The 41,661-nt window shown below is 62.2% G+C and carries 38 protein-coding genes and 1 pseudogene (1 of these 39 cut by a window edge); 18 read left to right on the forward strand and 21 right to left on the reverse strand.

Annotation, left to right across the window (positions count from 1 at the left end; genetic code table 11):
• On the reverse strand, positions 1-685 hold the 5' portion of the coding sequence (locus tag VSX56_RS14890) for a bifunctional rhamnulose-1-phosphate aldolase/short-chain dehydrogenase (protein WP_350938260.1). 1,424 nt of this gene lie to the left of the window's left edge; 685 of the gene's 2,109 nt are visible here — the first part of the coding sequence; it begins with the start codon at positions 683-685; the stop codon falls past the left edge of the window.
• A gap of 183 nt (positions 686-868) precedes the next feature.
• Here VSX56_RS14890 and VSX56_RS14895 point away from each other — a divergent pair, with 183 nt between their 5' ends.
• The 8 genes from VSX56_RS14895 (at position 869) to VSX56_RS14930 (ending at position 9,184) form a co-directional block, all read left to right on the forward strand.
• Complete coding sequence (locus tag VSX56_RS14895) at positions 869-1,672, forward strand: DeoR/GlpR family DNA-binding transcription regulator (protein WP_350938262.1); 804 nt, start codon at positions 869-871, stop codon at positions 1,670-1,672.
• 51 nt (positions 1,673-1,723) lie between these two features.
• Positions 1,724-2,713, forward strand: a complete 990-nt coding sequence (gene rhaS / locus VSX56_RS14900; protein ID WP_350938264.1) for a rhamnose ABC transporter substrate-binding protein — start codon at positions 1,724-1,726, stop codon at positions 2,711-2,713.
• 62 nt (positions 2,714-2,775) lie between these two features.
• Positions 2,776-4,320 (forward strand): sugar ABC transporter ATP-binding protein, encoded by a 1,545-nt coding sequence (locus VSX56_RS14905; protein WP_350938266.1) that lies wholly within the window; start codon positions 2,776-2,778, stop codon positions 4,318-4,320.
• Positions 4,317-5,294, forward strand: a complete 978-nt coding sequence (locus tag VSX56_RS14910) for an ABC transporter permease (RefSeq protein WP_350938268.1) — start codon at positions 4,317-4,319, stop codon at positions 5,292-5,294. The genes VSX56_RS14905 and VSX56_RS14910 overlap by 4 nt, the downstream gene beginning before the upstream one ends.
• The gene (locus VSX56_RS14915; protein WP_350938270.1) at positions 5,291-6,331 is read left to right on the forward strand and encodes an ABC transporter permease; all 1,041 of its coding nucleotides are present in this window, start codon (positions 5,291-5,293) and stop codon (positions 6,329-6,331) included. Before VSX56_RS14910 ends, VSX56_RS14915 begins: the two co-directional genes overlap by 4 nt.
• Positions 6,332-6,333: 2 nt before the next feature.
• Complete coding sequence (rhaM, locus tag VSX56_RS14920; protein WP_350938272.1) at positions 6,334-6,648, forward strand: L-rhamnose mutarotase; 315 nt, start codon at positions 6,334-6,336, stop codon at positions 6,646-6,648.
• On the forward strand, positions 6,645-8,036 hold the full coding sequence (locus VSX56_RS14925) for an FGGY-family carbohydrate kinase (RefSeq protein ID WP_350938274.1): 1,392 nt from the start codon (positions 6,645-6,647) through the stop codon (positions 8,034-8,036). The genes rhaM and VSX56_RS14925 overlap by 4 nt, the downstream gene beginning before the upstream one ends.
• Positions 8,027-9,184: an alpha-hydroxy acid oxidase gene (locus VSX56_RS14930; RefSeq protein WP_350938277.1), complete on the forward strand. Its 1,158-nt coding sequence runs from the start codon at positions 8,027-8,029 to the stop codon at positions 9,182-9,184. Before VSX56_RS14925 ends, VSX56_RS14930 begins: the two co-directional genes overlap by 10 nt.
• A gap of 180 nt (positions 9,185-9,364) precedes the next feature.
• On the opposite strand, the gene VSX56_RS14935 is transcribed toward VSX56_RS14930, so the two are convergent.
• Positions 9,365-10,624: an ABC transporter substrate-binding protein gene (locus tag VSX56_RS14935; protein ID WP_350938279.1), complete on the reverse strand. Its 1,260-nt coding sequence runs from the start codon at positions 10,622-10,624 to the stop codon at positions 9,365-9,367.
• Between the two features lie 169 nt (positions 10,625-10,793).
• Here VSX56_RS14935 and VSX56_RS14940 point away from each other — a divergent pair, with 169 nt between their 5' ends.
• From VSX56_RS14940 to VSX56_RS14965, 6 genes are all read left to right on the forward strand, one after another.
• A complete protein-coding gene (locus VSX56_RS14940; RefSeq protein WP_350938281.1) occupies positions 10,794-13,379 on the forward strand; it encodes a hypothetical protein in 2,586 nt (861 codons plus the stop codon).
• Positions 13,380-14,459 (forward strand): beta-galactosidase BglB, encoded by a 1,080-nt coding sequence (gene bglB, locus VSX56_RS14945; RefSeq protein WP_350938283.1) that lies wholly within the window; start codon positions 13,380-13,382, stop codon positions 14,457-14,459.
• 43 nt (positions 14,460-14,502) lie between these two features.
• Positions 14,503-15,591 carry an ABC transporter ATP-binding protein gene (locus VSX56_RS14950; RefSeq protein ID WP_350938285.1) on the forward strand — a complete coding sequence of 363 codons (1,089 nt, stop codon included), beginning with the start codon at positions 14,503-14,505 and terminating at the stop codon, positions 15,589-15,591.
• Between the two features lie 95 nt (positions 15,592-15,686).
• A complete protein-coding gene (locus tag VSX56_RS14955) occupies positions 15,687-16,631 on the forward strand; it encodes a carbohydrate ABC transporter permease (protein ID WP_350938287.1) in 945 nt (314 codons plus the stop codon).
• Between the two features lies 1 nt (position 16,632).
• Positions 16,633-17,673 (forward strand): carbohydrate ABC transporter permease, encoded by a 1,041-nt coding sequence (locus VSX56_RS14960; protein ID WP_350938289.1) that lies wholly within the window; start codon positions 16,633-16,635, stop codon positions 17,671-17,673.
• Positions 17,674-18,711 (forward strand): LacI family DNA-binding transcriptional regulator, encoded by a 1,038-nt coding sequence (locus tag VSX56_RS14965; protein WP_350938291.1) that lies wholly within the window; start codon positions 17,674-17,676, stop codon positions 18,709-18,711.
• Here the strand turns inward: VSX56_RS14965 and kduD are convergent.
• Genes kduD through bglB (VSX56_RS14995) form a run of 6 tightly spaced genes read right to left on the reverse strand, consistent with a single transcriptional unit; the run spans position 18,708 to position 24,226 of the window.
• Entirely contained in the window at positions 18,708-19,451 is a 744-nt protein-coding gene (gene kduD / locus VSX56_RS14970) for a 2-dehydro-3-deoxy-D-gluconate 5-dehydrogenase KduD (protein ID WP_434096042.1), read from the reverse strand. The two genes, VSX56_RS14965 and kduD, sit on opposite strands and share 4 nt — an antisense overlap.
• Positions 19,451-20,275: a 5-dehydro-4-deoxy-D-glucuronate isomerase gene (kduI, locus tag VSX56_RS14975; RefSeq protein ID WP_350938293.1), complete on the reverse strand. Its 825-nt coding sequence runs from the start codon at positions 20,273-20,275 to the stop codon at positions 19,451-19,453. The genes kduD and kduI overlap by 1 nt, the downstream gene beginning before the upstream one ends.
• Positions 20,276-20,308: 33 nt before the next feature.
• Positions 20,309-21,610: a TRAP transporter large permease gene (locus VSX56_RS14980; RefSeq protein WP_349294717.1), complete on the reverse strand. Its 1,302-nt coding sequence runs from the start codon at positions 21,608-21,610 to the stop codon at positions 20,309-20,311.
• 1 nt (position 21,611) lies between these two features.
• Positions 21,612-22,139 (reverse strand): TRAP transporter small permease, encoded by a 528-nt coding sequence (locus VSX56_RS14985; RefSeq protein ID WP_350938296.1) that lies wholly within the window; start codon positions 22,137-22,139, stop codon positions 21,612-21,614.
• Positions 22,140-22,141: 2 nt separating this feature from the next.
• A complete protein-coding gene (locus tag VSX56_RS14990; RefSeq protein WP_350938298.1) occupies positions 22,142-23,113 on the reverse strand; it encodes a TRAP transporter substrate-binding protein in 972 nt (323 codons plus the stop codon).
• Positions 23,114-23,140: 27 nt separating this feature from the next.
• Positions 23,141-24,226, reverse strand: coding sequence for a beta-galactosidase BglB (gene bglB / locus VSX56_RS14995; protein WP_350938300.1), 1,086 nt, complete (start codon positions 24,224-24,226; stop codon positions 23,141-23,143).
• 251 nt (positions 24,227-24,477) lie between these two features.
• On the opposite strand from bglB (VSX56_RS14995), the gene VSX56_RS15000 reads away from it, so the two are divergent.
• Positions 24,478-25,266, forward strand: a complete 789-nt coding sequence (locus VSX56_RS15000; RefSeq protein ID WP_350938303.1) for an IclR family transcriptional regulator domain-containing protein — start codon at positions 24,478-24,480, stop codon at positions 25,264-25,266.
• Positions 25,267-25,326: 60 nt separating this feature from the next.
• Here VSX56_RS15000 and VSX56_RS15005 read toward each other — a convergent pair whose 3' ends face one another.
• The 11 genes from VSX56_RS15005 to VSX56_RS15055 all read right to left on the reverse strand — a co-directional run bounded on the left by VSX56_RS15005 (position 25,327) and on the right by VSX56_RS15055 (position 36,272).
• Positions 25,327-26,850 (reverse strand): aldehyde dehydrogenase (NADP(+)), encoded by a 1,524-nt coding sequence (locus tag VSX56_RS15005; protein ID WP_350938305.1) that lies wholly within the window; start codon positions 26,848-26,850, stop codon positions 25,327-25,329.
• 49 nt (positions 26,851-26,899) lie between these two features.
• Entirely contained in the window at positions 26,900-27,706 is an 807-nt protein-coding gene (locus VSX56_RS15010) for an NAD-dependent epimerase/dehydratase family protein (RefSeq protein WP_350938307.1), read from the reverse strand.
• 60 nt (positions 27,707-27,766) lie between these two features.
• Positions 27,767-29,047 carry a TRAP transporter large permease gene (locus tag VSX56_RS15015; RefSeq protein WP_350938309.1) on the reverse strand — a complete coding sequence of 427 codons (1,281 nt, stop codon included), beginning with the start codon at positions 29,045-29,047 and terminating at the stop codon, positions 27,767-27,769.
• Between the two features lie 3 nt (positions 29,048-29,050).
• On the reverse strand, positions 29,051-29,644 hold the full coding sequence (locus VSX56_RS15020) for a TRAP transporter small permease (protein ID WP_350938311.1): 594 nt from the start codon (positions 29,642-29,644) through the stop codon (positions 29,051-29,053).
• Positions 29,644-30,624 carry a TRAP transporter substrate-binding protein gene (locus VSX56_RS15025; protein WP_350938313.1) on the reverse strand — a complete coding sequence of 327 codons (981 nt, stop codon included), beginning with the start codon at positions 30,622-30,624 and terminating at the stop codon, positions 29,644-29,646. Before VSX56_RS15025 ends, VSX56_RS15020 begins: the two co-directional genes overlap by 1 nt.
• A gap of 154 nt (positions 30,625-30,778) precedes the next feature.
• Positions 30,779-31,642, reverse strand: a complete 864-nt coding sequence (locus VSX56_RS15030; RefSeq protein WP_350938315.1) for an amidohydrolase family protein — start codon at positions 31,640-31,642, stop codon at positions 30,779-30,781.
• A gap of 2 nt (positions 31,643-31,644) precedes the next feature.
• Complete coding sequence (locus tag VSX56_RS15035; protein WP_350938317.1) at positions 31,645-32,781, reverse strand: mandelate racemase/muconate lactonizing enzyme family protein; 1,137 nt, start codon at positions 32,779-32,781, stop codon at positions 31,645-31,647.
• Between the two features lie 94 nt (positions 32,782-32,875).
• A complete protein-coding gene (gene kdgD, locus VSX56_RS15040) occupies positions 32,876-33,796 on the reverse strand; it encodes a 5-dehydro-4-deoxyglucarate dehydratase (protein ID WP_350938320.1) in 921 nt (306 codons plus the stop codon).
• 111 nt (positions 33,797-33,907) lie between these two features.
• A complete protein-coding gene (locus VSX56_RS15045) occupies positions 33,908-34,645 on the reverse strand; it encodes a FadR/GntR family transcriptional regulator (protein WP_350938322.1) in 738 nt (245 codons plus the stop codon).
• Between the two features lie 126 nt (positions 34,646-34,771).
• Positions 34,772-36,073, reverse strand: coding sequence for a HipA domain-containing protein (locus VSX56_RS15050; RefSeq protein WP_350938324.1), 1,302 nt, complete (start codon positions 36,071-36,073; stop codon positions 34,772-34,774).
• The gene (locus tag VSX56_RS15055) at positions 36,060-36,272 is read right to left on the reverse strand and encodes a helix-turn-helix domain-containing protein (RefSeq protein WP_350938326.1); all 213 of its coding nucleotides are present in this window, start codon (positions 36,270-36,272) and stop codon (positions 36,060-36,062) included. Before VSX56_RS15055 ends, VSX56_RS15050 begins: the two co-directional genes overlap by 14 nt.
• 311 nt (positions 36,273-36,583) lie before the next feature.
• Between VSX56_RS15055 and repA the strand changes: the two genes are divergently transcribed.
• The 3 genes from repA to repC all read left to right on the forward strand — a co-directional run bounded on the left by repA (position 36,584) and on the right by repC (position 39,993).
• The gene (repA, locus tag VSX56_RS15060) at positions 36,584-37,777 is read left to right on the forward strand and encodes a plasmid partitioning protein RepA (RefSeq protein ID WP_350938328.1); all 1,194 of its coding nucleotides are present in this window, start codon (positions 36,584-36,586) and stop codon (positions 37,775-37,777) included.
• Positions 37,777-38,673, forward strand: a complete 897-nt coding sequence (repB, locus tag VSX56_RS15065) for a plasmid partitioning protein RepB (protein WP_350938330.1) — start codon at positions 37,777-37,779, stop codon at positions 38,671-38,673. The genes repA and repB overlap by 1 nt, the downstream gene beginning before the upstream one ends.
• Before the next feature lie 174 nt (positions 38,674-38,847).
• Positions 38,848-39,993, forward strand: coding sequence for a plasmid replication protein RepC (repC, locus tag VSX56_RS15070; RefSeq protein WP_350938333.1), 1,146 nt, complete (start codon positions 38,848-38,850; stop codon positions 39,991-39,993).
• Between the two features lie 352 nt (positions 39,994-40,345).
• On the opposite strand, the pseudogene VSX56_RS15075 reads toward repC, so the two are convergent.
• Positions 40,346-41,000, reverse strand: a pseudogene (locus VSX56_RS15075) (IS5 family transposase); the annotation flags it as partial.
• A 327-nt stretch (positions 41,001-41,327) separates the two neighbouring features.
• A partial coding sequence (locus VSX56_RS15080; RefSeq protein ID WP_350938335.1) for a transposase occupies positions 41,328-41,661 on the reverse strand: 334 nt, incomplete at its 5' end.

Here is a 41,661-nt window from a genome sequence, read left to right on the forward strand (position 1 = left end):
CCATCGCGCGGTTGATGATCTCGAGCGTCAGCTCGTAGCAGGCCTTTGCGTCATCATCCCATGTGAACAACCCGTGGCTCTCCAGCACGACACCCTTGGCCTCGGGGTTCTCGAGGCAGAATTTCTCGAGCCACAGACCCAGCTCATAGCCCGGCTTCTTCCACGGCAGCCAGCCGATCTCGTCGCCGAAAATCTCGGCGGTCAGCTCCTTGGAATTGACCGATGCGGCAATCGCAATGATCGCATCGGGATGCATGTGATCGACATGTTTCTTCGGCACATAGGCATGGAGGGGGGTATCGATCGAGGCCGCACGCGGATTGAGGTTGAAGGTGCAATGCGGCAGATAGCCCACCATTTCGTCCTCATGGGCCAGCCCGCGATATTTCCCCTTCAAAGAGCGAAGCTTGTCCATGTAGAGCGTGGCAAAGCCGTCCATCCTGATCGAGCCGACATCCCCACCGGACCCTTTGACCCACAGCACCTCCACTTCCTTCCCGCTCAGCGGATCGGGCTGCATCACCTTGGCCGAGGTATTGCCGCCGCCGTAATTGGTGATCCGCTTGTCCGAGCCGAGCAGGTTCGAACGGTAAAGTAGCTTTTCGGGCTCGCTCATCGTTGCGGCCATGGCATCATCCCAAAGTGATTGCAGCCGCGCATGCAGCCGTTGATCGACAGTTGTCATCGGTATTCTCCTCCCGAGGAACAGTGTAGACAGGGGTATGCCCTCAAATTGGGGGAAGCGCGGAGGCGTTGTCAATCACATTCGATCATATTTAGTCATTGCCGACAAAATAAGACAGTGTTTGATTGTTTTTGATTGACAGGCGCCATTAAAGATTCGTAGCAATGGTCAAGGAGGAGCAAGATGCACGAGAAAGAACGCCACCGGATCATTCTGTCTGCCGTACAGGATCGCCCCGTTCTGACGGTGGCCGAACTTTGTTCGCTGACAGGCGCTTCCGAGGCGACGATCCGTCGCGACATTGTCTCTCTCGATGAACACAAAAAGCTTCGCCGTGTGCGTGGCGGTGCCGAAGCGCTGCACCCCGGCCATTTCCGCGGGCTGGCGGGACGACCGTTCTCCGTCAATGAAACGATCATGATCGATCAAAAGCGGGCAATCGCGCGGGCCGCCGTCGAATTATGTAGCGAGGGAGAGTCGATCATCATCAATGGCGGGACGACCACATTCCAGATGGTGCATCCGCTGGCCTCGCGCCGCCTGCAGGTCTTTACCAACAGCTTTCCGATTGCCGAGCATCTTCTTCACAACTCGAAGAACACGGTGCTTCTGTCGGGGGGAGTGGTCTATCGCGAGCAGAATATCATTCTCTCGCCCTTCGATAATGACGTGACCCGCAATTTCTATGCGCGGCGGATGTTCATGGGGGCGCAGGGTGTGGGACCCTTGGGGCTGATGGAGGCCGATCCCCTGCTTATTCAAGCGGAGCAGAAACTCATTGGACAGGCCGAAGAGCTGGTGCTGATGGTGGATAGCTCGAAATTCGCGAGCCGGTCGTCTCTGGTGCTCTGCGCCCTCGACCGGATCGATGTTCTGATCACCGATGAGGGGATCAGCGACAAGGATGCGCAGATGCTCGACGCTGCGGATGTAAAGCTGATCGTGGCGCACCCGAACGCCTCGGTCACAACTTCCCCTAACCACTGAAGAGGAGCGGTGGCGAGGGGAGGCAGGTTTCGGGTTTTTTGGGAGGGAAACATGAAGCTGAGAACTTTTCTGACAACAGTGGCGCTTGCCTCGGGCCTTCTGGCCCAGCAGGCCGCCGCCGAGAACATGCGCATCGCCCTTGTGGTGAAGGCGCTCGGCATCGGCTTTTTCGAGGCCGCCGACAAGGGCGCCGAGGAAGCGGCCAAGGAACTGGGCGATGTGGATATCATCTATACCGGCCCTACCGATACTACGGCCGAGGGTCAGATCGAGGTGATCAACGCACTCATCGCGCAGCGCGTCGATGCCATCGCGATTTCGGCCAATGACACCGATGCGCTGGTCCCGACGCTCAAGAAAGCCATGCAGCGCGGGATCACGGTGGTGAGCTTTGACAGCGGGGTGGCACCGGATGGCCGCATGGCACATCTCAACCCCTCGTCCAACGAGCTGATCGGCAAGATGATCATCAAGCTTGCCGCCGACAACCTGCCCGAGGGCGGCAATGTCGCGGTGCTCTCGGCCACCTCGACCTCGACCAACCAGAACATCTGGATCGACGAGATGAAGAAGGATCTGCCGAATTATCCCAAGATCAATCTGGTCGGCACCGTCTATGGCGATGATCTGGCCGATAAGTCCTATCGCGAGGCACAAGGGCTGATGCAGTCGAACCCGGATCTTGATGCGATCATCGCGCCGACCTCGGTGGGGATCGTGGCCGCAGCACAGGCCGTCGTCGATGCGGGCAAGGTGGGCCAGGTCAATGTGACGGGCCTCGGCCTGCCTTCCGAGATGGCGGGGGCCATCGAGTCCGGCGCGTCCAAGAGCTTCGCGATCTGGAACCCGATCGATCTGGGCTATTCGGCGGTCATGATGGCCTATCACCTGAAGAAAGGCGACGCCGAGGCCGAGCCGGGCGCCGAGATCCCGATCGGGCGCATGGGGTCGGTGACGCTCGACGACACCAACTCCGCCGCCATGGCCGAGCCCTTTGTCTATGACAAATCGAATATCGACCAGTTCAAGTCGATCTTCTGATCCCCAGACGATGGCGGGGGGCCGCTGCTCCCCGCATTTTCCATCCGTTTAACGAGGCCCCCATGAGCAAGCAATTTGCGCGGGCTGGTGCCGCATGTCCGGTGCTGTCGCTCAACAAGATCACCAAGAGCTTTCCGGGCGTGAAGGCGCTCGATCAGGTCATACTCAATCTTCATGCAGGCGAGGTGACCGCGCTGATCGGCGAGAATGGCGCGGGAAAATCCACCGTTGTCAAGACCCTGACCGGCATCTACCAGCCCGATGGCGGGCAGATCCTTCTCGATGGTCAACCGGTTTCCTTCCCGACGGCACGGGCGGCCTCCGATGCGGGCGTGACCGCGATCCATCAGGAGACGGTGCTCTTCGAGGAACTGTCGGTGGCCGAGAATATCTTCATCGGCCATGCGCCGCGCACCCGCTTCGGGCTGATCGACCGCCGCGCGATGCGGGCACGGGCGGCCGAGATCCTCGTCTCCATCGGCGCCGAGATCGACCCGCAGGTAAAGCTGCGCGATCTCGGCATCGCCTCGCGCCATCTGGTGGCCATCGCCCGCGCGCTCTCTGTGGACGCCAAGGTCGTTATTATGGACGAGCCCACCGCCGCGCTCAGCCAGAAGGAGATCGAGGAGCTTTACGAGCTGGTCGAGCACCTGAAGGTGCAGGGCAAGGCCATCCTCTTCATCAGCCACAAGTTCGACGAAATCTTCCGCATCGCCGATCACTGGACGGTCTTCCGCGACGGGCAGTTCATCGGCGAGGGGCGGATGTCGGATATCACCGAAGCCCAGCTGGTGCAGCTGATGGTGGGTCGCTCCGTCGACCAGATCTATCCCAAGCGCCCTGCCCGCATCGGGCCGGAGCTGCTGAAAGTCGTGGGATATTCGCATCCGACCGAGTTCGAGGATATCAATTTCACGCTCAATCGCGGCGAGATCCTCGGCTTTTACGGGCTCGTGGGCGCGGGGCGTTCGGAATTCATGCAATCGCTCATCGGGCTGACCCGCCCTTCCAAGGGCGTGACGCGGATCGATGGCGATGTCCGCATCATCCGCTCGCCCGCCGCCGCCATCGAGGCCGGTATCGTCTATGTGCCCGAGGACCGCGGCAAACAGGGCGCGATCCTTGCCCTGCCGATCTTCCAGAATGTCACCCTGCCCTCGCTCAAGCGGCTCTCGTCGCGCGGCTTCACCCGTATGGCCGAGGAATTCGCCCTCGCGCGGCACTATACCCAGCGGCTCGATCTGCGCGCGGCCTCGCTCGACACCACGGTGGGCAGCCTCTCGGGTGGCAACCAGCAGAAGGTGGTCATCGCCAAATGGCTGGCCACCAAGCCCCGCGTCATCATCCTCGACGAGCCGACCAAGGGCATCGATATCGGCTCCAAGGCGGCGGTGCATGATTTCATGTCCGAACTCGCCGCCGAAGGGCTCTCGGTGATCATGGTCAGCTCCGAGCTACCGGAGGTTCTGGGAATGTCCGACCGCGTCATCGTCATGCGCGAGGGCCGGATCGCGGCCGAGCTGACAGGCGATGACCTGACCCCCGAAACCCTCGTGCGCCATGCCGCAGGCATCTCCGGCGCCCAGCCAAGAGGAGAAGCGGCATGAGCCTCCTGAAATCGCGCGAGGCGCTCCTGAGCGGCGCGATCCTCGTCCTGGTGGCACTGGTCGCGAGCCGTTTCCCCGAGTTTATCGCGCCCGGCAACCTGCTCAATCTCTGGACCGACACCTCGCCTCTGGTCATTCTGGCGCTGGGGCAGATGGTGGTAATCCTCACGCGCTGCATCGATCTTTCGGTCGCGGCCAATCTCGCGCTTACCGGTATGGTCTGCGCTATGCTCAACGTGGCCTACCCAGATCTGCCCATCGGGGTCATCGTACTCGTCGCGGTGGGTCTGGGTGCGGTGCTCGGCGCGATCAATGGGGTGCTCGTCTGGAAGCTCTCCATCCCGCCGATCGTGGTAACACTCGGGACGATGACCATTTTCCGTGGTATCATTTTCCTTCTGTCGGATGGCAAGTGGATCAATGCCTATCAGATGAGCGCCGCCTTCACCGGCCTGCCGCGCGCGCAGATCCTCGGCCTGCCTCTCTTGGGCTGGATCGGGATCGCCGTGGCGCTGGTGATGGGGCTCGTGATGACCCGCACCCCCCTCGGGCGCGCCTTCTTTGCCGTGGGCGGCAACCCGCATGCAGCCGTCTATACGGGGCTTAATGTCGGGCGCACGCAATTCACGGCTTTCGTCCTCTCGGGGGCGCTGGCGGGGCTTGCGGGCTATCTGTGGATCTCGCGCTATGCGGTCGCCTATGTCGATATCGCGGGCGGGTTCGAACTCGATGTGGTGGCGGCCTGCGTCATCGGCGGTATCTCGATCGCGGGCGGTGCGGGCACCGTGACCGGCGCGGTTCTGGGCGCGCTTTTCCTTGGCGTGATCAAGAACGCCCTGCCCGTCGCCTCGATCTCGCCCTTCTGGCAGCTTGCCATCTCGGGCGCGGCCATCCTGATCGCCGTGACCGTCAACTCGCGCTCTAGCCGAAGCAAGGGCCGGATCATCCTCAAATCGGCGGAGGCCGCGAAATGAGCATCATATCCAGCGATACCGACTATTCCCCCGCCACGGCGCCCGTGACAGGCCGCCAGATCCCCGACCGCCTGCACTCGCCCGCGCAGCGCTATCTCAAAAGCTGGGAGACGCTTCTGGCCGTGGTGGCGGTGGCGATCTTTATCCTCAACGCGCTCTCCTCGCCCTATTTCCTTGATGCGTGGAACCTCTCGGATGCCACCTTCAACTTCACCGAGAAGGCAATGATCGCCTTCCCGATGGCGCTGCTGATCATCGCGGGCGAGATCGATCTCTCGGTCGCCTCCATCGTCGCGCTAGCCTCGACGATGATGGGGGTGGTGATGCAAGCGGGGTTCGGCACGCCCGCGATCGTGGTGGCCGCGCTCCTCACCGGGCTTGTCTGCGGTATCCTCAATGGCGTGCTCGTCACGCGGCTCGGCCTGCCCTCCATCGTGGTGACGATCGGAACCATGAGCCTCTTCCGTGGCATCAGCTATATCGTGCTGGGCGATGGGGCGTTCCGTGGCTATCCGGCGGGGATCAGCTGGTTTGGTCAGGGCTATACCTTCTGGGTGATCTCAGTCGAATTGGTGATCTTCACCTTGCTGGCGGTGGCCTATGGCATCTTGTTGCACAAAACCAATTTTGGTCGCGCGGTCTATGCGGTGGGCAACAACGCCACTGCCGCGGTGTTCTCGGGCATCCGCGTCGAGCGGGTGAAGATGGTGCTCTTCGTGATGACGGGGCTGATGTCGGGGCTCGCCGCGCTGTGCCTGACCGGGCGGTTGGGCTCCACCCGCCCCTCGATCGGCACGGGGATGGAACTCGAGGTGGTGACTATGGTCGTGCTTGGCGGCGTCAATATCCTCGGCGGCTCGGGCACCATTATGGGCGTGGTGCTCGCGGCCATCGTGATGGGGCTCGTGACCTTCGGGCTGGGGCTTCTCAATGTACCCGGCATCGTGATGTCGATCGTGATCGGCGCGCTCCTGATCGGCGTCATTGCGCTACCGCGCCTGTGGAAGATCTGGTCGAACCGGATCCGGAGGGCCTGATCATGGAGAAATACGCGTTCCGGATGCAGCTCAATCCGGGCTGCTTCGAAGAATACCGCAAGCGCCATGACGAGATCTGGCCCGAACTGACCGCGCTTTTGCGCGAGGCAGGGGTCCGTGACTACTCGATCCATCTCGACCCCGAGACCAATGCGCTTTTTGGTGTGATGTGGCGCGAGAGCGCCAGAGCCATGGCCCCCCTGCCCGACCATCCGGTGATGAAACGCTGGTGGGCACATATGGCCGATATCATGCAGACCCATCCCGATAACCGCCCCGTGGAGACGCCGCTCGTCGCGGTGTTCCATATGCCATGACCCCGCGCCATATCGCTGTCATCGATGTCGGCAAGACCAATGCCAAACTCGCGCTGGTCGATGCACGGAGCCTGAGCGAGCTGGCCGTTGTCACCCGCCCCAATCATGTGATAGAGGGCCCGCCCTATCGCCATATCGATCTCGAGGGTCACTGGGCCTTTTTTCTTGCCGAACTGACACGCTTACAGTCGGAATACGGGATCGACGCGATCTCGGTCACGACCCATGGCGCAGCGGCCGTCCTTCTGGATGCGCAAGGCCAGCCCGCCTGCCCGATGCTCGATTACGAGGATCGCGGCCCCGAGGAACTGGCGGCGAATTATGAGGCGCTCCGCCCGCCTTTTGCCCGCACCGGTAGCCCGCGTCTGGGCGCGGGATTGAACCTGGGCGCTCAACTGCACTGGCTTCTGGCCCGTGATCCAGCGCTGGCGGGGCGCGTGGCCCATATCGTGACCTATCCGCAATATTGGGGGTTCCGGCTGACGGGCGAGATTGCTAGCGATGTGACCTCGCTTGGCTGCCATACCGATCTGTGGGAGCCGCAGAGGGGGCGGTTTTCGGATCTGCCGGACAGGCTCGGGATCGCCGACAAGATCGCCCCCCCGCGCCGGAGTGCCGAGGTACTGGGCCCGATCACGCCCAAGATCGCGGCCCTCACCGGTATGGCGGCAGACACACCTGTCCATTGCGGCATCCATGACAGCAACGCCTCTCTTTACCCGCATCTTCTGGCCAATGAGGCGCCGTTCTCGGTTGTCTCCACAGGGACATGGGTCGTGGCGATGGCAGTCGGCAGCCAAGCTGGTGACCTCGATCCGGACCGCGATCTTCTGGTCAATGTCGATGCGCTCGGCCGGCCCGTGCCCTCGGGGCGTTATATGGGCGGTCGCGCCTATGAGCTGATCTCGCAAGAGGGCGTCGCGCCACCCACGCCCGAAGACCGCGCGGGCGTTCTGGCGCGGGACGTGCGGCTGATGCCCTCGGTCAGCGCCGATAGCGGGCCGTTCAAAGGGCGTCACCATCACTGGACATCCACGCCCCGGACCCCCGGCGAGCGGATGCTTGCCCTCTCGTGGTATCTCGCGCTCGTGACCCGCACCTGCCTTGATCTGGCGCGCGCACGCGGACCGGTCATCATCGAAGGACCCTTTGCCCGCAATGATGATTTTGCCCAGATGCTTGCGATCCTCAGCCCCGAGGGCGTGCGGATCGCGGGATCGGCCACCGGCACCAGCATAGGGGCGGCGCTTCTGGTGACCGGACCGCAGGCATTGGGGGCGATGGCATTTCCTCTCCCCGTTGCGCCGCCCACAGGCGGACCAGCAGACGCCATGCGCCGTTACGCCGCACATTGGTCATACGAGGTAGGAGAGACGACATGCGCCTGAACGATTGCCATAATTTTCACGATTTCCGTCTGTTGGCGAAAAGACGTCTCCCGCGGCCCATCTTTGACTATATCGATGGCGGGGCCGATGACGAGGTGACCCTGCGTCGCAACAGCGCCGCTTTCGGGGCCGTGGATCTGGTGCCCAATATCCTGCGCGGGGTGGCACAGGTGGATCTGTCGACCACGGTCATGGGCCAGCGGATCGAGTTGCCGGTCTATCTCTCGCCGACCGCGCTCCAGCGCCTGTTTCACCATCAGGGCGAACGGGCGACCGCCGCTGCTGCCGAAAATTTCGGGACCATGTGCGGTGTGTCCTCACTCGGCACCGTCTCCATGGCGGAACTTGCGCAGAAACACCGGACCCCGCAGGTCTACCAGTTCTACTTCCACCGCGATCGGGCCCTCAATTCCGCGATGATGCAGGCAGCCAAGGACTGCGGGATCAAGGTGATGATGCTGACCGTCGACAGTATCACCGGCGGCAATCGCGAGCGCGACCTGCGCACGGGCTTCTCGATCCCGTTCCGGCTGACTAAGGGCGGAATGGCGCAATTCGCCCTCAAGCCCGCATGGGGGATCAATTATGTCCGCAGCGAGAAATTCTCGCTCCCGCAGCTCGACCAGCATATCGACATGAAGGGCGACAGCCTGACCATCGGGCGCTATTTCACCGAGATGCTCGACCCTTCGATGGATTGGGACGATGTGGCGCGGATGGTGGCCGAATGGGGCGGGCCGTTCTGCCTCAAGGGGGTGATGAGCGTCGAGGATGCGCGCCGTGCCGCCGATATCGGCTGTGCGGGGATCGTGCTCTCGAACCATGGCGGCCGCCAGCTCGATGGCTCGCGCACGGGCTTCGACCAGCTCGAGGAGATCGTGCAGGCGGTGGGTGACCGGATCGATGTGATGATCGATGGCGGCGTGCAGCGCGGCACCCATGTGCTCAAAGCGCTCGCCTTGGGGGCCAAGGCGGTGGGGCTGGGGCGGGCCTATCTGTTTCCGCTCGCCGCCGCCGGCCAACCGGGGATCGAACGCATGCTCTCGCGCATGCGCGACGAAATCATCCGTGACATGCAGCTCATGGGCTGCGCCAGCCTCTCCGAGCTCCGGCCGGAGATGATCCGGAAGCGTGCCAGCCTGCCTTAGGTGGATCATGCGGTGCGCGTGATGGCGTCCGATCCTTTGGCATGGGGTCAGCCCATGCGGCATGCATCGGGTCAAGCCCTTCGCGACGGCCGCAGGCTTCCCGCAGCGTCGTTCGTGCAAAGAGATCGTAGGCAGAGCGTTGCTGTCCGCGATCTCTTCAGGTCTGGACGGGGGAAGACCTCAGCGACTTGCAAGCTCCGCATTGATGCCCGCCATGTCGCCTTCGAGCCGCTCAAAGGTCTCGGGCAGGTCCAGCTCACCGACGATCAGCTGCGACATCCGCTGCACGATTGCCGCCTGCACCGCCTGAATCCCCGGGAAGGCCGACCAGGCGCGGATCTCGGGCGTGACCTGCGGCGCATTGCGCACGAACACCTCCATCGCGGATTTGGCGCTCTGATCGTCGAGCTGGTAGTGCAGGTCCTTGATCTGCGCGCCCGGAATAACGATGAAGCGCTCGGCCAGCTCGCGCACCACCTTCTCGGAACCAAGGAACTCGACGAGCCGCGCCACCGCTTCCGGATGTTTTGTCGTGTTGAAGGCGGCAAGGAAGGTCCCGCCCGGCATCGGGATGCAACCGCCCTCGCCACAGGGCGCGTCGAGCACCGTCCATTCGAAATCCTGCCCGATCTTGGTCTGGAACGGGTTCACCATCCAATTGCCCGCAAAGTAGGTGGCGACATTCGCATCGATGAATTCATCGCCCATATTCTTGTAGCGCGAGCCACCGGCTGCCCCCCACATCTCGCGAGGGAAGGCACCCGACTGGGTCCAGCTGTAGAGATCGGTGATATAGGCCTTGGCCGCCGCATCGGGGAAGACGATCTTGCCATCCTTGACGAAATGCGCGCCGTAGGAGAAGGCTGGGCCGGTAAAGCGGTGTCCCGAGCGGTCCATCGTGAAGGGAATATCGATCCCCGTGGCTTTTGCCACGCGCTGCGACGCCTCGACGATATCCTCGAGCGTGGCCCCCTTTGCGGGCAGCGGTTCGCCCGCCTGATCCCAGAGCGTCTTGTTGATGAAGGGCAGGTTGAGCGTCTGCGAGAGCATGAAGCCACCGATCTTGTCCTTCGGCGCATCGGGCGCCTTCAGAAGATCGAGGCTCGCGCCATGCAGGGCCGCAAACCCGTCAGGATCCTTCATATAGGGCCTGAGATCGAGTGTGTAGCGCATGAGCCCGTGATCGGCGATCTTGGCCAGATCCGGCCCCTGCCCCACCGCAAGCTGCAAGGGCAGCTGCTCGACGAGCTGCGCATAGCCTGCGGTGATGAAATCGACATCGATATCAGGGTTCTCGGCCTCGAATTCCTCCACCAGCTCCTGCATCCGCGCGATATAGGCGGGGTCGTCATCGGTGAAGGCAAAGCTGATCTTGTCTTGCGCAAAGGCCGCGCCTGCGGCCAGCGCAAGAAGACTTGCGGTTGTAATGATCTTGAACATGGGTCTCCTCCCTTTTTTGCGCAAATTATTGCGCTTTTGTCTTTCTCGTCGGAGGAAATGCTCCAACGCTCCTCTGAAAGACTTCTAGACATTCGGTCAGCTCTGTGCCTAAGTCAATGATATTAAGCCAATTTGGCTTGTGTTAAGGCAATATTTGGGAGGTAGAGCCTTGATCACGACCGCAAACAGCCCCACGCTGTCCGCATCAATTCATAAGAAAACTTTTGCGCAAAATGCCACGCAAACCGTCTGGTGGCCGCTCGGGGAGGGCGAATCTATCAATCGGTGGTTACTGACGCCCGCCGAGGCCGAGCTCTATCACGGCGTGGCGCGTCCGCATCCCGATCAGGTGGATTACCGCTTCGTCAATGGTTGGGTCGCGACCGGCGATCTGCCCTGTCGCGAGGCCTTCCGCGCAATCCTGCCCGATCTGGCACCCGTGCCACCCGCACCCGAAACCTTCACCGAGGTCTATTTCGGCGGCGAGAACCCACGGGTCGATTTCTCGACCTTCTGCTTCGAGCCCACACGGATCGCGCGCTTTGCCCGCGCCCGTCTCGAAAGCCCTGTGGCGCAAGCCGTCACGCTCGAACTCGAAACCTGCGGTGTGCTCCATCTGTGGTGCGATGGCGCGCTTGTGGCCACCCATGCGCCGCTCGATCGCAACATTCCCCATCGCGCCCGCGTCACGCTCGATCTGGGCGCGGGGGCGCATGAGCTGGTGATGCGGCTCGAGGATCTGCACGAGCGCGACACCAGCTGCTTCTTCCGGCTCGGGCTTATCGCGGGGGCGGATCTGCGCGCGGGGGTCGAGGCGGAGGTCGATCCGGCGCGGCTCAGGGATGTCGAGGCGACGCTGGCCGCTTTGCGCACGACAAGGCTCTTCCATCTCGAGGGGCATCTCTGCCTCACCTGCGATCATAGCCCCGCAGCCCCCGTCGAGATCATCCTGCATGACGGGCGCTTCGCCGATGCCAGCACCACGATGAATGTTCTGGCCGACCGCCTGCCTCTGGCCGCGCCTGTGCGCTTCACCATCGCGCGGGCGGGCGAGGTGCATCCGCTCTTCGATGTCGCGGGCATCGCACCGGGCTGCTACGGGCTGGCCTTCAGCGCGCAGGTGGGCGATGTGCGCCTCGACCATGCGCTCGGCACTACGATCATGGGCGAGATCACGCGGCTCGCGGGCGCCAATCTCGCCACCCGCAAGGCCGAGGCGCGGGCGCGCATCGCGCGCGAGGCGGGCGGCAGCATCTCGCGCGGGCTTTTGCTCTTGCGCGAGGGGGGCGCGACCCCCGAGATCGAGGCGATCTTCACCCATACGATGCAGGCCATCGACCGCCGCCATGATTGCGCCGATTTCTGGCTTCTGCCGCTGATCTGGGCCTATCGCGACCATGCCGGAACGGTGCTGCCCAAGGCGCTCTGGGCGCGGGTGCGCCAGTCGATCCTCGGCTTCCGCTACTGGCTCGATGAGCCGGGCAATGATGTGATGTGGTTCTGGAGCGAAAACCACGCCTTCTGCTTCCATGTGGCGCAATACCTCGCGGGCGAGACCTTCCCCGACGAGATCTTCCCGGGCAGCGGCCGGACGGGGCGCGAGCAGAAAGCCCGCGCCGAGGCGCGACTGCAGCGCTGGTTTGCCTCTGTCGAGGAGCATGGTCTGGCCGAGTGGAACTCGTCCTGCTATTACCCGATCGATCTTCTGGGCCTTTTCACGCTGCGCGAATGCTGCCCCGATGCGGGTCCGCGCGCCCGCGCGGATGCGCTGATCGATCGCATCTTCGTGATGTGCGCGCTCCATTGTGTCGAGGGAATGCCTGTGGGCACGCAGGGGCGCGTCTATGAGAAGGAGCTCTTCGCGGGGCCTGCCACCGAGCTTGGCGCGGTGGCGGCCATCGCCTTTGGCGGCATCTGGTGTCAGGGCCACGAGCGGGCGGCAGCCCTCTTTGCGCTCTCCGATTATGTGCCGCCTGCGGCCTGCGCAGGGCTTGCGGATCTGGGCGGGCACAAGACGCTGGTGGCGCGCTATACGCAGGGGCTGGACGATACCGCCAGGCTTGTTTTGTGGAAATCACGCGATGTGCAGCTCTCGTCGGTCACCGGCCATCGCACCGGCGATCCGGGCCATCAACAACATGTGAGCGAGGTGCAGTTTGCCGCCCATCCGCTGGCGCGCAGCTGGATCAGCCATCCGGGCGAGCTGAAGGTCTGGGGTGGCGGGCGGCCCTCCTACTGGATGGCCAATGGCACCGTGCCGCGCGTCTATCAGGAAGGGCCGGTGGCGGCGCTTGTCTATGATCTCGACCGCCATGGCCATCCGGTGCGCTTCACCCATGTTTTCGCGCCGGTCGAACTGCTGGACGAATGCCGGCTCGAGGGGCAATGGCTCTTCGAGCGCTCGGGCGAGGGCTATGCGGCGATCTGGTCCTCGGCCCCGCTCGAGCCGCTCGAAACCGGCCTCTACCGCCATCAGGAATGGCGCAATCACGCGGCCCGCGCGGGCTGGCTCGTCTTTGCCGGATCAGAGGCGACGCATGGAGAATTCGGGCAGTTCATCGCCGCGGCCCGCGCGCTCCGGCCCGGCTTCGATGCGCAGGCGCTGCGGCTCGACTGGCAGCATGACGGCCATCGCTATGCGGCGGATTTTGCCATCGGCGCGCTGCGCGACGGGGCGGCCCTGCCCTTCGCCCCCCTCTCTCTCGTGCCCCATGTCGGTTTCGACGGGGCGCCCCTCACGCCTCTGGAGGTATGAATGACCCTTGATATAGCCCACGATCTGCGCCGCGCGATTGCCGCGCTCTCCACCGGTTTCCTCCGTCTCAAGGGCATTGGCGACGAAGGGATGGACGCCGGTGACGAGATCGTTTTCGACGAATGGGACTGGGAGGTCGGGGTGGGGCTCTATGGCGAGTTCCGCCGCGCCGAGGCCGAGGGCGACACCGCCGCTCTGGCGCGGCTTGCCCGCTGGTATGACCGCCAGATCGCACGCGGATTGCCGCGCCGACAGGTCAACTCGACCGCCCCCATGCTGGCGCTGGCGCTTCTGGCCGAAAGGCTGGGCCCCGAGAATGGGCGCGAGGACTGGCGCGGCCTCATCCAAGACTGGGCGGAATGGCTCCACACCACCATGCCCAAGACCGAGGAAGGCGGCTACCAGCATACCGTCAAGGAGCGCGATAATGACGGCCAGCTCTGGGATGACACGCTGGTCATGGCGGTGCTGTTCGTGGCGCAGGCGGGGCGGATGTTCGGGCGGCGCGACTGGATCGAGGATGCCCAGTATCAATACCTTAGCCATGTCAGGTTTCTGGGCGACCGCGAGACAGGGCTCTTTTTCCATGGCTGGACTTTCGAGGGGCGACATAACTATGCGCGGGCGCTCTGGGCGCGCGGCAATGCGTGGGTGACCATCGCAATCCCCGAGCTCTTCCGCATCTGCCCGCCCGAAGGGGCCGTCGCGCGCTATCTGCGCGAGGTCTATCTGACACAGGTGCGGGCCCTGCGCGCGCTGCAAAACCCAGAAGGGCTCTTCCATACGCTGCTCGATGATCCGGCAAGCCCCGTCGAGGCCTCGGGCACGGCGGGCATTGCCTATGGCGTGCTGGCGGGGCTGCGCGAGGGGCTGATCGGGCCCGAATATGGCGACATCGTCACCCGCGCCCTGCCCGCCCTGATCGGGCGGATCGACGAGAGCGGCTTCCTGCACGATGTGTCCGACGGGACCCCGATGGGCGATACGCTCGAGTTCTACCGGCAGATCCCCAATCTGCCCACACCTTACGGACAGGCGCTGGGAAGCCTGTTTCTGATGGAATACGACCGCGCCGGCTGATCGGTGAGACGATCGGCGGCGCATCCTTTGGGAGGAGGAAAACATGGCGTCTATCCAATTGAAAGGGCTTACCAAGGCCTATGGCGGGCTTGAAGTCATCCACGGCATCGACCTGCAGATCGACGAAGGGGAGTTCGTCGCGCTGGTGGGGCCTTCGGGCTGCGGAAAATCGACGATGCTGCGCATGATCGCGGGGCTCGAGACCATCTCGAAGGGCGAGTTGAGCTTTGATGAGGAGGTGGTCAACCGCCTCACCCCGACCGAACGCGGCATCTCGATGGTGTTCCAGTCCTATGCGCTCTATCCGCATCTGAGCGTGCGCAAGAACCTCTCCTTCGGGCTCGAGAACCTGCGTATGCCACGGCCCGAGATCGAGGCGCGGATCGCCGAGGCCACGCGGATGCTCGAGCTTGGCCCCTATCTCGACCGCAAGCCCAAGGCGCTTTCGGGCGGGCAGCGGCAAAGGGTGGCGATCGGGCGCGCCATCGTGCGCCAGCCGCGGGTGTTTCTCTTTGACGAGCCCCTCTCCAATCTCGATGCGAAACTGCGCGTGCAGACCCGTGGCGAGATCAGCCGCCTGCACCAGCAACTGGGCACCACGATGATCTATGTGACCCACGATCAGGTCGAGGCGATGACAATGGCGCAGAAGATCGTGGTGATGAATGGCGGGCGTGTCGAGCAGGTGGGCCGCCCGCTCGATCTCTTCGAGCGCCCCGCAAATCTGTTTGTGGCAGGCTTCATCGGCAGCCCGCGGATGAACCTCTATCAGGGCGAGATTACCGCGCTCACGCCAGAGGGGGCGCGCATCACCACCCGCGAGACCGGCGGCCTTACCCTGCCTCTGGGCGGCGTCGAGGCAGGGCGCGCGGTGACGCTCGGCATCCGGCCCTCGCATTTCGAGGTGGGGGTCACGGGCCCCGACGCGCTCGATCTGGTCATCGAGCGCGCCGAGAGCTTGGGCCACGAGACCTATCTGCACGGGCGGCTTAACGGGGCCGAGAGCCTCTCGATCCTGCATGTGCCAAACCATTTCGAGGCCCGTACAGGCGATGTCATCCGCGTGCGGCCGCAGGCGGGGCATGTCCATCTTTTCGATACCGAAAGCGGTCTGCGGCTGGGGGCGGCATAATGGCGCGCTCCACCACGTCCCCCGCCACACTCAAAACCGATGCTTCCGAACCTACGCCCCCCGTCCGGCCCTTGTCTGAAGCGGGAACCTGGCTCATGCGCGCCGTTGAATGGCCCTTTGCCGCGCTCCAGAGCCGGATCGGGCCCAAGCGCATGCCCTATGTGTTCGTTGCGCCGAATATGGCTCTCTTCGCGATCTTTGTTTTTGTGCCAGTGTTGCTGGCCATCGGCTATGCCTTTACCGGCGGCACCAATCTGCTTTTATGGGAACGGCCCTATGTGGGCTTCGAGAATTTCGCGCAGCTTTTTGATTGCGAAAGCTATCTCGCGCCCGCCACCTGCCAGCTCGACCTGTTCTGGACCGCGGTCTTCAACACGCTCTGGTATACCGCCTTCAACGCGACCGGCACGCTGGTCGTGGCGTTGATCACCGCGCTGGTTCTCAACCGGCTGACCCGCGGCAAGGCTTTCTTCCGCGCGGTCTTCTTCTATCCGGTCCTCCTGTCGCCGGTGGTGGTGGCATTGGTGTGGAAGTGGTTTCTGGCGCGTAACGGGCTTCTGAACGCGATGCTGGCCGATCTGCTGGGGACGCAGGTGATCTTTTTCCTCGAGGTGCTCTGGTCGCGCTTCTGGGTGATCTATGTCTCGATCTGGTTCCATATGGGCTTTTATACACTGATCATCCTCGCGGGGCTTCAGGCCATCCCGCGCGATATCTACGAGGCCGCCAAGATCGACGGCACCTCCCGCTGGCGGCAGTTCTGGCGGCTGACGCTGCCGCTCCTCTTCCCCAACCTTCTTGTGGTGATGGTGCTTTTGCTGATCCGCAGCGTGCAGGTCTTCGACGAGGCGTGGGTGCTCACCGATGGCGGCGGGCCGGGCACGGCCAATACTTTCGTTGTGCAATTCATCTACGAGACCGCCTTTGCCACCGATGTGCGGCTCTACGGGCTGGCCTCTGCGGCCTCGGTGCTGATGGGGCTCGCGCTTCTGGTGCTGACGCTCCTGCAGCTCTGGCTCGGCAAGAAAATGGAGAACTGAGATGCTCGCTTTCCTCACCCGCACCCGTACCAAAGGGCGTATGGATATCACCGATATCCTCTCCTATCTGTGGCTGATCCTCGGCACGCTGGTGATCGCCATCCCGATCGGCTGGGCCCTCCTGTCCTCGTTCAAACCGCCTGCCGAGATCAACAGCTTCCCGCCGACGCTGCTGCCATATGCCGCCGAGACGGTCACGGTCGAAGGGCAGGATGCGCCCCTGCCCGCCTATCTGATGGGCGAGGGCGAGCAAGCGCGGGTCGTAGGGCTCGTGCGCCGGATCGGGCTCAAGGCCACGGTGATCGACCCCGCCCAGCCCGATACCCGCCTGAGCGTGCCCGCAGAGGCGCTGCGCAAACAGACCGAGATCGCGCCGCAATGGTCAAACTATACCGAGCCACTCGAAAGCTTCGCCTTTGCGACCTATCTGCGCAACTCGGTCTTCGTGACGGCGGTGGCGACGGTGCTCACGCTCCTGCTGAACTCGATGGCGGCCTTCGCGCTCTCGAAATACCGCTTCCGTGGCTCCACCACGATCTTTGTGCTAATCCTCTCGACGCTGATGCTGCCGCTTTCGGTGATCATGGTGCCGGCCTTCATGGTGATCGTGGGGCTCAACCTTGCCGATAACCTCTGGGGGGTGATCCTCTCGACGGTGGCCACCCCCACCGGCGTGTTCCTCCTGCGGCAATATATGCTGACTATCCCCGATGACCTGATCGAGGCGGCCCGCGTCGATGCGGCCTCCGAGTTCCGCATCTACTGGAAGATCATCCTGCCGCTCTCGGCGCCGGCGCTGGCCGTTCTGGCGATCTTCTCGGTGATCTGGCGCTGGAACGACTTCCTTTGGCCGCTCATCGTGCTGTCGAGCCCCAAGAACTACACGCTTCAACTGGGTCTGAATGCGTTTCAGGGGCAATTCACGGTCGAGTGGCACTATATCCTCGCCATGACCGTGGTGGCACTCCTGCCGGTGACGATCATATTCCTCTTCCTGCAGAAATACATTACCGAAGGCGTTGCCAATTCCGGAGTGAAGTGAATGAGCCTGAAGAAGATCGCGGAAGTCGCGGGCGTCTCCGTCAGCACCGTCAGCCGCGCGTTGAGCGGCCATGACCGGATCTCCGACGAAAAACGGCGCGACATTCTCGAGATCGCGCGGGCGCAGGGCTATATCGACACCCGCGTCCGCCGCGCCTCGCAGGCGGGATTGCAATCCATCGTGCTGGCGATCCCCGAGGCGATGCTGCGCCCCTCGGAGACCAATTTCACCTCATGGCGCATCCTTGAGAAGCTGCGTGCCGAATGCGAGGCCCGCGGCGTGCGGCTCGATCCGGTGCTCAGCCCCGGCGAGACGCTCGACCCCGATCTGGTGATGGCGGGGATCGCGGCCTCCGATGCCGAAGCGATCGTGATCCATTTCGACGAGAACCCCGTGCTTCTCGACCGGCTGGCCGCGCAGGAGCGGCCTTCGGTGCTCCTTTTCGGCCTCGATCCGACGTCACGGGTGAGTTCGGTGGGCATCGGCAACACCTATGCCACAGCACTCGGCGCGCGCCATTTCCTCGATTTGGGGCATCGCGAGATCCTCTGCGTCTCGTGGTCGGGCCGCTTCACGATCCGCCGCCGCGAGGCGGGCTTTCGCGAGGCGCTGCGCGATCATGGCATCGCCTCGCCCGAGGACTGGATATTGCGGCTTTCGGGTTTTGCGCCCGATATCGTGGCGCGCGAGATGGGTGCATGGATTGCGGCGCAAGGCGGCAGGATGCCGGTCACAGCGATGCTCTGCCTGTCGGACAATATCGCGCTCGGGGTGATGAAAGCCTTGCAGGACCACGGGCTGCGCGTCCCCGAGGATGTCTCGGTCATGGGGTTTGACGACAGTTTTGCAGGCCAGATGTCGCAGCCGCCGCTCACCTCGATCCACCCGCCGCTCGACGAGATCGCGGTGACCGCGCTCGACGAGCTGGAGCTGGCGCTGCGCCGCAAGAACGGCTTTCTGGCGCGGCGGATCGAACTGGGCTGCCAGCTTACGCAGCGCGGCAGCTGCGCCCCCCGAGGGAGGCGCGCTAGAGGCTAGCGCGCGAGCCAGCCGCCATCGACATTGAGGATCGCCCCCGTCACATAGCGCGCGGCGGGCGAGCACAGATAGGCCGCCGTGCCCGCGATATCCTCGGGCGCGCCCCAGCGCCCTGCGGGGATCCGCTCCAGAATGGCACGCGAGCGGGCAGGGTCGTCGCGCAGCGCCTCGGTGTTATTGGTCGCGATATAGCCCGGCGCGATGGCATTGACGGTAATGCCATGTGGTGCCCATTCATTGGCAAGGATCTTGGTCAGCCCCGCCACCGCATGTTTGGACGCGGTATAGGAGGGCACGCGGATACCTCCTTGGAACGACAGGAGCGAGGCGATATTGACAATCGCGCCCTGCCCGCCTTGCGCGATCAGCGCCCGCCCGAAAGCCTGACAGGTGAAAAAGAGCGCCTTTGCATTCACATCCATCACCGCATCCCAATCCTCTTCGGGGAAATCGACGCTGTCGGCGCGGCGGATGATGCCCACATTATTGACCAGAAGGCTGTATTCGGCCCCCGCAAACACATCGCGCGCGGCAAAGGGATCGGCGAAATCGAGGCGGAGGTCGGAGGCCCTGCCCCCCGCCGCCCCGATCAGCGCCACCGTCTCGGCGCAGCTGCGCCGCCCCGCGCAGGTGACATCCGCCCCCTGCCCCGCCAAGGCCACCGCGATAGCCTGGCCGATGCCGGTATTGGCGCCTGTGACCAGCGCCTTCTGCCCGTCGAGGGAAAACAGCCCCGACATCAGCGCAGATCTCCGGGTTGGATGAAGTCCATATCGGTATAATCGACATTATCGCCCGCCATCGCCCAGATGAAGGTATAGGCGCCAATCCCCGCGCCCGAATGGATCGACCAGGGCGGAGAGATCGCGGCCTCCTCATTGGCGATGAACAGATGGCGGGTTTCCTCGGGCACGCCCATCAGATGCAGCACGCGCGCTTCGGGCGCCATCCCCCAATAGAGATAGGCCTCCATCCGGCGGTCATGGATATGGCTGGGGATCGTGTTCCAGACCGAGCCCTCGATCAGCGACGTATAGCCGAGGATCAGCTGGCAGCTCTCCATTACCTGCGGATGGATGAACTGCTTGATGATGCGCTTGTTCGAGCTGGCCGCATCGCCCATGGCGACTTCCTTGCAGTCGGCCAGCGTCACGAGGCGCGAGGGGCAGGCCCTATGCGCGGGGCAGGAGGTGATATAGAACCGCCCCTCCCCCTCGAAGGTCACAGGCCCGCTGCCCATCCCGAGATAGAGCACATCGCCCTGCGCCATCTCGTAGGTCTCGCCGCCCGCGTGCACGATCCCCGCCCCGCCGATATTGACGATGCCCATCTCGCGGCGGTCGAGGAAGGAAGGGGTTTTGGTCTCGGGCACATGATCGAGTGTAAGGGGCGCGCCCTGAGGCACCGCTGCCCCCAGCACGAAGCGCTCGTAATGGGTGTAGATCAGACGGATCTCGCCCGGAGCAAAGAGCCCCTGCCCCAGAAAGGCCGCACGCAGCCCCTCTGTATCCATGGTCTTGGCATGATTGGGATGGACGCCATGACGTGTTTCGACGCTCAGCATTGCAAGATATCTCCTTGGGATAGTGGTTCGGCCTCAGAGGAGCCCGAAGAGCCGCGGCAGGGTCATCGTCAGTGCGGGCACATAGGTGACCAGGAGCAGCAGGGTGAAGAGAAGCACATAGAAGGGTCCGAGGACCGGAATGATCCGCTCGACCCTTTCCTGTGCGACGGCGGCCCCGACAAAGAGGCCAGTGCCCACCGGCGGGGTGATCGTGCCGATCGCGAGATTGAACACGAGGATGATCCCGAAATGGGTGGGGTCATAGCCCACCTTCTGCACGATCGGCAGCAGGATCGGGGTAAAGATCAGGATGGCGGGGCCGATATCCATGAAACAGCCCACCACGAGGAGGATGAGATTGATGATCAGCATCACCACCAGAGGGTTGTCGCTGACCCCGAGGATCAGCGCCGAGATCGCCGCCGGAATGCCGGTAAAGGCCATGGCAAAGCTCAGTGCCGCCGAGGCCGCCAGCAAAAGCATGATCGTGCCGGTGATCTGCGTGGTCTCGATGAGGAACCTCGGCACATCGCGGAGCCGCACCGTGCGGTGGATGACCAGCGCCAGAAGGAGCGTGTAGAGCACCGCGATCCCCGAGGCTTCGACCGCGGTGAAGATGCCGCAGGTGATACCGCCGATCACGAGGACGATCAGCATAAGGCTAGGCGCGGCCGCCCATGTGATCCGCCTTGCCGCCGCCCAGCCCGGAAAGCCGGTGTGGCCATAGCCACGCTTGCGCGCGATGATGGCCGTCACCACCATGAGCCCCAGCCCCCACAGGAGCCCCGCAACCGCACCGCCGATAAACAGCGCCGAGATCGAGGTGCCGCCAGAGACGAGCGAATAGATGATAAAGGCCGTGGTCGGCGGGATCAGCATCCCCGTCGGCGCAGAGACGATGTTGATCGCGGCGGCAAAGCGGTTGTCATAGCCCTCCTTGCGGCTCATGGGCACCATCACCCCCCCGATCGAGGTGGATGCGGCGATGGCCGAGCCCGAGATACAGCCGAAGAGCATATTGCCCGCGATATTGGTCTGTGCGAGCGCCCCCGGCACACGCCCCGAGATCAGCTTCGCGAAATCGACGAGCCGCACCGCAATACCTCCCGAATTCATCATGACCCCGGAGAGGATGAAGAAGGGCACGGCCAGGAGCGAGAAACTGTCGAGGCTCGCCATCATCTTCTGCGCCGCCGTGAAAAGCGCCATATCGAGCGGCACCGCCAGCATGACCGCCGCCAGCGCCGCCGCCACGATCGCAACCGCAAGCGGGACCCCGAGGATCGAGAGCATCCCGAAGACGCCCAGCAATATCAGACTTGCCTGTCCAGCCATGTCAGTCTCCCACGCTCAGGGCATGCTCTATCGGGTCAGTCTCGCGGGCGGCTCTGCGACGGGCGAGATCAAGAAGATTGAGGGCGCTGTAGAGCACGATCAGCGCGCCGCTTACCGGCAGCGCCGCATAGACTGCCCCCATCGGCAGTCGCAGCACCGCACTCGTCTGGCCCGAGGCAATCTGCACCCCGTGCCAGCCGCCCCAACCCAGCACCATCGCACCGAAGATCATGAGCGAAAGCGGCCCGAGGGCGGCAAACCAGACCCGCGCGCGCGCAGGCACGAGTGCCGGCAACAGATCGATGGCCATATGCGCACCCCGCCCCGTCGCAAGAGCGGCACCAAGAAGCGAGAGCCAGATCACCCCGTAGCGCAGGAGTTCCTCCGAGAAGGTCGAGGGATCGCCCAGCACATAGCGGCTGAAGACCTGCCAGGCGAGAATGGCCACCATCCCCGCCAGAAGCCCGCAACAGAAGGCGCCGATCAGGAGATCGAGGGCCCTTCGCAGGGCCCCTGTTGCCGCCCCCATCTTCACTGGCCCGCCAGCGCGCGGATCTTTTCGACCAGCGCCTGTTTCTCGGGGGTCTCCGAGAGCGCGTCATACATGGGTTGCACCGCCTTCTGGAAAGCCGCGACATCGGGATAGGTATAGGTGACGCCAAAACTCTCGGCGGCGGTCTTCTTCTCGGCCTCGGTGGCCTGCGTCCAGGCCTCCTTCTGGAAGGCCGTGCTCTCGCGAGCAGCCTCGCGCACCGCCGCCTGCTCTTCGGGGGTCAGGCGCCCCAGCGCCGCCGTCGAGATCAGCACGATATCGGGGATGCGGGTATGCATGTCATAGCTATAGTATTTTGCCACCTCGCCATGACGCGCGACCGTGAGGGCATATTCGTTATTCTCGGCGCCATCGAGCACGCCCTGCTGGATCGAGGTATAGACCTCGCTCTGGTCCATCGCGATGGGGGCGGCCCCCAGCATCTTGACCATCTCGATCGAGGTCGGGCTCTGCATCACGCGGATCTTGAGTCCCTTCAGATCCTCGACCGTTTCCACCGGTTTCTTGGCCGTATAGAAACTGCGCGCGCCTGAGTCGTAATAGGTGAGGCCCACCATCCCCTGCCCCTCGGTCGAGGCATAGACGGGGCCCATGATCGCGTCATCCTCCATCGCACGGTAGAAATGCGCGGTATCATCGAAGAGATAGGGCATCGAGAAAGCCCCGTAGACCGGCGAGAAGCTCTCCATCAGCCCGCCCGAGACCTTGGTCATATCGAGAAGTCCGCCCTGCACCATCTCGACAAGCTCGCGCTCGCCGCCAAGCTGGCCATCGGGGAAAAAGGTCACCGTGACCCCGCCGCCCGTCTTCTCGGCCACCAGATCGCCGAATTTGGCCATCGCCTCCTTGGTGGGGGTCGCATTGCTGGCATAGCCAAAGCGCAAAGTCTCGGCCTGAACGGCCCCCGCCATCAGTGCCAAAAGCGCCGCTCCCATCATCAGTCCCTTCATGGCTCTCCTCCCTAAGATCCAATGAAATCAGATATATCCGCGTAGGTATTCGGTCAGACAAACCATCGCCATGGCCTGCCCATAGGGCATCGAGGTGCGCGGGATCTGCCGGTAATAGTCGAGATCGCTCCCCATCGCGGTCCCGAAGGACACATCGCGCAACTCTCCCTCGGGCGAGATCCGCCCGATCACCGCCCGCACCGACCGCTCGGCCGTCTGCGCATAGTCGGGCGGCAGAAGCCGCAGCCGCACCGCCTTGAGAAGCCCATAACCGAAGCCCGCCGCAGCCGAGGCTTCCTCGTAGCTTTCGGGATCATCGAGAAGCGTGTGCCAGAGCCCGCTTTCGGCCTGCATCGCGCGCAGCGCCTGTGCCTGCCGCGCAAGGATCATCACCAGATGACGGCGCAGCGGATCACCCTCGGGCAGGCGCAGCATCTCGATGAATTCGGGGATCGCGATGGTGATCCAGCTATTGCCCCGCGCCCAGAGCGCACGGGCGAAGTTGTGATTGCCCTCCGAGGTCCAGCCGTGGAACCACAGTCCCGTCTGCGTATCCATCAGATATTGGGCATGGACGAGGAACTGGTATTTGGCCTCCTCGATATAGTCGGGCCGCCCCAGAACCTGCCCGATCCGCGCCAGCGGCAGGACCGACATCATCAGCGTGTCATCCCACATCTGCTGGTCGTTGACCGAGTTATAGACGATATGCTGCAGCCCGCCGATCCGTGTGCGCGGCATCTTGTGCATCACCCATTCGGCCCACTCTTCGAGATAAAGGACCCATCTGGGATCGCGATCCTGCGCATAGAGCTCGGCCATGGTCAGGAACGGCGCGACGGTGTTGATGTTCTTGGTGGGCGTGCCCTCGGCCAGCCGCGCTTCGAACCAGTCACGGATGATCTGCATAGCCCGCGCCTGCCCGGTCAGTTGGGCGTAGCGAAAAAGCCCGTAAAGCCCGATTCCGTGTGTCCATTCCCAGCCCGCCCAGCCCTTGGTATCGATCACACGGCCATCCTCGAGGCGCAGCAGGAACTCGCCCGTCCGGTCCTTGATCGAGATCAGGTTCTCGGTCAGGCGGTCGATCAGCGCGCAGACCTCCTCGCGCGGCATGAACCGCTCCTTTTGGCGCAGCAACGGGTGCATAACTATGTCTCCTCCTCCCGGCGCCCCGTCCTCTATTTTTATGGAACGACATTCCGTAAATTAAGGAAATATAGTTCATATCTAGATTCAAGAAAAATAAAACGCCAATCCATTTTTATAATTTGTAGAAACGACAGTTACTTACAATGCCGTATGAGTGATTGACATTCGTATGTAACTTTTTCAGAATGCAGTTTCATAATAATAGGAATGGCTGGATGGACGAAAAAGCGCAGAAATCCGACAATGTCGCCTCGGTGTTGAAGGTGTTCGCGGTGCTCGAGACGCTCTCGCAGGACCAACAGGCAAGTCTGGCCACGATCGCGCAACATGCGATGACCTCGAAGAGCACGACCCACAGGCTTCTGCAGACCATGGTCGATCTGGGCTATGTGAGCCAGGACCCCGAGACTGAACGCTACGGGCTTACCATGAAGCTATTCTCGGTCGCGGCACGCGCGCTCAAACAGGAGAGCGATCTGTTGCAGGTCGCCGACCGGGCCATGGGTCAACTCTCTCGGGCCACGGGGGAGTCGATCAATCTGGGAGTGCTGGATGCGGGTGAACAGCGCGTGGTCTATATCCACGGCTATCCTTCCATGTATAACCTCGCGATGAAATGCACGACCGGCATGCGCAACCCGCTGCATTCCACCTCGCTCGGCAAGGCGCTTCTGGCCTTCCGTGACCCACAGGAAATCGAGGAACGTCTGGCGCAGATGCAGTTCGAACCCTGCGCGCCCAACACGATTGCCACGCCCGAAACCCTGCTCGAACAACTCGCAACCGTGCGGGAGCAGGGCATTGCCGAGGAGATCGAGGAAAGCGAGGCCGGGGTGCGCTGCATGGCGGTGCCGCTCCGCAACCATCTGGGCAAGTCGGTCGGCGCGATCTCCATCGCCTTCCCGCTCTTCCGCTTCGACCCCGCACGGCGCGAGGACTATATCGCCATGCTGCGCGACGCAGGCGCGGATGTCTCGCGCGCACTGGGCTATGAGCCGGACTGACCCCTCCCCCCTCCGCGCGCGAGACGGAAACCTACGCTCGAGGCCGCGATAGCCCCTCTCTCAGGGCGCGGCCACGAGATCGTCGCCAAGAAGCGTCGCGGGGAAGTTCTGGTAGCTGACAGGACGCAGGAAACGGCGGATCGAGAGCGTGCCTACGGAGGTTGCGCCGAAATTGGTCGAGGCCGGATAGGGCCCGCCATGGACCATGCTGTCCACCACCTCGACCCCTGTCGGGAAACCGTTGACGAGCACGCGCCCCGCCTTGCGCTCGAGCACCGGCAAAAGCCCGCGCGCCAGTTCGGTATCGGCCTCTTCCATCAGGATCGTCGCGGTCAGCTGCCCCTCGAAGCCCTTGGCCAGAGCGCGCATCTCCTCGGCCGCGCCCACGCGCACCACAAGCCCGAGCGGCCCGAAGACCTCCTCGCTCAGCGCATGATCCTCGAGGAAGCTCCCTGCCGCGACCTCGTAGAGATTGGGGCGGGCCTCGCGGCCCGTGCTTTCGGTGGTCATCACCGGCCGGACAGAATTGCGCGCGTCAAACCGGGCCTTCCCCTCGTTATAGGCCCGCGCGATCCCGTGGGTCAGCATGGGTTGCGGGCCGATCTTGGCCAGCGCCTCGGCAGTGGCCGCGACAAAGGCATCGCCCTCGGCGCCCGCAGGCACGACCGCGATCCCCGGATTGGTGCAGAACTGCCCTGCCCCCATGCTGAGCGAGGCGGCCCATCCCGCCCCCAGCTCGCGCCCTCTGGCCGCAAGGGCCGCGGGCAGCACAAACATCGGATTGACCGAACCCAGCTCACCAAAGAACGGGATCGGCTCGGGCCGCTTGGCGCAGAGATCGAAGAGCGCGCGCCCGCCTGCCAGAGAGCCGGTAAAGCCCACCGCCTTGATATCGGGATGCTCGACAAGGGCTTGGCCCACATGGCGGTTGCCGCCCTGAATGAGGCTGAAGACCCCCGCATCGAGCCCGCAGCGCGCAATCGCCGCGGCCACCGCCTCGGCGATGATCTCGCCGGTGCCGGGATGGGCCGAATGGCCCTTTACCACCACGGGGCAGCCCGCGGCGAGGGCCGCCGCCGTATCGCCCCCCGCCGTCGAGAAGGCGAGTGGGAAATTCGAGGCGCCGAAGACCGCAACGGGGCCGATGGGGCGCTCGATCAGCCGGATCTCGGGGCGCGGCGCGGGCTTGCGCTCGGGCTGGGCCAGATCGATGCGGCGGTCGAGATACTCGCCCTTGCGGATATGGGCGGCAAAGAGGCGCAGCTGGCCCGTGGTGCGGCCCCGCTCGCCCTGCAGCCGCGCTATTGGCAGGCCGGTTTCCTGCGTGCCGATCTCGGTGATCGCCTCGGCGCGAGCCTCGATCTCCTCGGCGATGGTCTCGAGGAAAGACGCGCGGGTCTCGCGTATGCTATAACCATAGCTCCAGAACGCCTCTTCGGCGGCCTTGCAGGCCTGATCGACAAGCGCAGGCGTGCCCACCGAGAAGTGGTGCGCCGGACCATGCGCGGGATCGGAGGCGAAGCGCTCCTCGGTGCCGATCCATGCGCCTGCAACCAGATGCTTACCATGCGGGATGAAACTCATGTGAACTCTCCGTCTCGTTAGGAATTATGGAACAGGGACAAAAGGGGCCTCACGTCCCGCCCTGACGCTGGTGGATCGGCTCCACCGTGAAGAGACCGCCCTGATAGCGGCTATTGGGGTCATCGACGGGGGGTTTAGGGCCCATCGCCTCGATCTGGGCCCGAAAGATTTCGGAACTGTCCTTGGGATGCCAGCCAATCGCCTCGGCCCCCACGCTTTCCCACCAGCCCGCCGGATTGGCCGACGCCCCCCAGATCACGGGGCAGCCGAGTTTGGGCGCGCGGAAGACACAAGCCACGAGATCCGCGAAATCATTATAGGAGAGCCATGTCGAAAGCATCCGGTGATTGGCGGGCGTCTCGAAGCACGACCCGATCCGCACGATGGCGGTCTCGATGCCGAATTTATCGTGATACATCGAGGCGAGCGCCTCGCCGAAGCATTTGGACACGCCATAGAGGCTGTCAGGGCGCATCGGGTCGGTTGTCTTGAGCCGCTGATCCTGCTCGTAAAAGCCGATCGTGTGGTTGGAGGAGGCAAAGAGCACGCGGGTGATGCCTTCGGCCCGCGCCGCCTCGTAGAGATTGTAGAGGCCGCGGATATTGCCTTCGAGGATGGTCTCGAAATCCCCTTCGGTGGATTTACCGCCCAAATGCAGAATGCCATCGCAGCCCCGCACCATCTCGCGCACGGCCTGTGCGTCATTCAGGTCGCAGAGCACTGTTTCCTCATGCGTGTCCGCATCGGTAATGGGCAGCATATCGGCCAGACGCAGGGTCTGGGCCATATCGCGCAGGCGGGGGCGCATCGCACGCCCGACCCCACCGGCCGCGCCTGTGATCAGAAGTCGTTTCAAGGTCATCTCCTTTGTCAAAAGCGGACCGGCCCGCAGGAGGGGCCGGTCGGGCCGGAAGGCTCAGTGGAAGAGCGCAGGCAGCCAGAGCGAGAGCGCGGGGATATAGGTGACGAGCAAAAGCACCGCGAAAGCCGCCAGATAGAAGGGCCAGATCGTACGCAGCACCTGCCCGATCCCGATCCGCCCCACGGCGCAGCCTACAAACAGCACCGACCCCACAGGCGGTGTGCAAAGCCCGATCCCGAGATTGAGGATCAGGATGACACCGAAATGGATCGGGTCGATCCCGAAGGCCTGCGCCACCGGCAGGAAAATGGGCGTCGTGATCACGATCAGCGGCGACATATCCATGAAGGTGCCGAGGATCAGCAGCATCACGTTGATCAGGAGCAGGATGACGATCGGATTGTCGGAGAAGTTGTGCAGGAAGGCCACCATCTGCGCGGGCACTTTCAGATAGGCCAGAAGCCAGCCGAAACAGGCCGCACAACCGATCACCATCAGCACCATTGCGGTGGTTCGCACGGCGGCCAGAGTAGCCTCCTTAAAATCGCGCCACGAGAGGCTGCGATAGACCAAAAGCGTCACGCCGAGCGCATAGATCACCGCGATATTGGAGCTTTCCGAGGCGGTAAAGACGCCCGAGCGCACGCCGCCGAAGATGATCGCGATCAGGATCAGGCCCGGCACGGCCGAAAGGAACAGCTGCCCCAGCATCGACCAGCCCGGAAAGGTCTCGCGCGGATAGTTGCGGCGCTTGGCCACGAACCATGCCGCCGCCATAAGCGCCAGCGCCAACACGAAGCCCGGAATGATGCCTGCGGTGAAAAGATCGGCAATGGAGAGCCGCCCCCCCGCCGCGATCGAATAGATGATCATGTTATGCGAGGGCGGGATCATCAGGGCGATGATCGAGGAGACCACGGTGATATTGACCGCATAATCCGCACCATAGCCGCACGCGCGCATTTGCGGAACCATTAGCCCGCCGACCGCGGAGGCATCGGCGGTGGCCGAGCCCGAGACGCCGCCAAACATTAGCGAGGCCGCGATATTCACCTGGCCCAGTCCGCCACGCAGATGCCCCACAAGGGCGGCGGCAAAGGCCACAAGCCTGCGCGCGATATCGCCGCGCACCATCAGATCGCCCGCGAAGATAAAGAAGGGGATCGCCATGAGCGAATAGACCGAGACACCGGAATTGAGCCGCTGGAAGACCACAACGGGCGGCAGGCCCATATAGGCCACGGTGGCAAGGCTCGCGGCGCCCAGACAGAAGGCCACCGGAGTGCCGATCAGCAAAAGAAAGACAAAGCTTCCGAAGAGAATAACGAGTTCCATGGATTACTCCTCGAGCGCATCGTCGCCGAAGCGGACGGTTGGCAGGCCCGCGCAGCGGCGCAGGATGCGTTCGACACAGAAGAGGGCCAGAAGGACCCCACCACCGATCAGCGGCGCGAAATCCCATGCCCGCGAGAGACCCAGCGTGGGCATGACGTTTTTGGCGACCTTGGAGGCAAGTTCCCAGCCATAATAGGCCATACCGACCCCGAAGGCCCCCACGACGAGTTCCGACAGCGTGAAGAGGATCGGTTTGAGCCAGCCCGGCAGGATATAGAGCAGCACATCGAAAGAGAGGTGATAGCCTTCGCGGATGCCGACGGCGGCGCCAAGAAAGATGAACCATCCCATGATCAGCACCGATCCGGGTTCCGCCCACTGAAGCGAGAAGCCCAGGAGATAGCGGCACACCACCTGCATGAAGACCATCGCGGTCATCAGCACGAGGCCCGTGCCAGCCACCCACAGGGCTGCCCTCCCGATCCAGCCGGTGAGGATGGCCAGGCGAAGCATCGCCTGGCGGTAGGAAGAGGCCGCCCGCCCATGGGGTTCCGAGCGGGAGTGGAACTGGTCAGACATGTGCGGGCGCGTATCCATTACTGGGTATCCTGAATGCGCTTCACGAGGTCTTTCAGCTCGGGCGTGTCGGCATATTTCGCGTAGAGCGGCGCCATCGCGTCGATATAGGGTTGCTTGTCGACATCCGTGATCACCTCGGCCCCTGCCGCCTTGACCTTCTCGAGCGAGGCTGCGACCTGCTTGGTCCAGAGATCGCGCATAACAGGCACCGAGGCCTTGGCCGCCTCCCTGACCGCCGCCTGATCCTCGGGCGAGAGCTTGTCAAAGGTGATCTTCGACATGGCGAGAACCTCGGGCATAATCAGATGCTGGTCATTCGTGTAATACTTGGCGACCTCTGCATGGCCCGAGCTGTCATAGGAGGGGAAGTTGTTCTCGGCCCCGTCGATCACACCGGTCTGGATCGAGGAATAGACCTCGCCATAGGGCATGGGCGTCGCATTGGCACCAAGTGCATCCATCATATCGACGAACACATCCGATTGCATCACACGGAACTTGAGCCCCTTGAGATCCTCGATGCTCATCACCGGACGCTTGGAATTGTAGAAGCTCCGCGCGCCACCATCATAATAGGCCAGCACCACCAGATCATTGGGCACGAAGGCCGCGGCGATCTCTTTCCCGATCGGGCCGTCGACCACATGGTGCATATGCTCCTCGGAGCGGAAGATATAGGGCAGCGAGACCACGCGCGTCTCGGGGATCATGTTGTTGAACGGGCCGAGGCTCGAGCGGACCATATCGATGACACCGAACTGGGTCTGCTCAATGGAATCCTTTTCCTCGCCAAGCTGCGAGGAGGGGAAAACCTCGACGCACAGCCGGCCACCGGTTTTTTCCTCGAGCTGTTTACCCATGTATTTGACGGCCTCGACGGTCGGATAACCATCGGGATGGGTATCGGCCGAGCGTAGGGTCGTTTCGCAGGCCATGGCGCCGCCCGTGCAGAGCGTCGAGGCGGCAAGGGCTGCGATCATAGTGGTGTGAAGCTTCATGGTATCCTCCCTGGATATGGCCTCTATGGACCTTTCTCTCAGTCCGGAGGCGACAGGCCGCCGGACCGTCCTTTTGGGCGTCCCTCCGGGGACGCACCCGACCGGATCGCGGCCCTCCTCCCGAGGCGCGACGCGGAATATCATAGGCCGCCTCTCACCCGAGGGCGGCGAACCCGTACAGCTCCTGCGGATTCTCGACGAGCACCTTCTGGCGCGCCGCCCTATCCGGCAGCCACCCGAGGCTGGTCTCGCAGAGGGCCTTGTCGCAGGGGTAATCCTCACTGGTGCGCGCGGCATTATGCGGCCAGTTGGTGCCCCAGACGATCCGCTCGGGGGCATGCGCCGCAATCTCGCGGGCATAGACGGCGACATCCGCAAAATCCGGCCCGCCCGCGCGCGAACTCTCGTAGGCACCGGCGAATTTGTACCACATCCGTCCGCCATCGATCAGACGTTTCAGGGCATCGGTCTCGGCCTGCCCCGCACCGGCAAAGAACTTGCCGTGATGATCAAGAACCCAGCGCGATTTGAGCGCCCTCAAACGCGGCTCGAGATCGAGGATGCGGTTGCCATCGAACTGCACCGCCATCATCCAGCCCATCTCTGATGCGCGCGCATCGACCGCCTCGAGCGCCGCGAGCCCGAGTGCACCGCCCGGCAGATCCATGATCCGCGCGCCCACGACCCCCGCACCATCGAGCCGCGCAAGCTCGGCCTCGGACGTCTCGCCCGAGATCACCGCAACGCCGCGCGCCACATCGCCCATCTCGTGCAGGCAAGCCAAAAGATTGGCATTGTCATGCTGATGCGCATTGCCCTGCGTGATCACCACGCGGTCAATCCCGAGCCAGCGCATCACGCGGCGATAGGCATCCGCATCGGGGAGCGGCGCGGGCGGCAGCCCGGGCCCGCCCTCACGCGCTGGAAAGCCCGCCAGATACATATGCATCTGCGTATCGACCGTGCCCTTGGGCAGAGCGGGCACAAGCGCCGCGCCTTCGAGTTTGCGGGTGATCATGATCAATCCTCCTTCGGAGAAAATTCGGCCAGAGCGGCGCGGTCGATCTCGATCCCGAGGCCCGGGCCATCGGGGATGGTGAGGACCCCGTTCACATGCTCAATGGGTTTGGTGACGATGGCCTGACGGAAAGGGTTATGCGTGCGGTCGAATTCCATGATCGGCTCCAGCGGTGTGCGACGCACGGGTGAGGGCACCATGGCCGCCATGAATTGCAGAGCCGCTGCGATATGGACCGCTGTCCCCCAGACATGCGGCACGACCCGCACCCCGTGCAGTTCCGCCAGATCGGCGATGCGCCGTGCTTCGGTAAAGCCACCGCAGCCTGCCAGATCGGGCTGGACAATATCGACCGCCCGCGTCTCGATGGGCTCGCGGAATCCCCAGCGTGTATGCCATGTCTCGCCGCCTGCAAGCGGGATCGGCTGACGCGCGCGCAACTCACGATAGGCGTCAAGCTGCTCGGGCACCACCGGCTCCTCGAACCAGTCGATCCCGTACTCCGCCGCGGCCTGACCGACACGCATCGCCTCGATCGCATCATATCCGTGATTGGCATCGATCATCAGCCGCATTTCGGGGCCGATCGCCTCGCGCACGGCGCGGATCACGCGCAGATCCTCCTCGATATTGAAGCCGATCTTGATCTTGCAGGCATGGAAGCCCGCTTCGCGGTGGCCCGCCATCTCGGCGGCATTATCCTCTACACGGTCTACCCCGTCGCGCTTGAACGAGCCCGTGGCATAGGCACGGACCGTCTCGCGGAAGCGCCCGCCCAGAAGCGTCGAGACCGGCACGCCGAAATGCTTGCCCTTAATATCCCACAGCGCGATGTCGATGCCCGACAGCGCCGTGACCGTCAGCCCGCGCTGGCCCTGATCACGCAGCGCGTTATAGAGCGTGGCCCAGATCTTCTCGGTCTCGAGCGGGTTCTGCCCGATCAGCCATTGCGCATAGGTGGCCACCACCGCCGCATTGGCGCGCGCAGGCCCGAGGCATTCACCCCAGCCGATGGTGCCATCGGCGCATTCGATCTCGACCAGAACATGGGTCCGGCGGTCAAAGCGCATCGATGCGCTCTCGAAGGCTGTCGCGAGCCTGTGATCCAGAAGGTGCGTGCGCACCGCCACGATCTTCATCTATCCATCCCTCCCGCGGTTCCCCGAATGCGATCAGGGGCCGTCCTCCTTGCGAGGAGCGTTCCCGCTCCCCGCTCTCGCAGAGCGCCTCTCCTCAGGCGGCCATCTTGCGGCGATAGGGCGCGACCAGCGCCTCGATCATCGCCATTTCCTCATCATCGAGATCCTTCAGCGGCGCGCGCACCGCGCCGGCGTCAAACCCCTGCGCCCGCACACCAGCCTTGATCGCCGAGACGGCATAGCCCTTGGAGCGGTTACGGATCGCCATGAACGGGTAGAAGAACTCGTTGAGGATGCGCTCACAGATGGCGCGCTCGCCCGCCCGCAAGGCACGGTAGAACTCGACCGCCAACTCGGGCACGAAGTTGAACACCGCCGAGGAATAGGTGGTGAACCCCGCCCCAAGATAGGCCTCGGCAAAGAGTTCCGCCGTGGGCATACCGCCCAGATAGGTCAGACGGTCGCCCATCTTGGCGGTGATCTGGCGCACGAGCCCGATATCGCCGGTGCCATCCTTGAAGCCCACGAGATTGGGGCAGGCATCGCAAAGCCGCGCCAACGTATCGGCCTGCAGCACCGCATTGTCGCGGTTATAGACCATCACGCCCATCGCAGTCGCATCGCAAACCGCCTTCACATGGGCATAAAGGCCCTCTTGCGGCGCATCGATCAGATAATGCGGCAAAAGCAGGATCCCCTCGCCTCCGACCTTCTCGACCGAACGCGCGATCTCGGTGGCCATCGCGGTACCATAGCCGCAACCGGAGACGATGGCGCTGCGGCCCTCGGCCGCCTCGATCGCAGCCGCCACGATCTCGGGGATCTCGTTCGGGGCCAGCGAGAAGAATTCGCCTGTGCCGCCCGCGGCAAAGAGCACAGGCGCATCATAATTGGACAGCCAGTCGACATGGGCCTTGTAGCTGTCGGGGGCGAATTTCCCCTCGGCGTCAAAATGGGTGACAGGGAAGGACAACAGTCCTGACCCAAGGGCATTTTTGAGTTCTTGCGGGGTCATACGGCCTCCTCCTCGCGAATATGCCCGCTCTCCTCGGGCTTGTATGATAAGTAAATAACAAATTCAGCAAGAGTCAACATATTTGTATGATATGTTGTGAATTGATTTTCTTTAGCGCAGAACCATGCGGTAACGCTGATAGCTACCCTTCAGATGGACGCGCATCGCCTCTCGGGCACGCTCCTCGTCACGGTCGAGAATCGCATGAATGATATTGTCATGCTCGTCGCTGATCTGCGCGAGATACTCCTTGGCGCTGGCCTCGTGCTGGGGTTCGCCCGCCCCGAGTGCCGCCCGCGGAATGATCCCCGGGCCGATGAATTCAAGGAATTCGGGAAACCGCGGATTGCCCGTCGCCTGAGCGATGGCCAGATGCAGCCGGTAATCGGCCTCGCCGGTGGGCAGCCCCTGCGCAACCGCATCGCGGAAACCCGCATTGGCCTCCAGAAGCGCCTCTTCCCAGTGGGGCACAAGCCTTTGCGCTGCAAGAGCTGCGGCTTCGGACTCGATAGCGTTGCGCAGTTCCAGAAGCTCGATCGTCGAAGAAACCCGCTGTGGATCGAGGTTGCGGAAAGGCATGACCACGGGAGGCTTGGGCACGAGCACGAAGACCCCCGCCCCTTGCCGCGCCTCGACGCGGCCCTCCGAACGCAACGCCGCGATCGCCTCGCGCACTACTGTTCGGCTCACACCATGCGCTTCGGTCAGCGCACTCTCGCTCGGTAGACGGTCTCCGGGCAACACGCGGCCCTCCTCGATCTCCTCGCGCAAGGTCGCGGCCAGCCGGGCGACCAGCGTTCCTCTTCGCGCGCGCGGGCCTTTCTCTCCGGCGGGGCCAGTATTCGCCATTGCGGATCCTCCTTACCGACGGACAACACATCCATCGCATAGCTCACAGATAAGTAACACAACTTATCATACAAGATGACGGAGAATTGCAACATATTCGTATTGGAGCAGCGAATATTTCAGGCGTCAGGGCCGGTTGAGGGGCACAAGATCTCCCTCAGGGATGGGATCGTCATACGCAAACAGCTGTGCCAAATGGCTCCCCTGCTCGGCGATCACGTCGCGCAACCCCTTGCTCTGCGGCCCCCGCATGAGCGCATGGGCCTCGAAGGCAGTGCCCAGAAGTGACCTTATACGCCCCTGCAGCGCTGCGGTTATACGCCGCATCCCCAAGGCGCGGGCAAACTGGTCCAGATCGCTATGGGTGACCTCGTCCAGCAGCCGGGCATGCCCTATCGGAAAGGCCAGCTCATGCGTTACCTCGCGGTCCATGATGATCGGCAACACATCATAGGCCGGAGCGAGGTCGGGCCGCGGACCCTGCCACAGTAACGCATGGTTCTTCGCGTGATTGTCGCTATTGCCCAACAGAAGATTGGCCATCGTAAGGGTAAAGAGTGCGAGACGTGCAGCGCCGGGGCTGGCACATGCGGCGATGATCCGGCCCATAGCCTCGGCGTCGAAACGCGCCCCCGGCCCCGCATTCCGCGTATATTTCAACAGCGGCGGCAGTCCCAATGCCTGCGCGAAATCTTCCTGATGGATTCGGTGCAGGGTCTCGCCGTGAATATGCCGGTCGAAACGGGTGACCAACAGCCCGCGCAACTCGCCTTCACCCAGAATTTCGGTCTGGGCCACAGGATGGTCGACCAGACGCGCTAATAGCGCCATTGCTGCCTGCTCTTGCCCGACAAGTGCCATCTCGGAGGCGCGAGGCACCTTGAGAATATGCGTTGTGGGCACGCGTCGCCCCGCCTTGGGCAGAGCAAAGCGCCCATCCGACAAACGGGTCAGTGCCAGTTTGCCCTGTACACCCGCCAGAGGCGAAGGATCCTTCCTCTGACCCAGCGGAGGGCGCCTGTCGCGCAGATCGGCGATGATCTGGTGCAGGTCTTCGGGGGTCAGCGGGTCGTAATCGCGGCTCATATCACCGGGGATTTTCGCCCCCCCCTGCCCCTTCGGCCCGACAGAGATCGCGCCCGGACAATCCGAACCCAGATGTTCCAGAAGCCCCACGAAATCCGAACGCTCCAGCCGATAGCGCGCCAGAACCTGATCCAACTGCTGGTTATTCTCAAACATCATATTCGCGAAAAACCCTCGCGTCTGCGCATCACCATAGGGCGCCTCGCGCACAGGCAGGGAGAGCGACAGGGGATGGGGAAGATCCTCGCGCAGATAGCGCAGCGAGGTCCGCCCGTGATCATCGCGCGCAAGCTCCGCCACAGGCCCCGCGACCCCCTCGAGATGAACATCAAGCGCCAGCATCGCGTAACTCCAATACCAGCCCGAGATCCGCGCAAAGCTGTAAAACCAGCCCGATCTGCGCGGTGGGTTTTCCCTGCTCGATGGCGCGAATCGTGGGACGCGAAATTCCGGTCTGCATCGATAGACCTTCCTGCGTCAGCCCCATCGAACGGCGCTTTTCGCGCAGCGCAAGCCCCAGAGAGTGCGAAGACAGTGACATAATACACTCCAAAAAGGAAAAGATCATTTCCTTCTAAGTCGAGAATCGGGAAATGTCCAGAAAAGGAAAGGATCATTTCCATTTAGTGCGAATTCCTAGGGTCTTACCTTGGATGGCAACGACCATTTCCATGAATTATGGTGTGAAACCCTCGCTGGACAGTAAATCCGCCTAAAAGCGTGAAAAAACACTGGACAGACCCGATTTCCTCAGGTGATTTATACGGAAATAACCGAATAGGACGCGAGAAAGCGTAACAAACGCTTCGAGCTTTAGAGAAAATCCGCTCCTGCGGGATAATGGTAGAGCAAATGACAGGCCGCAATACGCAAAGCCAGAATAGAATAGATTTGCTTGTGGGGCAGCATGCTGCAAACCTGTCGCAACAGCTTCAGGAACATCGGCAGGCGCTCTATCCGCCGGATGCGCGGCGCGTGCTGCGCAAATTCACCTCCGGTGAAGTGGCCGACCTTCTGGGCGTTAAGGATGCCTATCTACGCAAGCTGCATCTGGATGGGCGCGGACCCGAACCCGAAATCCGCACGGGCGGCCGACGCTATTACTCGCCCGAGGACGTTCAGGCTTTGCGCGAGATGCTTGAAAAGGGCGCGAAGAGCCCGGGCACCTATTTGCCGGGTCGGCGCGACGGCGACCACCTGCAGGTAATCTCGGTGATCAACTTCAAGGGCGGCTCGGGCAAAACCACGACAAGCGCCCATCTGGCGCAAAAGCTGGCGCTGGATGGCTATCGCGTGCTGGGGATCGACCTAGACCCGCAGGCATCTTTCTCGGCGCTTCACGGGTTCCAACCGGAATTCGACCTGCTGGATGGCGGCACGCTTTATGATGCAATTCGCTATGATGACCCGCTGCCCATGCGCGAGGTTATCCAAAAAACCTATTTCACCAATCTCGACATCATTCCGGGCAATCTGGACCTGATGGAGTTCGAACATGATACGCCGCGCGTTCTGGCGCAGGGCTCGCGCGAGCTGTTCTTTACCCGCGTTGGCGAGAAACTCGCCGAGGTGGAGGCGGATTACGATGTCGTCGTGATCGATTGCCCGCCGCAACTGGGCTTTCTCAGCATGTCCGCGCTCTCGGCGGCCACGGCCGTATTGGTGACTGTGCATCCACAAATGCTGGATGTGATGTCGATGTGCCAGTTCCTGTTAATGACCTCGAATCTCTTGGGCGTCGTGGCCGATGCGGGCGGCGATATGTCTTACGATTGGCTGCGCTATCTGGTGACACGCTACGAACCAGGCGACGGGCCGCAAAACCAGATGGTCAGTTTCATGCGATCGATGTTTGGCGAACATGTGCTCAACCACCCTGCCCTGAAATCCACAGCGATTTCGGATGCTGGCATTACCAAGCAGACGCTATACGAGGTCGAGAAATCGCAATTCACCCGTGCGACCTATGAGCGAGCGCTTGAAAGCCTCAATCTGGTGAATGGCGAGATAGAGGGGCTTATCCAATCTGCATGGGGGCGCAACTGATGGCACGCAAGAACCTTCTGGAAGGGCTGATGAAACCCGCAGCAGCGGCGCAACCTGCTGCCCCGCGCCGACAGACCGGCGCGATTGGCGCGGTAAGCCAATCATTGGCCGATCTGAAGACCCGCGCCATGGTCGAGGTTCCCGCAGAGATGATTGATGATGCGGGCCTGAAGGACCGCCTTGATCGCGATGACGCGGGCCTCGCCGAGTTAATGGACAGTATCCGCGACTATGGCCAACAAGTTCCGGTGATGCTGCGCCATTCCCCTACTGTCGAAGGCCGCTATGAAATCGTCTATGGTCGGCGGCGCGTTGCAGCCCTTCGGGCGCTGCAACTGCCCATCAAGGCGATGCTGCGCGATCTGGATGACCGTTCCCTGGTTGTTGCGCAAGGGCAGGAAAATGCTGCCCGCAAGGATCTATCGTTCATCGAAAAAGCCAACTTTGCCAGACAGATGGTGGATGCGGGCTTTGATCGCAAGGTGATCTGCGACGCGTTGCATGTGGATAAAACCGTTGTCTCGCGCATGCTGAACGTAACAAACTCCATCCCACAAGAGCTGATCGAGGCGATCGGGGCGGCGCCGTCGGCGGGGCGCGACCGTTGGGTGGCGCTGGCCAAACGCTTGGGCGAAACCCCTGTGGCCTCGGTGGTCGCTCTTGCGCGAGGAGAAACGAGTGATCTGCGGTTTCAGGCGCTGTTTGACGCTTTGGCCAAGCCAAAAGTCGCGAAGAGCCCCGAGCGCCTGACCACTCCGGATGGCGATTTATTGGCGGAAATTTCTCTTCGCGCAGGAAGGCCTGTGCTGAACCTGCATGATAAAGAGTTCGGCGATTGGCTGACCAGACACCTACACGAGATTCACCGCGATTATCTGAAATCGCACGGCGAATGATATAACCATAACAGCAAGGAGGCACGGCCAGACAGAAAAAGACCCCCCAAGACAGGCATTACCAATCTCGAAGGGCCGTTCTTTCTAGCACCTTGAACGTATCCCCTTTTGTTGACTCCTGTCAACAAGCCGCCAATGCCGCGGGGCGATATTTCATGTCTTTGTGACAATAAAATGCAACATATCTCTATAACGCCTTTCGGGCGGGGTCTTCGCGCATCCGATGTGACAGCTGCGCGTATGGTAAGTCATGCCTTGCCCGAAATCTCTGCTGACAAATGGCAGCTGTTCAAGCAGTTGACTGCCGCACGCGAAACCTACGGTCTGAAGCCCGCCGCTTTGGCGGTGCTGAACGCCCTTCTCACCTTCCATCCGCATCGGACGCTGGCCGAGGGTGATACAACGATTGTCTTTCCCGCCAACCGCTCACTTATCGAGCGTTGCAATGGTATGAGTGAAAGCACCCTGCGCCGTCATCTGAATACATTGGTCAATGCCGGTCTGATCCTGCGCCACGACAGCCCCAATGGCAAACGCTATGCCCGCCGATCGGGTGAGCAAATCTATATGGCCTTCGGGTTTGACCTTCGCCCCCTCATCCTGCGGGAAGGCGAAATCGCAGATGCAGCAGCGGCGGCCCATACCGCGCAACAGCGACGCAAAGCTTTACATGATGCCATCTCCCTGCTGCTGCGCGATGCGAGCGCCCTGCTCCATCTGAGCCCTATGAAACAGACGCAGACCGAGGAGATCAACAAGATCTGGCGCGAAAAACGCCGTAAATTGACGGCTGCCGCACTCGAGGAGCTGTATCATGCGGCCAACACTATAGTCTCCGCACTCAAGTCTTTCATCCCAAACGAAGAATCAGAAGAACTGACCGGCAATGCATCCCAAAATGACTGTCACTCAGAGATCAAAAACAAACTTATAAAAGATTCTGACGCTACTGAAAAAACAGAGCAAACGATAAAGAAGCGCCCTGCCCCAGCCGAACTTGATCTGCAAAATGTATTGAACGTCTGTTCTGACGCATCAGATTATTGCGAAACGCCGATGCAAAGCTGGCAAGATGCAATCACTTTAAGCCATTATCTAGCGCCTATGATGGGCATTACCCAAGAAACCCTGCATCATGCTCAAAATACGATGGGCCGTGAAGCGGCTGCCTCAACGGTGTTAGCCCTCCTGCAACGCTCTTCCGAGATCCGGAATCCTGGAGGCTATCTACGCCGCCTGACACATCAAGCTGAGACCTTCAGTTACAATCCCGCCGGATTGCTCCGTATGTTGCAGAAACGTCAATTACAGGCTGCATAAAGATTGTTCTCAGTGGCTCACATATCGTCAAACGCGTTTAGCGCTCCGTGATCTGATGATACCTTGCCACTCAGAGCGAAGTCCTAGCGGGAAATTCTCCAAGACCGCTTGATGCGAAGTTTTGGCTCAGATTGTGGTGCGTGTGGTGTTTGCGCAGGTCTTGAAAAATTTCCCTGGACCAATCCTTGACATCTTGTCTGTATGCGTCTGAATGAAATGATCTCGAAGTATAGCCTTCTTTCGACAGTCAATAGCCAACACTCGGAATATGGCGTCGTCTATCTTTGATAGTGGTCACTGGGAGTACCAAGCCAAGAAACGGACCAATCAGCTCAGCTAGGGTTAATATCCATAACCAGTAGCTGACGAGGACTATAGCCGAAAGATCTTCCTTTCGGCATAGGTCATAGCAAGTGGCTACACGCTGCCAGTCCTTGAAACCGCCAAACATGATTTCGATGCGATTGCGCCTCCTGTATCGGCGCTTGTCGTATTTGATCGGCATCTTCCGGTTTCTTTCGAGTTAGAATGCAGGCGCGTATTCCCTTGCTCTGCAAAGCTTCTCGGAAATAATCAGCTTCGCATCCGTGATCCTCGTGCATCTATTTGACACTTGGCAACCGGCTCAGCATTACCCGCGCGCCGATATAATCGCTTACCTGCCCGGCGGTGATGAATAAGGTCGATCGGTCTTACCTGTCTGTCACAGACAGTATGCAGCTTGGTGTTCTTGCCACTTTTCGTGCGACTAATCAGGCGACCACGCTTCCCTTTTTGACAACTATGCTGGTCGCTGTTCGATGTGCCCTTAGACATGTCGCGTCGATCATCATGGTCTTCGTTTCGCCATGGGTCGCAACTAGGCCGGCCATCATTCGTGCGAAGACACCCTTCCCGCGCCAACACAAGCCATTGCCATTGATGAAGATAATTCCACTCAATAGTCGCCTGTCATCGACCTGAGGCTTGCTATGAGGTTTCGGAAAATACGGTTTCAATCGCGCCATCTACGCGTCTATCAGTCAGAAGAGATTGCTCATGCCACCGCTCCGTTTTTCAAAGCAGTGAATTACGTGCGGCGGCGGAAGTCAGCGCATTCTGACCCCAGACAACGCCAAGGTTCTCACGGTGTTGACGGCTGTCAACGTCGTCGTGATGAGATGATGTATGATGCTTTTAGCAGTCGCATATGTATTTTGCCGTCATAGAACGCGCTTATCCTGCAGTGTTCTATAAGTTGTACGGCCGAACTTACTCAGACTTTATTCGGGATCGTGTCCCAACTGATGGTGTAGCTCATAGCGGGCCTCGTGCTGACTGGCGGGCCGAGCTGATCAGTCGCGCTGCGCTGCAGGCAAGCTGACCACGACATCATCGCAGATTGGCGCCAGCGTTTCCAGTGTCATGTATCGACCGCGCTGGACGGTCCATTCCTCGGTCTGCTCCATCAGGATGGCCCCAACGAGGCGGCGGATCGAAGCCTCATTAGGAAAGATCCCGACCACGTCCGTACGGCGCTTGATCTCGCCGTTTAGGCGCTCAATCGGATTTGTGCTGTGTAGCTTCGTTCGATGCTGCTGGGGAAAGGTCATGTAGGCCAGCACATCCTCCTCGGCGCCGTCCATGAGGGTCGCCAGCTTTGGCAGTTTCGGACGCATCTGATCAGCG

The sequence above is a fragment of the Thioclava kandeliae genome (assembly GCF_040297545.1).
Taxonomy (GTDB): Bacteria; Pseudomonadota; Alphaproteobacteria; order Rhodobacterales; family Rhodobacteraceae; genus Thioclava; species Thioclava kandeliae.

Excerpts from the sequence above, each read along its gene's own strand:
- VSX56_RS14895 (WP_350938262.1), top strand. The coding sequence starts at position 869 with ATGCACGAGAAAGAACGCCACCGGATCATTCTGTCTGCCGTACAGGAT.
- rhaS (WP_350938264.1), top strand. The coding sequence starts at position 1,724 with ATGAAGCTGAGAACTTTTCTGACAACAGTGGCGCTTGCCTCGGGCCTT.
- VSX56_RS14905 (WP_350938266.1), top strand. The coding sequence starts at position 2,776 with ATGAGCAAGCAATTTGCGCGGGCTGGTGCCGCATGTCCGGTGCTGTCG.
- VSX56_RS14910 (WP_350938268.1), top strand. The coding sequence starts at position 4,317 with ATGAGCCTCCTGAAATCGCGCGAGGCGCTCCTGAGCGGCGCGATCCTC.
- VSX56_RS14915 (WP_350938270.1), top strand. The coding sequence starts at position 5,291 with ATGAGCATCATATCCAGCGATACCGACTATTCCCCCGCCACGGCGCCC.
- rhaM (WP_350938272.1), top strand. The coding sequence starts at position 6,334 with ATGGAGAAATACGCGTTCCGGATGCAGCTCAATCCGGGCTGCTTCGAA.
- VSX56_RS14925 (WP_350938274.1), top strand. The coding sequence starts at position 6,645 with ATGACCCCGCGCCATATCGCTGTCATCGATGTCGGCAAGACCAATGCC.
- VSX56_RS14930 (WP_350938277.1), top strand. The coding sequence starts at position 8,027 with ATGCGCCTGAACGATTGCCATAATTTTCACGATTTCCGTCTGTTGGCG.
- VSX56_RS14935 (WP_350938279.1), bottom strand. The coding sequence starts at position 10,624 with ATGTTCAAGATCATTACAACCGCAAGTCTTCTTGCGCTGGCCGCAGGC.
- bglB (WP_350938283.1), top strand. The coding sequence starts at position 13,380 with ATGACCCTTGATATAGCCCACGATCTGCGCCGCGCGATTGCCGCGCTC.
- VSX56_RS14950 (WP_350938285.1), top strand. The coding sequence starts at position 14,503 with ATGGCGTCTATCCAATTGAAAGGGCTTACCAAGGCCTATGGCGGGCTT.
- VSX56_RS14955 (WP_350938287.1), top strand. The coding sequence starts at position 15,687 with ATGCGCGCCGTTGAATGGCCCTTTGCCGCGCTCCAGAGCCGGATCGGG.
- VSX56_RS14960 (WP_350938289.1), top strand. The coding sequence starts at position 16,633 with ATGCTCGCTTTCCTCACCCGCACCCGTACCAAAGGGCGTATGGATATC.
- VSX56_RS14965 (WP_350938291.1), top strand. The coding sequence starts at position 17,674 with ATGAGCCTGAAGAAGATCGCGGAAGTCGCGGGCGTCTCCGTCAGCACC.
- kduD (WP_434096042.1), bottom strand. The coding sequence starts at position 19,451 with ATGTCGGGGCTGTTTTCCCTCGACGGGCAGAAGGCGCTGGTCACAGGC.
- kduI (WP_350938293.1), bottom strand. The coding sequence starts at position 20,275 with ATGCTGAGCGTCGAAACACGTCATGGCGTCCATCCCAATCATGCCAAG.
- VSX56_RS14980 (WP_349294717.1), bottom strand. The coding sequence starts at position 21,610 with ATGGCTGGACAGGCAAGTCTGATATTGCTGGGCGTCTTCGGGATGCTC.
- VSX56_RS14985 (WP_350938296.1), bottom strand. The coding sequence starts at position 22,139 with ATGGGGGCGGCAACAGGGGCCCTGCGAAGGGCCCTCGATCTCCTGATC.
- VSX56_RS14990 (WP_350938298.1), bottom strand. The coding sequence starts at position 23,113 with ATGAAGGGACTGATGATGGGAGCGGCGCTTTTGGCACTGATGGCGGGG.
- bglB (WP_350938300.1), bottom strand. The coding sequence starts at position 24,226 with ATGCCGCGCGAGGAGGTCTGCGCGCTGATCGACCGCCTGACCGAGAAC.
- VSX56_RS15000 (WP_350938303.1), top strand. The coding sequence starts at position 24,478 with ATGGACGAAAAAGCGCAGAAATCCGACAATGTCGCCTCGGTGTTGAAG.
- VSX56_RS15005 (WP_350938305.1), bottom strand. The coding sequence starts at position 26,850 with ATGAGTTTCATCCCGCATGGTAAGCATCTGGTTGCAGGCGCATGGATC.
- VSX56_RS15015 (WP_350938309.1), bottom strand. The coding sequence starts at position 29,047 with ATGGAACTCGTTATTCTCTTCGGAAGCTTTGTCTTTCTTTTGCTGATC.
- VSX56_RS15020 (WP_350938311.1), bottom strand. The coding sequence starts at position 29,644 with ATGGATACGCGCCCGCACATGTCTGACCAGTTCCACTCCCGCTCGGAA.
- VSX56_RS15025 (WP_350938313.1), bottom strand. The coding sequence starts at position 30,624 with ATGAAGCTTCACACCACTATGATCGCAGCCCTTGCCGCCTCGACGCTC.
- VSX56_RS15030 (WP_350938315.1), bottom strand. The coding sequence starts at position 31,642 with ATGATCACCCGCAAACTCGAAGGCGCGGCGCTTGTGCCCGCTCTGCCC.
- VSX56_RS15035 (WP_350938317.1), bottom strand. The coding sequence starts at position 32,781 with ATGAAGATCGTGGCGGTGCGCACGCACCTTCTGGATCACAGGCTCGCG.
- kdgD (WP_350938320.1), bottom strand. The coding sequence starts at position 33,796 with ATGACCCCGCAAGAACTCAAAAATGCCCTTGGGTCAGGACTGTTGTCC.
- VSX56_RS15045 (WP_350938322.1), bottom strand. The coding sequence starts at position 34,645 with ATGGCGAATACTGGCCCCGCCGGAGAGAAAGGCCCGCGCGCGCGAAGA.
- VSX56_RS15050 (WP_350938324.1), bottom strand. The coding sequence starts at position 36,073 with ATGCTGGCGCTTGATGTTCATCTCGAGGGGGTCGCGGGGCCTGTGGCG.
- VSX56_RS15055 (WP_350938326.1), bottom strand. The coding sequence starts at position 36,272 with ATGTCACTGTCTTCGCACTCTCTGGGGCTTGCGCTGCGCGAAAAGCGC.
- repA (WP_350938328.1), top strand. The coding sequence starts at position 36,584 with ATGACAGGCCGCAATACGCAAAGCCAGAATAGAATAGATTTGCTTGTG.
- repB (WP_350938330.1), top strand. The coding sequence starts at position 37,777 with ATGGCACGCAAGAACCTTCTGGAAGGGCTGATGAAACCCGCAGCAGCG.
- repC (WP_350938333.1), top strand. The coding sequence starts at position 38,848 with ATGCAACATATCTCTATAACGCCTTTCGGGCGGGGTCTTCGCGCATCC.